Origin of the sequence: Streptomyces sp. NPDC090022, from assembly GCF_044748145.1 — a bacterium.
Lineage (GTDB): Bacteria > Actinomycetota > Actinomycetes > Streptomycetales > Streptomycetaceae > Streptomyces.
This window is the reverse complement of sequence record NZ_JBIVFN010000002.1, coordinates 54339-110567: the sequence shown is the minus strand read 5'-3', so window position 1 is coordinate 110567 and position 56229 is coordinate 54339. Positions and strand designations below refer to the sequence as shown.

Sequence of the window (56229 nt, the reverse complement as noted above, 5' to 3'; positions counted from 1 at the left end):
GCGGCGTGCAGGCACTGCAGGCGTTCCTCCAGGCACCCCGGCCCCAGGCCGGCGTAGAGGCCGGCCGCCCGGTCCCACAGGGCCACCGTCTCGCGCCGCAGCGCGAGCAGCTCGGCGTCGGTCAGCGGCTCCGGCGGCGTCGCCCCGCCGTCCTCGCCGTCGCCGTCCTCGTCGTCCTCGTCGTCCTCGTCGTAGGCGTAGTCGTCGTACTCCACGAACGCGTCGATCCGCTGGTCGAGGACGCGGCCCAGCTGCTGCCAGGTCTGGGCGAGTTCGTAGCGCAGCGGCGCCTCGGCCTCCGCCCCCGCCCCGGCCTCGCCGGAGTCCGGCGCGGCCAGCGCCGTCTCCAGCACCTCCACCGCCTCGTCCATCCGCGTGCGCGCCGCCGCCACCCGCGCGTTGTCGACGTCCTCGCGCAGCTCCAGCCAGGCCAGCGAGCGCAGCATCCGCACCGTCGCGACGGGCGCGTCCCCGGTCGCCCGGCGCAGCTCCAGGGCCCGCTCGTACGCGGCCCTCGCCTCGTCCGTCATACCGGCCGACGACAGGGCGTCGGCCGCCGACTGGGCCAGGCCCGCCTGCGGACGCGGATCGTCCCAGCCCTTGGCGGTCTCCGCGGCCAGCAGGTACTGCTCGGCCGCGCCCCGCCGGTCGTTCACGTCGTTCAGCAGGCCGCCGAGCAGCTCCCGGGCGAACACGGCCTGGTGTTCGCCGTGCTCCAGCAGATCCGGCAGCGCCGACTGGAGGACCTCGACCGCCTCCGCCGTCCGGCCGGTCGCGCCGTACGCGCGCGCCAGCCGCAGCCGGGCCTGCGCCCCGCCCGACTCGGCCAGTCCGGCCTGGTCGAACCAGTGGGCGCTCTCCAGCGCCAGCTCCGCCGCCTCCGCCGCCGTGTCGCCCCGCTCGAGCAGGATCGCGCACAGCGTCAGCCGGACCGCGCCCTGCGTCTCGGCGTCGGTGACCTCGCCCGCGTGCGCGAGCGCGGCGCGGACCGCCTCCTCCGCCTCCGCGGGCCGGCCCAGCCGCATCAGGATGCTGCCGCGCTGCGCCAGCGGGTCCACCGCCAGCCACGGCCGTCCGGCCGCGATGCCCCGGGCCGCGGCCGAGGCCAGCAGCGTCTCGCCGCGCTCGGCGTCTCCGTCGTGCAGGACGAGGTGGGCCAGCAGTTCCTCGGCGTCGAGGACCAGGTCCGCGAGGTCGGGGTCCGCGCCGTAGGCGGCGACGAACCCGGCCAGGGCGGCCGCTGTCCCGTCCTCCCCCGTCTCGTCCGCCTCGCCCGAGGCGGACGCCAGGTGCGCCTCGGCCCGGATCCGGGTCAGCTCCGCGGTGGCGATGCGCCGGGCCCGCATCGGCTCGTCCGCGCCCAGCGCCTGCGCGGCGGCGGCCGCTTCGGCCAGCAGCGCGCGGGCCTCCTGCGGTTCCGCGCCGAACTGCAGCGCGGCCGTGGCCAGTCGCAGCTGCGCCAGGACCGCCCGTTCCTCCTGTCCGGCCGCCCGCTGGGCGTCGCGGACCAGCGCGAACCGCTCCCGTACGGTCGGGTCGCCGGCCCGGGCCGCCGCCAGCACGCGGTGCTCCAGCAGATCGGCGGTCAGGGCGGCGTCCACCGCCTCCCCGGGCTCCGTCTCCGCCCGTCGGCCCACCTGCTCCCACAGCTCGTCGGCCTGGGGATGTCCCTGCGCACGGGCGGTGCGCGCCCGCGCCACCAGGCCGGCGAAGTCCTCGGCCGCCGCCGCACCCGCCGCGGCGGACTCCCCGGTGCGCGGCGCCGGTACGGTCGCGGCGCCGGCCCCCGGCTGTGGGGGCATTGCGGCGACCCGCACCCCCAGCGGCAGCACGGCCAGCAGCGGTTCCCGCCCGACCCGGTCGGTCAGCCGCTGCGAGACCCGGGGGTTGCCGTTGCGCACGTCGAAGCGCCGGGCGATGTCCATCGCGTCGGTGTGCAGGACCGCGTAGAGCTCGTCGGCCGTGCGGGGGGTGCCCTCGAACGCGACCGTGGGCCGGTCCCCGTACCCCAGCGCGGACAGCCGGCGCAGCAGCACCAGGACGCCGCCGTAGAACGACAGCCGGGCGTCGAGGTCGACGAGCGGGCCCAGGTGCGCGGCGTGCTCGGCGAGGATCTCCAGGCCGCGCGCCTCGTTGCCGGTCAGCGCGCAGAACTCGATGTGGTGGCCGATGGAGCGCAGCAGGCTCTCGTTGCCCCGCGCCATCCGGTAGCCGCGCAGGTGGTGGGAGCGCGCCTCGTCGAGGCGGCCCAGGCGTACCAGGGGGAGCAGGGACTGGGCGAGGACCCGGTGCGGCTCCTCGGCGCAGGTGTGGTCGCCGGCCAGGACCGGGTTCCAGACCTCGACGGCCTTGGCGTCCTCGCCGTGGCGGGCCCAGAACCAGCCCTGCGCGTTGAGTTCGCAGGCGTGGCAGTCGCTCATGCTGTCGCGGTCGGCCGCGGTCCAGCGGGTCATGGCCCGCTCGGCGCCCTCGTCGTCGCCGGCCGCCTCGGCGAGGAACAGCTCGGCCTTGCGGACCGGCCGCTCGTTGTAGCCGGCGAGCCGGTAGCGCCGCTCCATGTCCGCCAGCCAGCCGCGCGCGGTCTCCAGCGACAGCTCCGGGGAGCTGTTGATCGCCGAGGCCACCCACTTGAACTGCCAGAACAGCGAGTGCGTCTCCCAGTCGGAGAAGGCGCCGGGGTCGCGGTCGTACTCCTGGAGCAGCCGGGCGAACGGCACCAGCAGCCGGGTCCGTTCGGCGCTGTACTCGTAGGCGTCGATCTGGTGGTCCAGCGCCTCGCGGAACAGCTGCCGGTCACCGGTGGCCTCGGCGGCCGCGGTCAGCGACTCGGCGTGGGCGTTGCGCGTCGCGCCGCCCGGCAGCTGGCGGTTCTCGTGGAAGCCGCGCCGGATCTCGTCCGGAGTCATGGTGCTCAACGGTGGTCCCCCTCGGTGTCGGCCGCGGAGTCGGCCGCGTTCGTGTGCGTCGCCCATTCCAGGAGCCCCAGGAAGGCCCGGTTGAGCAGGGTGGAGTCGGCGGGGCGCAGCGGGCGCTGGGCCATCAGCAGCGCCTGCCCGTACAGCGATTCGACGGCGGTGCCGGTCAGCGCGGCGTCGGGCAGCGCGGCGATCCGCCGGATCAGCGGGTTGTTGTGGTTGAGGACCAGGCGGGCGCGCGGCGCGGAGCCGCGCAGCGAACCGAGGATCCCCGCCCACAGGGAGTCGGCGTTCTCCTGGGCGACGGCCCGGTCGCGCTCCTGGCGGGCCTGGCGGTCGTCGAGGTAGAGGGCCGGGACGGACACGGGCTGGAAGGCGCGCAGGACCACGTCGCAGCTCTGCGCCTCCAGGCGGGTGCGTGCGGTGGACAGGAAGGGCGCCAGCGCCAGTTCGGCTGAGGTCGGGACGGGGTCGAGCCGGTCGGTGACGGCGCCCGCGTCCAGCTCGGTGACCTTCAGGCCGGGGCGTACGGAGGGCAGCAGCGCCAGCAGGTCGGCGTCGTAGGTGTAGCCGGCGTTGATGACGCCGAGGCCGTGGGCCGCGGCGATGGGGGCGATCTGGCGGAACTCCTCGACGGTGCGCGTGAAGTGGATCTCGGTGTGCGCGGCCGAGAACTCCTCCAGGCTCATCGAGCCGTCGCTGGTCTCGAACGGCAGCCACGGCAGCATCAGGCCGAGCAGCTCCGCGTCGTGCCGGGCCAGGGACTTCACGCCCAGGTGGTGGACGCTCAGGAAGGTCGCCAGCCGCTCGGGCTCGCTGGCGGCGAGCTCGGTGAGCCACGCGCGGATGCGGGCGCCGAGCGCGTCGCGGACGGCGGCGAGGGTCTCGTCGTCGTAGAGGTTCTCGCGGGAGGCGGTGGGCCGCAGCGCGTCGGTGTCCAGGACGGCGCGGACGAAGAAGGCCCAGTCCGGCAGCAGGTTGTCGGCCTGGTCGGTCAGGAGCATGCCCTTGAGGTGGACGCGATGTCCGGCCCGGTGGGCGGGGCTGGTGGGCTCGGGCAGCACGTACGCGACGCCGCGCACGCCGGCGACGGGCAGGTCCAGGTCGATGCTGTCGAGCGGGCTGAAGCCGAACAGCTGGGAGCAGTGCCCGGCGAGCGCGACCCGGCGGGCCGCGGGGGTGGGGAAGGGCCGGTCCCAGACCGCCGGGCGGTCGGTGACCGGGCGCGGCTCGGCGCCGCTGCCGTCGTCGAAGGTGATGTCGTACGGCAGGAGGCCGCCGAAGTCGCGCGCGAGCTGCTCGACCTTGGCGGGCACCAGCCACTCCTCGGCGCCGGGGCGGGCCTGGAGGTGGACGGTGGTGCCGGGCTCGGGGCGGGCCTCGTCGGGGAGTTCGCGCACGGTGTACGAGCCGTCGTCGGTGGCCAGCCACTCCACGGGGCGGGCGTGGGGGTCCTTGGCGGAACGGGTGACGACGCGGATCTGGCGGGCGACGACGAAGCAGGCCAGCAGGCCGATGCCGAACTGCCCCAGGAATTCCTGGCGGGTGGTCTCCAGGCCGTGCTCACCGCCGCGCTTGGAGCTGCGGCCGATGGTGGCGAGGAGGGAGTGCGCCTCGTCGGCGGTCAGGCCGATGCCGCTGTCCTCGATGCTGACGTGTCCGTCGGTGGCGGACAGGCGGATCCGGACCTCGGCGCCCGGCTCGTGGGCGTGGCGGGCGGTGACCGCGTCCACGGCGTTCTGGAGGAGCTCGCGGACGTAGACGCGGGGGCTGGAGTAGAGGTGGTGGGACAGGAGGTCCACGAGGCCGCGCAGGTCGACCTGGAAGCTGTTGACGGTCGTCATGGGAAGTCAGCGTAGGGCGACGATCTGACAATCCCTCCGGGTTTTTCGGTGCCGTGTGTCACGCCGTCATGTCACGCCGACAGGCACACCGTCATGTCACGGCAGCCGCAGGAACTCCGGGGGGACGGCGTCCACCAGCCACACGCCGTTCGCGCTGATCCGGAACACGTGCCCGGCCGCGCGCATCGCGCCCGCGTCCACGCTGAGCACGACGGGGCGACCGCGCCGCGCGCCCACCCGGGTCGCGGTCTCCCGGTCGGGTGAGAGGTGCACGTGGTGGCGGCGCATCGGGCGCAGCCCCTCGGCGCGGATCGCGTCCAGGGCGGCGGCGACGGTGCCGTGGTAGAGGTACGCCGGCGGCTCGGCCTCCGGGAGGTCCAGGTCGACCGGGACGGTGTGGCCCTGGCTGGCGCGGATGCGGGTGCCGGACACGGCGAAGCGCTGCTTGTCGTTGGCGGCGACCACGTGGTCGAGCTCGGCCCGGGTGATGGGGAAGCGGTGGGCGGCGGCCGCGGCCAGCAGGTCGTCGATCTCCACCCAGCCCTGTGGGTCGAGCACCAGTCCGATCCGCTCCGGCTGATGCCGCAGGTGTTTCGAGACGTATTTGGACACCTTCACGGTGCGTCTGTCGTCCATGGCCCCAGCGTGCCCGCTCGGGGACCTCCTCGGCAGCTGATTTCCGCCCCTCGGACCCCCTACCACTCTTCCGGGATACGGAATACATTTTCCGTTGCGGCTCGGATGGGGAGCCGCTGCCCCCAGGGAGAACCCATGACACCTCACACCTCACTGGCGCGCCGCGCGGCCGCCGAACTCGTCGGCACCGCGGGCCTGCTCGTGGTGGTGATCGGCTCCGGCATCCAGGCCGCCGCCCTCAGCGCCGACACCGGGGTCGCGCTCGTCGCCAACTCGCTGGCCTCCGCGATCGGGCTCGGCCTGATCATCACGCTGTTCGGCCCCCTCTCCGGCGCCCATCTCAACCCCGTCGTCACCCTGACCGCGTGGTGGAGCCGGCGCACGGGCGCCGGGGCCGGCGGCGGGGCCGGTTCCGACGCCGACGGCGGCGCCGGGGCCGGCGGCCTGACCGGACGGGAGGCCCTCGTCTACACCGGCGCCCAGCTCGCGGGGGCGGTTGGCGGGGCGCTCCTGGCCGAGGCCATGTTCGGCCGCGCCCCCGGCACCCTGGCCACCCAGGTCCGCGACGGCGGCCACCTGCTGATCGGCGAGGTCGTGGCCACCGCCGGCCTGGTCCTCGTCATCCAGGGGCTCGGCCGGATCGGGCGCCCGCGGTTCGTCCCCGTCGCCGTCGCCGCGTACGTCGCCGCCGCGATCTGGTTCACCTCCTCGGGGTCCTTCGCCAACCCGGCCGGCACCCTCGGGCGTGCCTTCAGCGATTCCTTCACCGGTATCGCCCCGCAGTCCCTGCCCGGCTTCGTCGCCGCCCAGCTGATCGGCGGCGCCCTCGGCCTCGCCCTCGCCGCGGTGCTCTACGGAGGCCGCTCCGCGATCAGGACCGAAGCCGCGGCGCTCAACCAGAACTACGAAACGGTCAGTTGATTCACAGGCTCGTCCACAGGATGACGTACTTGTCCACAGCCGATTCGCCGGGTTTTGTCACTGAACGGGTGGCCCGGCCTGTGGAACACCGGCCCGCCTGGCGAGATCGTTCATCATGCGGGCCTGCAGCTCCCGCTCCGTCGCGGCCCTGACGAACGCCGCCACGTGCTCGGGCCCCACCAGCTCCTGCACCGCCCGCACCGTCTCGGCGGGCAGTGCCACCGGAGCAGGACCCGTCTCCCCCCACGCCCCCGGCGCCCCCAGATGCCGCTGCAGATGGCGCGTGGCGAACAGCCGCATCGCCCGCGCCAGCTCCGCGTCCACCGTCTGCTGCGCCAGCGGCCGCAGCCGCCGCACCATCGTCGCCGCCTCCGCCGCGTCCGCGTCGGTGGGGGGCACGTGGCCCAGGTAGCGGGCGAAGACGTGCTCCGTGGTGAACTCCAGGAACCGCGAAGCGATGTGCTCGACCTGCCCCCGGAGCTCGCGCAGGTGCCCGGTGATGGCCGACAGCGGCACCCCGGCCGCGTACAGCTCGGCCGCCACCGCCAGCTCCTGCGGCGAGGGCACCAGGAACTCGTCCGGGCGTCCCGGGATCCGCTCCAGCACCCCCAGCTCGCAGGCCTCGTCGACGGCCACGTCGTCGGGCCGGCCGCCGAACCGCTCGTTCAGCTCGGCCCGCGAGATCCGCGCCGCCTCCTCGTCCGTCCACGGCCCGTGCACCTCGGCCACCAGCCCCAGGACACCGCCCAGCCCCCGCCCCGCGTCCCAGGCCTCCAGCAACTCCTTGATGGAGGCGAGCGTGTAGCCGCGGTCCAGCAGATCGGCGATCTGGCGCAGCCGCGCCAGATGGGTGTCCCGGTACACGTTGGACCGGCCGCGCCGCTCCGGCCTGGGCAGCAGCCCGCGGTCCTGGTAGGCGCGGATCGTGCGCACCGTCGCACCGCTGCGGTGCGCCAGATCCTCGATGCGGTACTCGGCTGCTGCCTGATCGGACACTCCCGGCTCCCTACGACACGGCGGCTCGGCCGGCCACGCCCGCCGCGCCCCGGGCGGCAGGCGAAGCCGCCAGGTACTCGACCGCCCTGTGCAGCGAGCCCTCCTGCGAGGGATGGTACGACCGCCGGGTGGAGGGGGGTATGGCCGTGCCGTGCCCTCTCACCACCCGGTCCGGACCGGCCGCCTGCCTGCTCACAGCCGGGGTTCCAGCTTCGCCAGTGTCCGCAGCACCCCCGGGGCGAAGCGGGACAGCAGCCGGGCGCCCTTGGACTCGGGCGTCACCGGCACCACCGCCCGGTTGTTCACCACGGCCTCCAGGATCGCGTCGGCGACCTTCTCCGGCGGGAAGTTGCGTATCCCGTACAGCCGCGAGGACCGCTCCTGGCGGCGCTTCTCCTCCGCCGCGTCGACCCCGGCGAACCGGGCCGTGGAGGTGATGTTGGTGTTCACGATGCCGGGGCAGATCGCGGACACCCCGATCGACCGCCCGGCCAGCTCCGCGCGCAGGCACTCCGACAGCATCAGCACCGCCGCCTTCGAGGTGCTGTACGCGGGCAGCGACTTGGACGGCAGGTACGCCGCTGCCGAGGCGGTGTTGACGATGTGCCCGCCCTGCCCCCGCTCGGCCATCTGCTTCCCGAAGATCCGGCAGCCGTGGATGACGCCCCACAGATTGACGTCCAGGACCTTCTTCCAGTCCTCGGAGGTGGTGTCGAGGAAGGCCCCCGACAGCCCGATCCCGGCGTTGTTGACCAGGACGTCCACGATCCCGTACTCGGCGGCGACCTTCGTCGCGAGCTTCTCCATCGCCTGCTCGTCGCTGACGTCGACGCACTCGCCCCACGCCTGCGGCGACCCGATCAGGCGGGCCATGTCGGCGGTGCGCGCCGCGCCCTCGCCATCGCGGTCCACCGCCACCACGCGGGCGCCGGCCTCGGCGAACGCGAAGGCCGTGGCCCGTCCGATACCGCTGGCCGCGCCCGTCACCAGGACCAGCTGCCCGCCGAACCGGTCGGCGTACCGGCCCGCTCCGGCCCGTTCGGGCGCCGGACCCGGCTCCTCGCGGGCGGTGACGAACTCACCGATCCACGCCGCCAGCTGGTCGGGCCGGGTGCGCGGCACCCAGTGCTTGGCGGGCAGGGTGCGCCGGAGCAGGTCCGGGGCCCACAGCTCCAGGCCGTCGTAGAGCCGCTCCGACAAGTAGACGTCCCCGGTCGGCGTGATCAGCTGGACCGGCACGTGGGCGTACGCGTCGGTGCGCGGCCGGCGCATCCGGGCGCGCACGTTGTCCCGGTAGAGCCAGGCGCCGTGCGCCGCGTCCGAGGGCAGCGAGGCCGTCGGATAGTCGCCGGCGGGGACCTTCTCCACGCGCTCCAGCATCTTCGGCCACCGCTTGCCCAGCGGCCCGCGCCAGGCGAGTTCGGGCAGCACCGGGGTGTGCAGCAGGTACACGTACCAGGACTTGGCGCCCTGCCCCAGCAACTGCGCGGCCCGGCGCGGGGTCGGCCGGGACATCCGCTTCTTGATCCAGTGGCCGAAGTGGTCCAGCGAGGGGCCCGACATCGAGGTGAAGGAGGCGATCCGCCCCTCGGTGCGCCGGACGGTGGCGAACTCCCAGCCCTGCACCGAGCCCCAGTCGTGCCCGACCAGGTGCACCGGCCGGTCCGGGCTGACCGCGTCCACGACGGCCAGGAAGTCGTCCGTCAGCTTCTCCAGGGTGAACCCGCCGCGCAGCGGCGCCGGCGCTGTGGACCGGCCGTGGCCGCGCACGTCGTACAGCACCACGTGGAAGTGCTCGGCCAGCCGCTCGGCGACCTCCGACCACACCTCCTTGCTGTCCGGATACCCGTGCACCAGCACCACCGTCGGCCGGCCGGTCTCGCCGAGCTCGACGACGCACAGCTCGACCCCGCCGGTGCGCACCCGGCGCTCGCGCGCCCCCGCAACAGTCATCCCGCTCATGCCGCCTTCTCCTCGGCCCAGCGCCGCACGTGCGGCAGATCGTCATCCAGCCAGAACGCGCTCTCCACGGGATCCCGGGAGTCGGTGACCACCAGGATCTCCTCGAACTTCGCCCCCGTGCCACGGAACCCCAGGTGCGGCTCCACCGCCCACAGACCGGGCTGCGGCGGATGGTCGGAGAACTTGTAGGGACTCCACAGCGGGGACCAGCCCTCGCGGTGCCCGTGCAGGGCGTCGCTCGCCAGCCCCTTCAGCGCCTGCGTGCCGAACCCGAACGCCGTCGGGGACCAGCGCCGCTCCTTGACCCGGTCCACCTTGTGCGCGATCACGCCGAACGGATAGGCCCGGTGGCGGTTGGCGTACCCCTGCCGGGTCATCAGCCGCTCGACGTCCTCGTAGATCTCCCGCAGCGGACGCCGCTCGCGGACCTCGGTCAGGATCAGCTCGCGGTGCACCCGGAGATCGCTCATCAGCCGGTCCTGCACGGGGTTGAGCCCGAGACTGCCCGAGTAGCCGATGTCCGCCGCGAAGCCCTTGTATATCGGGGCGGCGTCGAGGATGAACGGCATCCCCGGCTCCAGCTTCCGGCCGGTGGGAAAGAACTGGAGCGGGATCTTGAAGTCCACGAACGCCGTGCGGTCCCCGAACCAGGCGAACGGCATGTGGAACCAGTCCCGCACCCCGCGCCCGCGCAGCCACTCCCGTTGCAGCCGCGCGGCCTCGCGCTCGGTGATCCCGGGTCGCAGCTGGGCCGCGACCGCCTCCGCGCACTCGTACGCGAGCCGCTGGACTTCCCTGAACCCGCGAAGATCGTCCCCTGTCATGCCAGCACCCGTTCCGGTAGCCGTACGTGCCCGTATGTTGACACTGATGAATGTGACAATGACCGGAGGTCGCGTCAAGGGTCGTGCACGGACCTGTGGAAAACCTCCCCGCGGGACGCCGGCGGGTCAGCCTCCCGTACGGGCATGTACGCCTGAAGGCGGAGACAGGATCCCGCTCCTGGTCTGACGTCCCGCGAGGCCCCGCCCACTACCGTCGGACCCGTGACTGTCATCGCGACTGAAAGCCTGAGCAAGCGGTACCCCCGAGTGACCGCCCTCGACCGGCTCTCCCTGGACATCGGGCCCGGCGTGACCGGCCTCGTGGGTGCCAACGGAGCCGGCAAGTCCACGCTGATCAAGATTCTGCTGGGACTGTCCCCCGCCACCGAGGGCCGTGCCGCCGTGCTCGGGCTCGACGTCGCCACGCATGGCAGCGCCATCCGTGAACGCGTCGGCTACATGCCCGAACACGACTGCCTGCCACCCGACGTCTCGGCCACCGAGTTCGTCGTGCACATGGCCCGCATGTCCGGCCTGCCGCCCACCGCCGCCCGCGAGCGGACCGCGGACACGCTGCGCCACGTGGGCCTCTACGAAGAGCGCTACCGCCCCATCGGGGGCTACTCCACCGGCATGAAGCAGCGCGTCAAGCTCGCGCAAGCGCTGGTCCACGACCCCCAGCTGGTCCTCCTGGACGAGCCCACCAACGGCCTCGACCCCGTCGGCCGCGACGAGATGCTCGGGCTGATCCGCCGGGTCTACACCGACTTCGGCATCTCGGTGCTGGTCACCTCCCACCTCCTGGGCGAGCTGGAGCGGACCTGCGACCACGTCGTGGTCGTCGACGGCGGCAAGCTGCTGCGCTCCAGCTCCACCAGTGACTTCACCCAGACCACCACGACCCTCGCGGTCGAGGTCACCGACTCCGACACCCACCCCGACGGCACCGCGGTCCTGCGCCAGGCGCTCACGGCGGCGGGCGTCACGCTCCACACGAGCCAGGAGCAGGGCCTGCCCGGCGCCGGCCACATCCTCCTCGTCGAGGCCGACGGCGAGCAGACGTACGACACCGTCCGCGACACCGTCGCCCACCTGGGGCTCGGCCTGGTCCGCATGGAGCAGCGCCGCCACCACATCGCGGAGGTCTTCCGCGACCACGACCAGCAGCAGCTCGCCCACCTCGCGCAGAAGGGAGCCGGTTCCGATGGCGCCTGACACCTCGACCCAGATCCACAACATCGGCTACCGGTCCTACGAGGGCGCCCGCCTCGGCCGCGCCTACGCCCGCAAGTCGCTGTACTCGCAGTCCCTGCGCGGCGCCTACGGACTGGGCCGCTCCGCCAAGTCCAAGGTCCTGCCGATGATCCTCTTCGCGGTGATGTGCGTCCCCGCGCTGATCATCGTCGCGGTCGCCATCGCGGTCCCGGGCTCCACCGAGCTGCCCCTGAAGTACACCTCGTACGCCCTGACCACCCAGGTGATCATCGGCCTCTACCTGGCGTCCCAGGCCCCCCAGACGGTCTCCCGGGACCTGCGCTTCAAGACGGTGCCGCTGTACTTCTCGCGGCCCATCGAGCGCGTCGACTACGTCCTCGCCAAGTACGCCGCGATGACCTCGGCGCTCTTCATCCTCACCGCCACCCCGCTGGTGATCATGTACATCGGCTCGCTGCTGGCGAAGTTCGACTTCGGCGACCAGACCAAGGGATTCGCGCAGGGAATGGTGTCGGTGCTGCTGCTCTCGCTCCTGTTCGCCGGCCTCGGCCTGGTCATGGCCGCGCTCACCCCGCGCCGCGGCTTCGGCGTCGCCGCCGTCATCGCCCTGCTCCTGATCCCCTACGGCGCCGTCACCACCGTGCAGGCCGTCGCCTACAGCACCGGCAACACGGGTGCCATCGACTGGATGGGCCTGTTCTCCCCGGTCAGCCTGATCGACGGTGTCCAGACCGCCTTCCTGGGCGGCACCACCAACTTCCCCGGCGGCGACGGACCCTCGGCCGGTGTCGGCATCGTCTATCTGCTGGTCGTCTTCGCCCTCATCGCGGGCTCCTACGCCGCGCTGATGGCCCGCTACCGGAAGGCCGGGCTGTGACCATCATCGACATCGACCACACCTCCCGCTGGTTCGGGAACGTCGTCGCCGTCAACGACGTGACCATGCGCATCGGTCCCGGCGTCACCGGCCTCCTCGGCCCCAACGGCGCCGGCAAGTCCACCCTCATCAACATGATGGGCGGCTTCCTGGCCCCCTCGACCGGCGCCGTCACCCTCGACGGCGCGCCGATCTGGCGCAACGAGCAGGTCTACCGGCAGATCGGCGTGGTCCCCGAGCGCGAGGCCATGTACGACTTCCTCACCGGCCGCGAGTTCGTCGTCGCCAATGCCGAACTCCACGGCCTCGACGACGCCGCCGCCCAGCGGGCGCTGGCCACCGTGGAGATGGAGTACGCCCAGGACCGGAAGATCGCGACCTACTCCAAGGGCATGCGCCAGCGCGTGAAGATGGCCTCCGCCCTCGTCCACGACCCGTCGGTGCTCCTGCTCGACGAGCCGTTCAACGGCATGGACCCGCGCCAGCGCATGCAGCTCATGGACCTGCTGCGGCGCATGGGCGACGAAGGCCGCACCGTCCTGTTCTCCTCCCACATCCTGGAGGAGGTCGAGCAGCTCGCCTCCCACATCGAGGTGATCGTCGCCGGCCGGCACGCCGCCTCCGGCGACTTCCGCAAGATCCGCCGCCTGATGACGGACCGCCCGCACCGGTACCTGATCCGCTCCTCCGACGACCGTGCCCTCGCCGCGGCCCTGATCGCCGACCCCTCCACCGCCGGCATCGAGGTCGACCTCAAGGAAGGCGCCCTGCGCATCCAGGCCGTCGACTTCGGACGCTTCACCGAGCTGCTGCCGCGCGTCGCACGCGAGCACGGCATCCGGCTGCTGACGGTCTCGCCCTCCGACGAGTCCCTCGAGTCGGTCTTCTCCTACCTCGTAGCGGCTTAGAAGGAGCTGGCACCGATGTACAACCCCACCGTCGCCCGGCTCACATACCGGGCCCTGCTCGGCCGCCGCCGCGCGCTGATCCTCTTCGCGCTGCCCGCCCTGCTGATCGCGATCTCGCTCGCCGTCCGCGCCTTCACCGGCGTCGACGACAAGGTCGCCGCCGACCTCCTCGGAGGCTTCGCCCTCGCCACGATGGTCCCGCTGATCGGCGTCATCGCCGGTACCGGCGCCATCGGACCCGAGATCGACGACGGCTCGATCGTCTACCTGCTCGCCAAGCCGGTGAAGCGGCCGACGATCATCATGACCAAGCTGATCGTCGCGATCGCCGTCACCATGGTGTTCTCCGCGGTCCCCACGCTGATCGCCGGATTCATCCTCAACGGCAACGGCCAGAACATCGCCGTCGCCTACACCGTCGCGTCCCTCGTCGCCTCGATCGCCTACAGCGCGCTGTTCCTGCTGCTGGGCACCGTCAGCCGGCACGCGGTCGTCTTCGGCCTGGTCTATGCCCTGATCTGGGAGTCGCTCTTCGGCAGCCTGGTCGACGGCGCCAAGACCCTCAGCGTCCAGCAGTGGTCCCTCGCCCTCGCGGAGAAGGTCGCGGGCCAGGGGTACGTCGACTCCGCCGTCGGCCTGCCCACCGCGGGCATCCTGCTCGTCGCCGTCACCGTCGGCGCCACCGTCTACGCCGGCCAGAAGCTGCGCCGCCTGACGCTGGCGGGCGAGGAGTAGGCACCCGCCGCACCCGTCGCACACACGGTGCCCCGCCCGGCCCACCGACCGGGCGGGGCACCGTCATGCGGGCCATCATCGGGGCATGATGCCGCACACCGAGCCCGAGCCGTCCAGGCCCCTGTGGTCCTGGATACGCTCCGCGCCCGGTACGCACATCTGGCTGCTGATCATCGCCCTCACCAGCCTCATAGTCGTGATCGCCCCCGACCACGTCGATCACGTCCTGCTGCACCGCAACAGCAGCAATATCCACGAGCTGAACCTCCACCCCTTCCGGGCCCTGCTCAGCAGCGCGTTCTGGATCGAGAACCCGGCGTCCCTCCCGCTCTACGCGATGCTCTTCGAGGTCTTCCACGCCCCGGTCGAACGCTGGCTCGGCACTCAGCGCTGGCTCCTGATCGTCGCCACCGCCCACATCACGGCCACCCTCGTCAGCCAGCGGGTCGTCCTGATGGCGATCCAGGACAACCGCGCCCCGCGCAGCATGGTCCACGTCGTCGACATCGGCGTCAGCTACGGCCTCGCCGCCTCCATCGGTGTCCTCACCTACCGGATCCCCGGTCCCTGGAGATGGCTCTACCTCGCCGGCGCCGTCGCGTTCTTCGGTGTTCCGCTGCTCACCGGCGGCACGTTCACCGACCTCGGCCACGCGATCTCCCTCGCCGTCGGCCTGCTCGCCTGGCCCCTGACCCGGCACCCTGTTTCACGTGAAACATGACCGGCGGCGGATCCGCTGGGGTACCGCCTACGCGTCCTCGGCGTTCGCCAGGCCGTGCTGCCACGCCCACGCGGCGATCCCCACCCGGTTCCGCGCCCCGAGCTTCGCCTGGACGTTCGCGAGGTGCGTCTTGGCCGTACCGGCGCTGATGAACAGCTCCGCGCCGATTTCCGCGTTCGTGTACCCGCGCGCCACCAGCCGTACGATCTCCACCTCGCGCTCCGTCAGCGGATGCGGCGCGGTCGCCTTCGGGGGGTCCTGGGCCGGCCGGCTCAGCAGCCGCACCGTGACCTGGGGACTGATCAGGGTGTCGCCCTGCATGGCCGCGCGCACGCCCTCGATCAGCAGCGCAGGCCCCGACCGCTTGAGCAGGAACCCGCAGGCCCCGTTGGCCAGCGCCGTGCGCACGTAGTCGTCCTGGTCGAAGGTGGTCACGACCACGACCCGGGTCTGTGACGCCAGGAGCCGGGTCAGCTCCAGCCCGTCCAGCCGGGGCATCCTGATGTCCGCCAGCAGCACGTCCGGGCGCAGTTCACGGGCCAGCTCCAGGGCGCTCTGCCCGTCGGCCGCCTCCCCCACCACCGTCATGTCCGGCTGCGAGTCGAGGATCAGCCGGAAACCGCTCCGGATGTCCTTCTGGTCATCGGCTATCAGAATGCGTGTGATCACCCGGCCATGATCACCTCTGGGGAGATCCGGTGGCCGGGAAAACAGCCGAAACCCGCCAACCGCCGCCCGCCCCACCGGGACCGGCGCTCAGGATCCCACCAGCCGCCTCCACGCGCGCCCTCAGGCCGGCCAGCCCGGTGCCGCCGCCGTGCGGCCGCGCGATCCGGCCGCCGCGGGCCCCGCGCGGCGCCGCGTCGTTGACCACGCTCAGTTCCACGCCGCCCGGCGCCCGACGTACCGCGACCCGTACCCGCGCGGCACCGCGTGCGTGCCGGCGTACGTTCGTCAGAGCCTCCACTGCCACCCGGTAGGCCGTGGTGTCCGCCTCCCGTGACAGCGCTGCCACCGCCTGCGGATCGGCGTCCAGCGCCCCGCCCTCGAACCGGGCGACCAGTTCCGGGAGCGCGTCGAGTCCCGGCGCCGGAGCCGTCGGGCCACCGCCCGCCTCCCGCAGGGCGTGCACCGTGCGGTCCATCGAGGCCAGCGCGCTCAGCCCGGCTGCCTCGATGCGCTCCAGCGCCCGTACGGCCTGCTGCGGATCGCTGTCCGCCACGAAACGGGCTGCCTGCGCCTGTACCACGATCGCGCTGACGTCGTGGGCCACGAAGTCGTGCAGATCCCGGGCCAGTTCCAGCTGCTGGTCGCGTCGTGCGTGGTGCACGGCCTGTCGCATCCGGCTCGCCTGACGGCGCAGGTGCCCGCCGAGGGCCACCGCGCCGAGCGCGGGGACCGCCCAGAACGCCGCGGCCCCCGCGGCCTCCAGCCAGGAACCGTCCCGCCACACCACCGGGACCGGCCACGAGGCCACTGCCGCCCCGCCGATGACACCGGCGATCGTCCCCGACCGAGGCGGGGACCAGCGGGCCACCAGGGCCAGCAGCGGCAGCAGCACCGCCACGCCCGCCAGCGTCCACGCCGTGGGCGCGGACACGAAGGCGCAGACCAACGACACCAGACCGGCGGAGGCCAGGACGGGCGCGTACAAGGTGCTCGGTTTCAGGACCACCCCCCGACCCTACGAGCCCCGTTCGCCTTCCGGCATCTGCCGTTCGGCAGAGCGGGCGCCGTGTCCATCACCTCCCGGCCCGCTGAACGGCGGATGGTTCCCGGGCGCCCGCCCGACCAGGCTTGAGGCATCACCCACCGCATCCCGAAAAGGACTTGGCCGATGACCACGCTCACCGCCCCCGCTGCTCCCGCCGTCAGCCGCCCGATCCGGTGGGCGGCCAGGGGCGCCGCCCTCACCCTCGTTCCCAGTGGCCTGTGGCGGATCGCCATCGCCGTCGGCATACCCGTCGGCTGGGGAGTGGGGAGCGGGCTGGAGGCCGAACTCTTCCCCGGCGTGTGGTCCTTCCCCCTGGTGGCGCTCAGCGCCCTCGCCGAAGCACTCGGTCTCCTCACCCTCGGCCTCGTACAGCCCTGGGGCGAGGTGGTACCGCACTGGATCCCCTGGCTCGGCGGCCGCCGGATCCCGCCCCTCGCGGCGGTCGTACCCGCCGCCCTCGGAGCCACCGCCGTCATTCTGGTCACCGTGCTCGGCATGTTCACCTGGTCCACCAACATGGCGGCGCCGGGCGCGCCCTCCGGCGCCTACTGGTGGCTGATGACCCTCTGCTACGCGCCACTGCTGCTGTGGGGGCCGCTTCTCGGGGTGGTGACCGTCGCCTACTGGCGGCGCCGCCGGATTCACGGCTGATGCGCGGAAATTCGCTGGTACGGGACACCTGGCCGGGGCAGAGTGGATCGCGCGGGGAGCAACAAAAGGTCCGGGACAGCCGCTTCGAGCGCGCCTCACGGCGCGGGCTGTCCCGGACCTCTCGTACGTCCTGCGGCTTCTACGCGGCGCCCAGCAGGCGCTCCAGCACCACCGCGATGCCGTCCTCCTCGTTGGAGGTCGTCACCTCGTCGGCCACCGCCTTCAGCTCCGGGTGCGCGTTGGCCATGGCCACGCCGTGCCCCGCCCACCCGAACATCGGTATGTCGTTGGGCATGTCACCGAAGGCGATCGTCTCCGCCGCCTTCACCTTCAGCCGGCGGGCGGCCAGCGACAGGCCCGTCGCCTTGCTCAGACCCAGCGGAAGGATCTCCACCACGCCCGGACCCGCCATCACGATGTCGACCAGGCTGCCCACGATCTCCCGGGCGACCTTGGCCAGCGTGTCGTCGTCCAGCTCCGCGTGCTGGATGTACAGCTTGTTCAGCGGAGCGGACCACACCTCGGTGGTGTCCTTCAGGCGCAGGGTCGGCAGGCCCTCCTGCACCGAGTAGCCGGGGCCGATCAGCACCTCGCCGTCCACCCCGTCCCGGCTCGCCGCCAGGGCGACCGGACCCACCTCGGCCTCGATCTTGGACAGCGCGAGCCCGGCCAGCTGCCGGTCCAGCGTCACCGAGGTCAGCAGCTTGTGCGCACCCGCGTCGTAGAGCTGGGCGCCCTGCCCGCAGACCGCTATGCCCTTGTAGTCCAGGGCGTCCAGCACGTGCCGGGTCCACGGCGCCGACCGGCCCGTGACGACGATGTGCGCCGCGCCCGCCGCGGTGGCCGCGATGAGCGCTTCGCGCGTGCGTTCCGAGACCGTGTCGTCGCCACGCAGGAGCGTGCCGTCGAGATCGGTCGCGACGAGCTTGTACGGGAACGGTGCGGAGCTCACCTGGCGATCGGCTCCAGTACCTCGCGGCCGCCCAGGTACGGACGGAGCACCGCGGGCACCCGCACCGAGCCGTCGGCCTGCTGGTGGTTCTCCAGCAGCGCGACGATGGTGCGCGGCACCGCGCACAGCGTGCCGTTCAGCGTGGCCAGCGGCTGGGTCTTCTTGCCGTCGCGCATGCGCACGGACAGCCGGCGGGCCTGGAAGCTGTCACAGTTCGAGGCGGAGGTCAGCTCGCGGTACTTGCCCTGGGTCGGGATCCACGCCTCGCAGTCGAACTTGCGCGAGGCGGACGCGCCGAGGTCACCGGTGGCGACGTCGATCACCTGGAAGGGCAGCTCCAGCGAGCTCAGCCACTGCTTCTCCCAGGCCAGCAGACGCGCGTGCTCGGCCTCGGCCTCGTCCGGCGCGACGTACGAGAACATCTCGACCTTGTCGAACTGGTGGACGCGGAAGATGCCGCGGGTGTCCTTGCCGTACGTACCGGCCTCGCGGCGGAAGCACGGCGAGAAGCCGGCGTAGCGCAGCGGCAGCTTGTCGGCCTCGATGATCTCGTCCATGTGGTACGCGGCGAGCGGGACCTCGGAGGTGCCGACCAGGTAGTAGTCGTCCTTCTCCAGGTGGTACACGTTCTCCGCGGCCTGGCCGAGGAAGCCGGTGCCCTCCATGGCGCGCGGGCGGACCAGCGCCGGGGTCAGCATCGGGATGAAGCCGGCCTCCGTGGCCTGCGCGATCGCCGCGTTGACCAGGGCCAGCTCCAGCAGGGCGCCGACACCGGTGAGGTAGTAGAAGCGCGAGCCCGAGACCTTCGCGCCGCGCTCGACGTCGATGGCGCCCAGCGCCTCGCCGAGCTCGAGGTGGTCCTTGGGCTCGAAGCCCTCGGCGGCGAAGTCGCGGATCGTGCCGTGCGTCTCGAGGACGGTGAAGTCCTCCTCGCCGCCGACGGGTACGTCGGGGTGCACCAGGTTGCCGAGCTGGAGCAGCAGGGCCTTGGCCGCCTCCTCCGCCTGGTTCTGGTCGGCCTCGGCGGCCTTGACGTCCACCTTGAGCTGCTCGGCCTTCCTGAGAAGCTCGGCGCGCTCCTCCGGGGTGGCCTTGGGGATGAGCTTGCCCAGGGACTTCTGCTCGCCCCGCAGCTCGTCGAAGCGCACGCTGGAAGACCTGCGGCGCTCGTCGGCGGAGAGCAGGGAGTCGACGAGGCCGACGTCCTCTCCACGGGCGCGCTGCGAGGCGCGGACACGGTCAGGGTCTTCACGGAGCAGCCGGAGGTCAATCACCCCTCCAGGCTACCGGGCGGGGCTTCCGTGGATCACATCGATATCACGCTGCGTGTCGCTATGCCCGAATTGCCGCGAATGGATAACTCTTGATCGATGGCCGGAAGTGAACCCGCTCGACCGGTCAATAAAAGTAGGTCGATTCCCCGAAAAGGGGCAGATCGGCTCAGGGGTGCCGGTCGGGGAGCGGGGCCTGACCAGTGCTTGTCCACAGGAATTGAGGGTCCTGCGCACTTTATCCACAGGCTGCGGAAGCTCTCTGTGGACACCAAAAGAGATCATTCCCGATCGCTGTGCGGGCAGGGGGAATCAGGGTTCAAACCCCTCTCACACACTCATTCGGGTGGGAATGGCTCGCTCCAAAGAGTTGATCCGCGATACGCGGGTGACACCGTTCACCTGCCGCTCGCCCATGCGAAACCTGGCCCATCGGCCGATTTGTCGACCTTGTCGCGCTGAACTGTCGACTAGTCCACAGGTCTCCATGCAAGCCTGTGGATAACTTCTGTGGACGGTGGACGACGGTTATCCCCGGCCGTCGAGGCAGCGCGTCAGCCAGTCGGACGCGGCCGTGAAGTCACGGTCCGACGTACCGGGCCGGGCGGCCTGGACGTCACCGGGCGTGACGCCCGCCCTCGGGTACGAGCCGAGGAAGCGGACCTGCGGGCAGGTGCGCTTGAGACCCATCAGGGCCTCGCTCACCCGGCGGTCGGAAATGTGGCCCTCGGCGTCGACCGCGAAGCAGTAGTTGCCGATGCCTGCGCCGGTCGGCCGGGACTGGATCAGCATCAGGTTCACTCCGCGCACGGCGAACTCCTGGAGCAGTTCCAGCAGCGCACCGGGGCGGTCGGCGCCCATCCACAGCACGACGGAGGTCTTGTCGGCGCCGGTGGGCGCCGCGGGCCGGGCCGGCCGGCCGACGAGCACGAACCGGGTCTCGGCGTTCTCCGCGTCGTGGATCTCGCTCACCAGCGCCTGGAGCCCGTAGGTCGCCGCGGCGAACTCCCCCGCGAAGGCGGCGTCGAAGCGGCCCTCCTGCACCAGCCGGGCCCCGTCGGCGTTGGAGGCCGCCGATTCCCACAGCGCGTCCGGCAGATTCGCCCGCAGCCAGTTGCGGACCTGGGGCTGGGCCACCGGGTGCCCGGTGACGGTCTTGATGTCGGACAGCTGGGTGCCCGGCCGCACGAGCAGTGCGAAGGCGATCGGCAGCAGCACCTCGCGGTAGATCATCAGCGGTTCGCCGGACGCCAGCTCGTCGAGGGTCGCGGTGACACCCCCCTCCACCGAGTTCTCGATCGGCACCAGCGCGGCGGCTGCCTCGCCGTTGCGCACGGCGTCCAGGGCGGCCGGCACCGAAACCATCGGGACGAGCTCCCGGGTCGCGGCTTCCGGCAGGGTGCGGAGGGCGGCCTCGGTGAAGGTGCCCTCGGGGCCGAGATAGGTGAATCGCGTGGCCGACATGTGATCAGCCTAATGCCGCCTCCGGGGCCGGAGGCGGCGATGTTCACCCTTCGAGCAGCCGCTGCCCCACGTACTCCCCGGAACGGGCGCCGCCCGGGACGGCGTACAGACCGCTGGACTCGTGCCGGATGAACGCCGACAGGGCGTCACCGCGGTCGAGCTTGCGCTGCACCGGCACGAACCCGCGCAGCGGATCGGCCTGCCAGCAGATGAAGAGCAGCCCCGCGTCCGGGCTGCCGTCCGCCGCGATCCCGTCGTGGTACGAGAAGGGGCGCCGCAGCATGGCGGCCCCGCCGTTCTGCTCGGGGGCGGAGATCCGGGCGTGCGCGTTGGAGGCGATGACGGGCTTGCCGTCGGGGCCGAACTTGTCGAGCGCGAGCTCGGTGGTCTCGGTGCCGCCGGTCAGGGGCGCCCCGTCCACCTTCCTGCGGCCGATGACCTGCTCCTGCTTGTCGAGGGACTGCTTGTCCCAGTCGTCGAGGAGCATCCGGATACGGCGCACCACGGCGTACGAGCCCCCGGCCATCCAGGCGTGCTCGGCCGGCCCGGGTCCCGCGTCCGGGACGAAGATCCGCCGGTCGAATTCGGGTTCGGAGGGTTTGGGATTGCCGGTGCCGTCGACCTGGCCCATCAGGTTGCGCGCGGTCATGGGCTTGCCGGTGGCCCCGGGCGACCGGTTGAAGCCGTTCATCTGCCAGCGGACACGGGCGGCGTCCCCGGCGTCCTTCTGCAGGGCGCGCAGCGCGTGGAAGGCGACGAGTCCGTCGTTCGCGCCGATCTGCACCCACAGGTCGCCGTTGCTGCGCTGGGCGTCGAGCTGGTCGGCGGAGAAGTTCGGCAGCGGTTCCAGAGCGGTGGGGCGGCGGGCGGTCAGACCGGTCCGTTCGAAGAAGGAGTGGCCGAAGCCGAAGGTGACGGTCAGGGAACACGGGCCCGCGTCGAGGGCGATGCCGGAGTCCGCGGTGGGAGCCGTCTCGCCGGCCATCAGCCGGCGGGCGGTGTCCGACCAGCGGCGCATGAGGGCGGCGGCCTCCTTGTGCCCGGCCCCGGGGGCCAGGTCGAAGGCCAGGACGTGGCCCTTGGCCTGGAGCGGTGTGGTGATGCCCGGCTGGCGCTCGCCGTGGAAGGCGACTTCGGTGGTACCGAGCGAGGCCAGCGTGCCGGGGGCCCCGGAGGCGCCGGTGGCGGGGGCCTCGGCGAGCGCCGAGTGGACGAGGGCGCCTCCGGTGGCGCCGAGTGCGAGCCCGGCGGCGCCCGCGGCGCCCACCGTGCCCAGCAGCCGTCGCCGGGTGATCTCGATGTCGGTGTTGCTCTCGGTCACGCTGGTCAGCCGATCTTCACGTTCTTCTGGACGGTCGTCTGGTCGATGTCGGAGGTGCGGACGGTGACGTCGATGCGCCATTCGCCGACCAGGGGGATCCGGACCCCGGACGCGGTCCAGTGTCCGGGAGCCGCCCGCTCGGGGACGAGCGGGAGCGGTCCGATGTCCTTGGCCGGGAGGGTGAAGGAGACCTTCACCTCGGGGGCGTCGAGCGGCGTGCCCTCCGGCGTGTCGATCCACACGTGGAAGGTGTTGGCGCCGACCCGCCCGGGGTCGAGTTCGAGGCGGACGGTGCCCTTGCCGTTCTTGCCGCCGGTGTCGAAGGGGAGGGTCACCTTGACCGCCCGGTCGGGTACGGCGGTACTGGTGGCTTCGGCGCGGCCGGCCTCCTGCTCGGCCGCGCGGCCGGGCTCGGTGCTGGTGAGGATGGTGGTGACGGCGAGCAGGACGACGGCGACGGCGGCCTCCGCCAGCACGGAGCGGCGCAGGCCGGCCCGGCCGGGGTCCGCGTCCCGCCGCTGCCGGGCACGGGCGGTGGCGCGGGCGGCCTGCTGGCGGGCGAGCTGGGCGGCGCGCCGGGGGTCGGCAGGCACGGTCACGCTCGCGGCCTCCTCCTCCGCGTCGTCGTCCTCTGCCTTCTTCTCCTCTTCTTCGGCTGTTTCACGTGAAACATCGCCGGCGACCGGAGTCTCGGCGAGCCGGGCAGTCCACCTGCGCGAGAGGGAGGCGACGGCGACCAGGACGGCCACGAGCGCGACCTTGACGAGCAGGAGCCGTCCGTAGCTGGTGCCGGTGAGGGCGGAGAAGCTGCCGAGCTGCCGCCAGGACTGGTAGATGCCGGTGGCGGTCAGGACGAGAACGCTGATGAAGGCGAGCCGGGAGAACCGCTGGACCGCCGCGCGCTCGATGTCCGGCACCTTGTGGAGGGCCACCAGCAGGGTGGCCAGACCACCGAGCCAGGCCGCGACCGCCAGCAGGTGGAGGATGTCGACGGGCATTGCGATCCCGGGCTGGATACCGGTGGACGCGTGCTCGGACAGCGCCCAGGTCGCGGCGATACCGGCGGCGACGACGCCCCCGCCCACCCCGAGACCGAAGGTGAGGTCGCTCATGTCCTTGGTGTCCTCGGCGGTGCCGACGCTCTTCTGCCGCCGGGCGTACGTGCCGAAGAGGACGGCGATGAAGAGGGCGGCCGCCCCGAGGAGCAGCAGCCGGGACACCAGGGAGGCGCCCGTCTTGGTCTCCAGGACGTCCTGGAGACCGGTGAGGTCGAAGACGTCGGCGAACTCGCCCGAGCCGGTGTAGGGGTTGCGCAGCACCAGCATGGCGAGGGTGGCGGCGGTCAGGGTGACCCAGGCGCGCAGGACGAGCTTCTGTACGGACCGCTCGCCCGCACCGCGTCGCCAGCAGAGCAGGATGAAGGCCGCGCCGCCGACGAGGACGGCGAAGCCGCCGTACGCGGCGTAGCGCGCGATGTCGTACGCGGTGCCGACGGGACCGCCGCCGGCCTGCTGCGTGGGCAGGGTGACGCTGGTGGCCGAGGGGGCGCCGATGGAGAAGGTGAAGGCGCCGGCGATGGGGTGACTGTCGGCGGAGACCGCCTGCCAGGCCACGGTGTAGGTGCCGTTGGGCAGACCGGAGTTCAGCGCGGTGCCGTAGCGGATCGTGGATCCGCTGCACATGTCGCGCAGTTCACCGGTGTCGACCCGCTTGCCCTGGGGGTCCATGACGCGGATCGAGTCGTCGCCCATGGCGACCTGCTCCGAGAAGGAGAGGGAGACCTGGGCGGGTGCCGTGGCGACCACCGCCCCGTCCTTGGGGTCGCTCGCGGTGAGTGCGGCGTGTGCCGTGGCCGGTGCGGCCGCGGCGAACAGGCTTGCCAGCAGGGCTGCGAGGACCAGCACGAGCCGGGGCAGGAGTGCCGCCGGGCGGGTGCGGGCCGTGGAGGGGGCGGGGGCGGTGGCCGTCATGGCGTGTCAGTCCCTCGGTCCGTCAGTGGGCGTTGTTCTGCTGCGGGTTGTACGTCCGTTCCTTGACGTCCAGCTCGACCTTGACCGGATCGGCCTTCTCGAAACGCAGTTCGACGGTGATCTTCTCGCCGACCTTGGGCTGGCTCTTGAGCCCCATGAACATGATGTGGTTGCCGCCGCGCTCCAGCTGCAGCTCACCGTTCGCCGGCACGTCCATGGACGTGACCTGCTGCATCTTCTGGTTCTTGGTCTCGTGGATCTCGACGTCGTCCGAGAGGGGGCTGGTGACCCCGGTCAGCTTGTCGCCGGCCGCGGAGGCGTTCTTGATGACCATGAAGCCACCGGCCATCTTGTCGTTGACCGGTTCGGGCATGAAGGCGCCGGTGACCGTCATCGCGGTGGGGGCGGCGTCCTTGGAGCCCGCGGAGTCCTGGGAGTCCTCGGAGTCGGCGGAGCAGCCGGATATGGCGAGTGCGGCCGTCAGGGAGAGGGCGGCGGCCAGGGTGCGGGTGGTGCGGCGGTTCACGGGTTCTCTCCCTTGATGATCTTCGGCAGGTCCTTGGTGTAGTCGTCGACGGTGGTGCCCTCGCCGTAGAGGACGTAGCCCTCGTCGGTCCTGGGGCTGAACGCGATGACCTGGGCGCCGTGCATGGAGACGACGCTGCCGTCGGCCTCCTTCTTGGACGCCTCGACCCCGATGCCGAGAGTCCTGGCGGCGGCCTGGACGGCGGGGAAGTCCCCGGTCAGTCCCGTGAAGGACGGGTCCTGGGCCTGCAGCCACGCGCCGAGCGAGGCGGGAGTGTCCCGCTCGGGATCCGTGGTGATGAAGACGACCTGGAGCTTGTCCTGGTCAGCCTTGGGCAGTGCCTTCTTGGCGACGGCGATGTTGCTCATCGTCAGCGGGCAGACGTCCGGGCAGTTGGTGTAGCCGAAGTAGATCAGCGTCGGCCGGCCCTTGGTCTGCTCACGCAGGTTCCACGGCTTGCCCGTGGTGTCGGTGAGCGTGACATCCGGCTTGGTGAAGGGACGGTCGAGGACGGTGCCGGCCTTGGTCTTGGCCGGTGCGTTCACCTCCGCGACCGGCTTGTTCCCGGGCTCGCCGCCACAGGCGGTGAGGGTGAGCGCGGCCGCCGCCAGCAGGGCGGCGACCGTTGCACGAGTGGTGCGCATGGAGAAAAATCCCTGGAATCGGGGGATGGTTCGGACGGATGTGAGGAGCGCGGCAGGCTCAGGAGGTGCGGCGGCGCGAGGCGACGCCGAAGGCGACCCCGCCGAGGCCGATGACGATGCCGGCGACGCCGAGGGCCCGCGCGGTGTTGTCGGTGCTCTTGGCGGCGGCGGTGTCGTGACCGTCCTTGCCGTGCTCGTCCTTCTTGTCGGTGCTCTTGGCGTCGGCGTTCTTGTCGCCACCGTGGTGGCCGGCGCCCGTGGCAGCGGTCAGCTTCAGGACCGGCGCGGGGGTCTGCGGCTCGGCCGCGCCCTCCTTGGTCTCCTCGATCCAGCGGACGACCTCGCCGTTGTCGTACGTCTGGATCGCCTTGAAGACCATCTGGTCGGCGTCCTCGGGCAGCTTGCCGACGGAGACGGGGAACTGCTGGAACTTGCCCGGCTCGATCTTGCCGCCGGTCCAGGTGACCTTGGTGACGGCCTCGTTGATCTGCTTGCCGTGGACCGTCAGCGGCTTGTCGAGCTTGGTCTTCTCGACGGTGACCGTCCAGCCGGGGATGTCCTGCGGCATGACGGACGTGAGCGGCTTGTCGGCCGGGAAGTTGACCTCGAGCTGGTTCGTCGCGGCGTTGTCGCGCTCGTTGGGGACCTTGAAGTTGATGGTCGCGTACCCGCCCTTGGCGGCCTCGCCGGGCTGCACGCTGACGTGCGCGAAGGCGGTGCCGGAGAGGGCGAGGACGGTGCCGGCGGCGAGGGCGGCGGCGACGGGGACGCGCGAGGTCTTCATGGCAGAAACTCCACGGAAAGCTGGTGGCGAAAGGACTCCGCGCACGGCGCGCACGGAGTTCGCGGCACCGGTGCTCCCCCGGATGTCCCGGGAGCGGGGGTGCCGCGTCAGGCTGCGAGGGAGAACGCCGTGGCCGGCGGACCGCGCCGGATCACCGTGTGGTGCAGTGCCTCGCGCCCGGCACGGCAGGCCCGCCCGGCCGTGGCGTACCCGGGGCGCGGGATCGGGGAGAGTGCGCCGCGCAGACCGGCGGCCAGCGCCCGTACGAAGGCCAGCGCGGCGCGCAGGGCCCGTACGGGAGCCGCTCCGGCGGTGCGCCGCGACAGCTGGAGGAGGCGGAAGAGGGCGGCGTCGCCGCGCCCGAGCAGCCAGCCGGCGGCCAGCGCGGCCAGCAGGTGGCCGAGCAGCATGGGCAGGCTGAACAGGCCGCTCCCGGGCTCGGCCAGGGCCTGTGCGACCTGGGCGTGCGCGCCGGTGTGCGCAGCGGCGCCGGTGGCGCCCGCCGCCTGCGCGGCGTCGCCGGCCTGCGCGGCCAGGGCGGCCGGGTCGATCCCGGCCGCCGCCAGGATCCGCCGTGCTTCGGCGGGGCTGAGCGCGACCGGGTTGCCCCCGCAGACCAGGCGCGCGGCGAGGGCCGCGAGCGAGGTGTCGGCCGAGGCGGCGGCGGTGCCGGTTCCGGCCACCGGGCCCGAGGCCGCCGCGGCCGTGTGCTGGCCCAGGCCGAAGAGGGTGTGCAGCGCCAGCTGCCCGCCCGCCAGCGCGGCGGCGATACCGGGAAGTGAACACCGACGCCCGGCCAGCGGCGCGGCGACCGTCAGCACGGCCAGGAACGCGAGACAGACCGCCCACCAGGGCACCGTGGCGCACGAGGCCACGGCGTGACCTGCGGCGGACAGCACGACGCAGACCGCGGCGAACACCGCGGCCCGCAGCAGCCGGAGGCCGGCTCCGGCGCGCATCGTGTGGGGGGCAGTCATGGCCGGGCCATCATCGCACTGCGCTGATGCCGCCCATACAGCAGGTCCGGAAGGTCCCTTGAGTCCCCCTTGACCACCGTCGCCCACGGCCGACGACCGACGCGCGCGGCGCCCATACATCGGCCCCGCGAGGTCTCGCATCGGCCGAATGAGGGCTCTGGATGTCGCCGGGCGCTTACGCCGGGTCGCGGGCGGCAATAGGTAACGGTATGAGCATCTGGTGGTCTCTCCACTTGAGGCGCGAGGCCGCGAGCGTTCCGCTCGCCAGGCGGCTGCTGCTGGGGACGATGGAGACCGCGGGGGTGGACCCGGACATCTCCTTCGACCTCTCGGTGGCGCTGAGCGAGGCGTGCGCGAACGCGGTGGAGCACGGCGGCGCGGCGACCGACGGGGCGCCCGGTGGGACGCCGGGCGGTGAGGCCTACCGCGTCACGGCCTACCTCGACGGTGACTGCTGCCGGATCGAGGTGACGGATTCGGGCCCGGGGTTCCCCCCGCACACGGTGGCCCGCCAGAGTCCTCCGGCCCCCGGGGCCGCGTACCGGGAGAGCGGCCGGGGCCTGTGCCTGATCGAGGAGCTCGCGGACCACGTCCGGTTCCGCAACCGTCCCGGGCGGGGCGCCGTGGTGACCTTCGACAAGATCCTGAAGTGGCGCGAGGGCGCGCTGCTGAAGGCGTCGTGACGCGCCGGTGGGCGGCACCCCGGGGTACCGGGGTACCGGGGTGCCGCCCACCGGGGCAACGCGCAGGGGCGTCCGCGCGCAGGGGCGCCGTCAGCCCTTGAGGCGGGCCATCCAGGCCTCGACCTCGTCGGCCTGCCGCGGCAGGCCCGCGGACAGGTTCCGGTTGCCGTCCTCGGTGACGAGGATGTCGTCCTCGATGCGGACGCCGATGCCGCGGTACTCCTCGGGCACCGTCAGGTCGTCGGCCTGGAAGTACAGGCCCGGCTCGACGGTGAGGCACATGCCGGGCTCCAGGGTGCCGTCGACGTACGCCTCGGTGCGCGCGGCGGCGCAGTCGTGGACGTCCATGCCGAGCATGTGGCCGGTGCCGTGCAGGGTCCAGCGGCGCTGGAGACCGAGCTCCAGGACGCGCTCGACCGGGCCCTCGACCAGGCCCCACTCGACCAGCTTCTCGGCGAGGACGTGCTGGGCCGCGTCGTGGAAGTCGCGGAACTTGCCGCCCGGCTTCACCGCGGCGATACCGGCCTCCTGGGCCTCGTAGACCGCGTCGTAGATCTTGCGCTGGATCTCGGTGTAGGTGCCGTTGATCGGCAGGGTGCGCGTGACGTCGGCCGTGTAGAGGGAGTGCGTCTCCACGCCGGCGTCCAGGAGCAGCAGGTCACCGGAGCGGACCGCGCCGTCGTTGCGGACCCAGTGCAGGGTGCAGGCGTGGGCGCCGGCCGCGCAGATGGAGCCGTAGCCGATGTCGTTGCCCTCGACGCGGGCGCGCAGGAAGAAGGTGCCCTCGATGTAGCGCTCGGAGGTGGCCTCCGCCTTGTCCAGGACCTTCACGACGTCCTCGAAGCCGCGGACGGTGGAGTCGACGGCCTTCTGGAGCTCGCCGATCTCGAAGTCGTCCTTCACGGCGCGGGCCTCGGAGAGGTAGACGCGCAGCTCCTCGTCGCGCTCCTTGGTGACCTTGTCGGTCAGGGCGGCCTCGATGACGGCGTCGTGGCCGCGCACGTTGCGGACCGGGCCCTCGGCCTCGGACAGCGCCTCGGCGAGCTTGCGCACGTCCTTGGCCGGGATCCCCAGCAGCTGTTCGGCCTCGGTCAGGGAGTGGCGCCGGCCGACCCACAGCTCGCCCTGGCCGGACAGCCAGAACTCGCCGTTCTCGCGATCGGAGCGGGGCAGCAGGTAGATCGTGGCGGTGTGGCCGGTCTCACCCGCGGGCTCGAGGACCAGGACGCCGTTCTCGGTCTGGTCGCCGGTGAGGTACGCGTACTCGGTGCCGGCGCGGAAGGGGTACTCCGTGTCGTTCGAGCGCGTCTTCAGGCGGCCCGCGGGAACGACGAGGCGCTCGCCGGGGAAGCGCGCGGACAGCGCCGCGCGGCGGGCGGCGGTGTGCGCGGCCTGCGCGATCGGCTCCAGCCCGTGCAGCTCGGTGTCGGCCCAGCCGTTGCGCATGTTCTCGGCGAGCTCGTCGCTGACGCCCGGGTACAGCCCGTTCTTGCGCTGCTTGTGCGTCTTCTTGGGCTGCTCTTCCTCCGGGGTCTCCGGGGTGATGAGCTCTTCCGCCACGGGGCTGCCTCCTCTTGGGTACGAGATTGGACCTCATCCATCGTACGGACGTCCGGAAGGGACCCAAGGGGCCAACGGCCCCTTACCAAGATCAGTCGGAGCGCGGGCGCCGGCAGGCCCTAGTCGAAGCGGGCGGCGAGCAGCACGATGTCCTCGGTGCTCTCCCCGGCGTCCTGCCCGTCGGGCAGGACGGTGCGCAGGACGTGGTCGCAGATCGCGGCCGGGTCGTCGCGCACGGCCCGCGGGACGCTCGCGGCGGCCGCGTGAAGGCGGGCGTACGCGCGGTCCATGGCGTCGCCGGTACGGCGCAGCAGCCCGTCGGTGTAGAGAAGCACCGTTTCTCCGGGTGCCGGTTCGATCTCCACGCTGGGTGCCTCCCAGCAGGCGAGCATCCCCAGCGGCGCGGACAGCGAGGTCTCCACGTAGTCGGTGCGGCGCTCCCCGATGAGCAGCGGTGGGGTGTGTCCGGCGCCGGCCAGGACGATCTTGCGCTGGGCGGGCTCGCAGTAGGCGAAGAGGGCGGTGGCCGAGCGGGCGGGCTCGGTCAGGCGCAGCAGCAGTTCCAGGTCGGACAGGACCGCGACGGGGTCCTCGCCCTCCATGACGGCGTACGCCCGCAGGGAGGCCCGCAGCCGTCCCATGGCCGCCACCGCGCTGGGCCCGGTACCGGTGACCGAGCCGACGGCGAGGCCCAGGGCCCCCTCGGGCAGCGGCAGCGCGTCGTACCAGTCGCCGCCCCCGGCGGGGCCGGTGACGTGGCGGGCGCCGAGCTGGACGCCGGGGACCCGCGGGAGCCGGCTGGGCAGCAGTTCCTCGGCGACGGTGGCGAGCCGGGCACGGGAGCGTTCCACCTCGAGCATGCGGGCCAGGTGCTCGGAGCCGTGCCGTACGTAGAGGCCGGCGAGGTCGCGCTGGCGGTCGTTCGGTTCGGCCTGCTCGTCGTAGAGCCAGACGGCCGCTCCGAGCCGGCCGGTGGCCTCGGCGGTCAGGGGCAGCGCGTAGCTGGCGGCGTAGCCGAGGCGGGCGGCGACCTCACGGTGGCGGGGGTCGACGGGGGCGGCGGAGCCGGCGCCCGGGACGGCGTCGGCCTCGGGGAGTACGTCCGAGCCGCCCTCGGCGTCGGGGAGGCCGTCGAGAATGCGTCCGTAGGAGGTGGCGCTGCGCGGGACGGTCTCGATGTGGCCGAGGTCGGCGCGGCCCAGGCCCAGGCCGATGGTGGAGGTCGGGCCGAGGCCGTCGGAGGGTTCCAGCACGACCAGGCCGCGGCGGGCGCCGACCAGTGCGGCCCCGGCGCGCAGGAACTCGTGGAGCGAGCCGTCGAGGTCGGTGGTGCGGGTGAGGCGTTCGGTGAGCTCGTGCAGCGTGGTGAGGTCGGAGACCATGCCGGCCAGGCGGTCCTGGATGAGCGTGCCGGGGGCGGTCGGATGGGAGGTCGCGGGGATCGTGCGGGCGGGCGTGGGCGCCGCAGTGTGGGGGGAGCCCGCAACCGCGGGATCGATTCCAGCCACTTTCGGCAGATGCGGGGCGCTCATGACGTCCGCCTTTCCAGCTGGTGCGATTCGCCATATAGCATCGCAAACCCCCAGATCGTGCTGCGCCGCCATCAATGGATCCACATCTACACGCAGATGTGGATCGATGTCCAGCATTGCCCAGGTGGGAATCCTGGTGTCCGTGGGACGACAACTCACCGTCCGGTGAAGGCTAGAACTTGGCTGGAAAAAGCCGGAAGCGGACCTTTTTTGCGATCGACTGGGCGGCGCCGAAGTGGCTCCGGGTACGTAATCGGTGGTACCCGGGGTCAGTTGGTGCCCTCCCGGTGGCTGCCGGGAACCGTCCGGTGCGGGCCGCCGTCCTTAGCGGCGCACCCCCGGCCGGACCCCCGCGCGGGTAGCGCTCCATCCCCCGCCGGACGTTTCATGGACCGTAAGAAAACTGCACGAACCGTGTGAAAGTGCACCTGACGGACAGTGGCGCGAAACGCGTACGTGTGGTGAAACATCGCATACATGGTGTGATGTGGCCCTCGGCGTTCAACGGAAAGGAACGAGCGCTCATGCGCGAGATCCTCGGAAGGCGTCTCCAGTGGCTCCGCAACTCCCTGCAGTCCCGCTCCCTCCCGTCTCTCCCGTCCCTCCCGTCTCTTCCGGCCTTCCCGCCCCTGCGGTCCCTGCGTTCCTCCGCCCGGCAGGGCGGCGACCGTGACGTTCTCCTCGATGCGGCCCTCCACTGCGCCACCGCCTGGGGCTGGCCGGTGCTGCCCGGCGTGGGCCGGGCCGGGGTGGACGGCTCGCGCTGCGCGTGCCCCGACCCCGACTGCGTCGTACCGGGGGCGCACCCTTTCGACCCCGGTCTGCTCGCCGCCACCGTCGACGCCCGGATGGTGACGTGGTGGTGGACGAACCGTCCGGCGGCGCCGGTCCTGCTGGCCACCGGGGGCACGGCCCCGTGCGCGGTGAGCCTGCCGGCGGTGGCCGGGCCGCCGGCCCTGGCCCGGCTGGACGCCCGGGGGCTGCGGCTGGGGCCGGTGGTGGCGACGCCCACGCGCTGGTCGCTGTTCGTGGCGCCGTACTCGCTGGAACGGCTCGGTGAACTCCTCCACACCAAGGACCACGTACCGTCCTCGCTGCGCTTCCACGGGGAGGGCGGCTACCTGCTGCTGCCACCGTCGCCCGCGTCGGGCGGCGGGCGGGTGCGCTGGGAGCGGGAGCCGGCCGCACGGTCCGCACGGCCCTGGTTGCCGGAGGTCGAGACGGTCGTCGACGCACTGGTGGAGGCGAGCAGCGGGGCACCGGGCGGCGGCAGCCGGCTTGCGTACTGATCCCCGACGGACAGCCCGGCGGGCCTGCGGGGCCCGGGCGCCGGGCTTGAGGGACCCGGGCGCCGGGCCTGCGGGGGCTCGCCCGGCGGGCCTCGCCGCCTCACTCGTACGGGTGCCACGGGGACGAGTTTCCCGGGGAATTGGGCGCGGGTATCTCCGCGCTCCATTCCCCCGTCGCTATCTTCGGCGAATGAATCTCCGCCTGATCGGTATCGGTGCCGGTGTGCTGATCATCTTGTCGCTTCCGCTGGCGGGCGCGATCGCCGGGCCGGATTTCGCCGGTCGGGGCGACGGAAAGGGCACCGGGCTGCTGACCTCGCTGGGGCTGTCCGGATCCGAACGCCGCCCGGCACCCGCGGCGGCCGGGTCCGAGCAGCCCGGCCCGCCCGAGCAGACGCGCCACGACGCGCACTGCGGTCCCGAACTCTCCTCGCCGGACGGCGTGGAGGCGCAGACCTGCGTCCTGGCCGGTGAAGGCCTTACCTGGGGCCGCAGTTACTACCGCAATACCAGTGGACGCGCTCTGGACGCCGTACTCACCCTGATGGGACCGGCGGGGCGGACATGGCAGATCCGGTGCGAGGTCGGGGCCGGTGACGAGCCAGGATTGTGCGAGACGCCGCGTGAATCGTCGGCGGGTGGGACGGACGCGTACTCGGCAGTTGCGGAGTTTGCAGTTCCGGATGATGAAGGGCGCCTGCTGCTGCGATCCGGAAGCAACTCGCCCGTCCCGGGCGACGGTTGACCCGCGCCGAAATGGAAGGGCCCGGTCGCTGGCGACGGGGGATGCACCAGCGACCGGGCTACAAGAACGGTAACAAGAGATCGCCTGTTCGCAAATTCGATCTCTGATATTCGGACATCGATTTGCAGGCGATTAGCGGGAGTTGTGACCGCGGTCACCGGCCCTGCGGAGGTGTCGCCGTCAGCTGAGCGTCACCTGGCGGCTGGTCAGACCACCGCGTGCGCGGCGCTCCTCCGCGGTCAGCGGCACGTCCGTGGCCAGGGCGTTTGCCAGTCGCTCGGCGAACTGGGCGGCCGGCTTCTCCACATCGGAGGCGCTCATTCCGGTCGGCAGGTCCCAGACCGGGACCATCAGGCCGTGTGCGCGGAAGGAACCGACGAGCTTGGTGCCCTCCCCGAGCGAGGTCTCGCCCGCCACCTGCAGTCGCGCCAGCGCGTCGAGCAGCTTCTCCTCGGCGTGCGGCATGACCCAGCGCAGGTGGTTCTTGTCCGGGGTCTCGCACCAGTAGGCCGCGTCGACGCCGCTGAGCTTGACCGTCGGGATGGCGGCGGCGTTGGCGCGCTCCAGTGAGGCGGCGATCTCCGGGGTGGCGGCCTGGGCGCTCTCCGAATCCGGAATCCAGAATTCGAACCCGGTGTGGACAACCGGCTCGAAACCGCCGTCCGTGTCGAGCAGATCCTGGAGACGGACCCCCTCGGTGGGCACCCGGCGCGGCGGAACCGGATTCCCCGGTTCGGTCGCAAGTGCGCGCTCCAGGGTGTCGGCCATGTCCCGGGCGAGGTCGCCGGAGGAGGAGTCGTTCTGCAGACCGAGCAGGATCGAGCCGTCCTCGCGGCGCAGCGCCGGCCAGGCCATCGGGAGCACGGTCGCCAGCGTCACGGACGGGACGCCCTCGGGGAGGCCGCCCTTGAGGTGCAGCGGCACGGTGGCCGCGGGCACCAGCTCGCGCAGCGCCACCCAGTCGCACTCGCCGGGCAGGCCCTCGAAGGGGCGGTTGACCAGCTCGGTCACGGCGTGCGCGGCGGTGCGGCCGTGGCAGGCCTTGTAACGGCGCCCGGATCCGCAGGGGCAGGGCTCACGGGCTCCCACCACCGGGATTTCCCCGTCCTTGAGCTGCGGCTGTGCTGCGGGGCGCTTCTTCGCCATCGTGGGTGTCTCCCGGTTGCGACGGTACGGCGTCACGTACGTGCGTTACGTGACGCGCGCGAGCCTAGTCGCTCGTACCGTCGGAACCCGTCGGGTGCGGCCGGGAGTACGGTCGGCGTGCACTCCCGGACGGCCGCCTGTGCGGATGGCCGCGCCTCGAGATCAGTGATCGAGATCGTCGAAGGGGACCGTGAAGTCGATCGACGGCGACGCAACGCGCGTAGCGAAATCGTCATGCCGATGCCCGGCAGCGACGACGACCCACACGGTCACCTCGCCCGCGACCCCGTCGCGGACACCCCAGTCCTGGGCGAGGGCGCTGATGATGTTCAGCCCCCGGCCGCCACGTGCGGTGACCGAGGGCGTGGCCGGAGTCGGGCGGGTGGGCCCGCCGCCGTCCGTGACCTCGACCGTCAGCCGTCCCGCGCTGTCGACGCGCCACGCGGCGCGTATGTCTCCGTCGCCGATCTCCCGGGCACCCAGCGGTCTGCCGTGCCGGCAGGCATTGCTGAGGAGCTCGGAAAGGATCAGAACGGCGTCGTCGACGACCGATTCGGACACCCCGCTGATAAGCAGTTGCTCACGCATGCGGTGTCTTGCTTCCCCCACGCCCGCAGGGCCATGGGGTACGGCCATGCACGACGACGTGGGCACCTCCTGTGCCACCACCAACGCCACCCCCGGAACCTCCTTAGCCCCACGCCATGGTCTGGATGCCCCAATGGCCTGGACCGGAAACCGTCGTGCCGCAGGCCCCTGACGCATTCATGACGATCGGATGCGGAGCGGATGCGCCGGGGCACACCCTGTGACGAACGGGGTGCTCGGGGCGGCTGTGCAAACCGGGACGTCAGCGGCCGAGTTGTGACAGAACTTGGCGTGGCCGGTTCGTAATGATGGCTTCTACTCCCAGATCAGCGCAGAGCTGAACATCTTCCGGTTCGTTCACGGTCCATACGTGCACGGAGTGGCCGGCGGCCTGGAGCTTCCGGATGAAACCGGGGTGATTGCGGACGATCCGTATCCCCGGACCGGCGATCCGCACCCCGGCCGGCAGGCGGCCGTCCCGCATGCGCGGGGAGATGAACTGCATCAGGTAGACCGTGGGGACCGTCGGGGCGGCCGCGCGCACGCGGTGCAGCGAGCGCGCCGAGAAGGACATGATCCGTACCGGGTGCGGACCGTCGGCGGGCGGGGCGTCGAGCCCGAATCGTTTGAGGAGGAAGAGGAGCCGGTCTTCCACCTGTCCGGCCCAGCGGGTCGGGTGCTTCGTCTCGATGGCCAGCTCCACCGGGCGGCCGGCGTCGGCGATCAGCTCCAGGAGTCGCTCCAGGGTGAGCACGGACGTACGCTCGGGGTCAGCGACCCAGTCAGGGGCTTCCTCGCGGTCCTTCCAGGACCCGAAGTCCAGAGCGGCGAGATCCGCCAGCTCCAGGGCCGATACGGCGCCGCGACCGTTGGAGGTGCGGTTGACGCGGCGGTCGTGGACCAGCACCAGATGGCCGTCGGCGGTCAGTCGCACATCGCATTCGAGGGCATCGGCCCCGTCTTCGATGGCCCGGCGGTAGGCGGCCAGGGTGTGCTCGGGAGCGTCCTCCGAGGCACCGCGGTGGGCGACGACCTGGATGGGGCGCGGCGTTGCGTGGGTCACCGGGTCATGGTGCCACCGACCAGGGCCAGCGCGCCGGGCCAGGCATAAACCCACAGGTCCGGCTTACAGTGCTCTGACGGTACATGGGAAAGGCTTCGCCCAGGAACTTGTGCGGTCGGCCGAACGTTCAGCCGGACCGATGTCCAGAAGCCGTGCGACGAGGAGAGAGCGCTGTGAGCACCGAGAACGAGGGCACCGCGGCCCCCACACCCCCCGTGGCCCCGTCCGCGCCCCCCGCGCCGGTGGCCCCTCCGACCGCCGCGGGCGCGGCCGCACGGCAGGACCTGACGAAGCACGACGACCGCCAGGCGGCCCCTGAGGCCCCGGCCCAGGCCCCGGCGGCCCCTGAGACCCAGGCCCAGGCCCCGGCGGCGCCCGAGGCGCCGGCCGCGCCGGCCGCACCCGCCGCTCCGGCGTACGGTGCCCCCGCGGCCGCCGGCGGCCCGTACGACGCCGAGCCGACCCAGCAGCTGCCCGCCACCCCGGCGGCGCCCGGGCACGTCCCGGCCGAGGCCGCCCCGGCCCCCGGGTACGCCGCCCCGGCGCCGGCCCCGGCCTACGCCGGCCCGGGTCCCGGGCAGCCGACGACGCACGGCTCCGGCGGCTGGCCGCCGCCCCCGCCCGCCGTCCCGGCGTACGGTGTGGCCGGCCACGGCGTACCCGGTCACGGCGTACCGGGTCACGGCGCACCGGGTCACGGTGGCGGCGGCCCGGTCTGGGGCGCGCCCCTGACCACCGACGGCACCCCGCCGCCCAAGAAGTCCGGCAAGGGCGGTGTGATCGCGGCCGTGCTCGCGGCCGCGCTGCTGGCCGGCGGTATCGGCGGCGGCGTCGGCTACCAGCTCGCCCGGAACGGCGGCACCGGCATCGGCTCGACCACCGTCAGCGCGGGCGACACCCCTCGGGACCTCAAGCGCGAGCCCGGCTCGGTCGCGGGCATCGCCGCCAAGGCCCTGCCGAGCGTCGTCACGATCAAGGCGTCCGCGGGCGACGGCGAGGGCGGCACCGGTACCGGCTTCGTCTACGACCAGCAGGGCCACATCCTGACCAACAACCACGTGGTCGCCTCCGCCGCCAACGGCGGCAAGGTCTCCGCGACGTTCTCCAACGGCAAGGAGTACGAGGCGGAGGTCATCGGCCGCGCCCAGGGCTACGACGTGGCGGTGCTCAAGCTCAAGAACCCGCCCGCCGGGCTGGCCCCGCTGCCGCTGTCGGACTCCGACAAGGTGGCGGTCGGCGACGCGACCATCGCCATCGGCGCGCCCTTCGGCCTGTCCAACACCGTCACCACCGGCATCGTCAGCGCCAAGAACCGTCCGGTGGCCTCCAGCGACGGGGGCGGCGCCAAGAACTCGTACATGAGCGCGCTGCAGACGGACGCCTCCATCAACCCGGGCAACTCCGGCGGTCCGCTGCTGGACGGCCGCGGTGCGGTCATCGGCATCAACTCGGCGATCCAGTCGGCGGGCAACGGCGGCTTCGGCGGCGGCCAGGCGGGCTCGATCGGCCTCGGCTTCGCCATCCCGATCAACCAGGCGAAGAACGTCGCCGAGCAGCTGATCAAGACCGGCAAGCCGGTCTACCCGGTGCTGCTGGTCTCCGTGGACCTCCAGGCCAAGGTGGACGGCGCCAAGATCTCCGAGGGCGGCGCGGCCGCCAACGACCTGGTCGACCCCAACGGCCCGGCGGGCAAGGCGGGCCTCAAGCCCGGCGACGTGATCACCGAGTTCGGTGGCAAGCCGATCGACAGCGGCCCGACCCTGATCAGCGAGATCTGGACGTACAAGCCGGGCGACACCGTCAAGCTGACCTACCTGCGCGGTGGCAAGCCGACCACGGTCGAGGTCACGCTCGGCTCGCGCACCGGCGACAAGTAGCCGTCGTCACGCCGCGGATGTGACGACGCGACGGCGTGACAACCTGACGGCGTGACAACCTGACGGCGTGATGGCTTGATGGCGAGGGGTCGTAGGCGGGATTCCACCTACGGCCCCTCCCAACGTCCGCTTATGCTTCGCTCGTGTTCGATTCGCGGCACATCCGGACGTTCCACGAGGTGGTTGCCTCGGGGTCCTACTCGGCTGCCGCCCGCGTCCTGGGATACACCCAGCCCGCCATCACCCAGCAGATGAAGGCGCTCGAACGCGCCGTCGGCACCCCGCTGTTCACCCGGGTCGGCCGCAGGATGCAGCTCACCGAGGCCGGGCACTCCCTGGCCCGGCACGCCGAGACGATCCTCGGCTGTCTCTCCGCCGCGCAGGCCCAGATGAAGGCGTACGCGCGGCTGCGCACCGGCCGGGTCCGGCTCTGCGGGTTCCCCAGCGCCAACGTCACCCTCGTCCCGGAGGCCCTCAGCGGACTCGCGAAGGACCATCCGGGCGTGCAGGTCGAGCTGCTGGAGGAGGAACCCCCCGACTCGCTGCGCAGACTGGAGCGCGGGGAGTGCGACATCACCCTGGCCTTCACCTATCCGGGGCTCCAGGAGCAGATCCCGGAGGAGGTCGCCGAGGTCAGGCTGCTGGAGGACCAGCTGACCGTGCTGCTGCCCACCGGCCATCCGCTGGCCCGGCGGCGGGCCGTGCACCTGGCGGACCTGGCCGAGGAGAAGTGGATCGCGGGCTGCCCGCGCTGCCGGGCGAACCTGCTGCACGAGTGCGCCGAGCTGGGCTTCGTCCCCGACATCAGGTTCGCGACCGACGACAACCTGGTGGTGCAGAGCCTGGTCGGGCAGGGGCTGGGCGTGGCGATGATGCCCGCGCTCGTGCTGCCCTCCCTGTCGCTGACCCGGGTGTGCGGGCGGGTGCTGGCGCCGGTGGCGCGCCGGCACATCGCCGCGTACGTCTACCGCGACCACCTGCGGATCCCGGCGACGGCGGCCGTGCTGGCCGAGCTCAAGCAGGTGGCGGGCAACCGCGTCGGCTGCTGACAACGCCTGGTACGACACCCCCGATCCATAAGCGCCGCTTGGCATTTCGGGTCGGAACTGTCGTTGGACGTGATGGATCTGCTGCCGGACGCTGCGGATATGACCACCACTACGCCGGCCCGCACCACCGCGAGGATGGCCGCCCTCGTCGCCGAGATCCGCACGGTCGTGGACCGGGGTCTGGCACCCGACCTGACCGCCTACCTGGTCGGTGAGCGCCTCGCTCCGCACCTGGGCACGGCGGACCTGCTCACCCCGGCCCAGCAGGAGGGCGATGCGGCGCACTACCGCCAGCACGTCCTGCACGCGGAGACGGACGGCAGCTTCTCGGTGGTGGCACTGGTGTGGATGCCGGGTCAGGAGACCTGTATCCACGACCACGTCTCATGGTGCGTGGCGGGGGTCCACCAGGGCGAGGAGAGCGAGCGCCGCTACCGGCTGGCGCCGGGGCCCGACCAGGCCCGGCTGGTGGCCACCGAGGACGTGGTCAACGCCCAGGGCGAGGTGTGCGGGTTCGCGCCGCCCGGAGACATCCACAAGGTGCGCAACTCCTGTCGTACGAAGGCGATATCCATCCACGTCTACGGTGCCGACGTCTCCCGTCTGGGAACCAGCATCCGCCGCGTCTACACCCTGCCGACCGACTGATGGCCCTCCTCAACCGTCCCCAGAGCCCGGTTGTCCGCAGGGGACGGCCCGGTGGGGATGTTTCACGTGAAACACCCACGTCCTGGCCGGGGTTGGCCACCGCCGCAGGTGGTGCGCTGCTCGCCTGGGGGGTCCACCGGCTGCTGCCGGCCGTACCGATGCTGACCGCTTCGGTGGTCCTGGGGATCGCGGCGGCCCATCTGCCCCGGGTGCGGACCTTCGTCCGCGGAAGCGCCCGACCGGGGCTCTCGCTGGCGGGGCGGCGGCTGATGCGGATCGGCATCGTGCTGCTGGGTCTGGGGCTGGGCCTGGAGGAGGTGCTGCGGCTGGGCTGGGCCACGGTGGCGATGGTGTTCGCGGTGGTGGCCGTGACCTTCGCGGGCACCTTGTGGCTGGGCCGGCGGCTGGGGCTGCGCGGGGATCAGCCCCTGCTGATCGCCACCGGCTACTCGATCTGCGGGGCTTCGGCGATCGGGGCGGTGAGCGAGGTCTCGGGCAGCGACGAGGAGGACGTGGCGTCCTCGGTGGCGCTGGTGACGCTGTGCGGCACGCTCGCCATCGCCGTACTCCCGCTGCTCCAGGGGCCGCTGGGGCTGACCGACCTCGGGTTCGGGCGCTGGGTGGGGGCGAGCGTCCACGACGTGGGCCAGGTGGTGGCCACGGCGCAGACCGCGGGTCCGGCGGCGCTGGGGGAGGCGGTGCTGGTCAAGCTGATGCGGGTGGCGCTGCTGGCGCCGCTCGTCGCGGCGGTGGCGTTCTCGCTGCGGGCCCGGCGGCGTGGGGTGCGGACGGCTTCGGGTCGGCGCCCGGCGCCGGTACCGCTGTTCGTGGCCGGCTTCCTGGCGGCGGCCGCGCTGCGGGCCACCGGGGTGGTGCCGGACGTGGCGCTGGACTGGGCGCACACGGCACAGGAAGCCCTGCTGGCCGCCGCGCTGTTCGGGCTGGGGAGCGCGGTGCACCTGCCGACGCTGGCGCGCACGGGCGGCCGGGCCGCGGCGCTCGGGCTGGGGGCCTGGGTGGTGGTGGCCGGAGTGTCGTACGCGGGCGTGCTGCTGACCGTATGAGCCCGGACCCGACGCACGTGGCCGGAACCGACCCCTACGCGATGACGCGCCCATGACAACCCATCCGGTCCGTGCCACAGTGCCCCCGCGAGGCGGCGGACCGCGAGAGCGCACCGCCGCCCCCACAGCACCGCCGATCCATCGATCCGCACCGACAGCTCTTCATCCCCCACCCTGCCCGGGCCCGACCGGCCCCAGGGCACGGCAGAAGGAGTCATGCGTGAATCGTCATCGCACGGTCGTATCCGCCCTCCTGGCGGCGGGCACCCTGGTCGCGGGCGCCCTCACCGTCGCCACCCCCTCGGCCGCCGCCCCCGCCCCGGCCTCGTTCACGCCGCAGCAGACCCAGGGCTTCTGGACCGCCGAGCGGATGCGCGGCGCCACCCCGCTGGACCTGACGGCCGCCCCGGGCGCCACGGGCAAGCGTGTCGTCGCCACCGGCGCCCCGACCACGATCGCCCCCACTCCGCCGGCCGGCTCGACGGCGGCCGCGTCGCCCACGGCCTTCCCGCAGATCGGCGGGGCCTGGACGGGCGGCGGCGCGGTGGTGAAGACCTCGGGCCGGGTGTTCTTCTCGATGGGCGGCCGGACGGCGTCCTGCTCCGGCGACTCGATCACCAGCGCCAACGGCAGCACGGTGATCACGGCCGGCCACTGCGTGAAGTACCAGGGCGCCTGGCACACCAACTGGATCTTCGTCCCCGGCTACGACAACGGCAACGCCCCCTACGGCCAGTGGGCGGCGACCAAGACCCTGGCGACCGACCAGTGGGCGGCCGGCGAGGACATGAACCACGACGTCGGCTTCGCGGTCGTGGCCCCGCTGAACGGCCAGAAGCTCAGCCAGGCCGTCGGGGCGCAGGGCATCGCGTTCAACGGCGGCTACAACAAGCGGATGTACTCCTTCGGCTTCCCGGCCGCCGCACCGTACGACGGCTCGAAGCTGATCTACTGCAGCGCCAACAGCGGCAAGGACTTCCTGCTCACCAAGGACCACAGCCTGGCCTGCAACATGACCGGCGGCTCCAGCGGCGGCCCCTGGTTCCAGAACTTCGACGAGGCCACGGGCCTGGGAACCCAGGTCTCGGTGAACAGCTTCGGCTACACCTTCCTGCCCAACCGGATGTACGGCCCCTACTTCGGCAACGAGGCCAAGGCGGCGTACGACAAGGCCGCCGCCTCCTGACCCACCCTCCCGGCCGCCCCGCGCCCCGAGGGCAGAACCACCAGCCCCGCGCCCCCCGGATGCCGGTACTCTGTACCGGCCAGGTGGGTTGCCCGAGCGGCCTAAGGGAACGGTCTTGAAAACCGTCGTGGCGCGAGTCACCGTGGGTTCAAATCCCACACCCACCGCACCAGGTCAGAGAAGGTGCTGATCAGAAGGGGTGTCCCGAGAGCGGGGCGCCCCTTCGTCATGGGTCCTGTCTCACCTTGAACCGCCCCTGTACCGCTTTGGATCATTGTTTGTGGACCAGGCGTGGACCACGGTCCACCGGTCCGCAGGCCGCTGACCTGCGCATACGTAGGCATGCGAAAGGGGCGCCCCGTGATGGGACGCCCCTTGGGCCACCAGTGTTGAGATCACGGGATCTGCCCCGTTTTCTGCCGACACGTTTGCTCCTGCCGAGGCTCACCCGCTCGTCGATGCGACGAAACCAGACGGGTGTGGGCCGTTACTCCGTTTCACATGGGTGAATGCTTTCTTCCTGAGCTGGCCGAGTGACGCCTAGAACACAACACATGCGATGCGGGCATGGAAGCCCCGGAACAGTTCAACGACCCCGCAGACGGCCTGTGACCGTCGCGGCCCCAAGACACCGAGGAGCAAGCATGACCGCGCTCAACCCAGAGGGCATGGAAGACACAGAGGAGGATTTTTCCTCGGAGCCGCTGTATGACGCGTGCTTCGTCGACCCGCGCAGCCCGGGTGACCTGTACCTGTTCAAGGGATCGCAGGTCCTCCTGGTCGACTCCGGTGGCAACAAGCGGCGGTGGGACAAGCCCCAGAAGATCGCCGAGTGGCGTTCTCTATACCCCTTCAGTGACGGGATCGACGCGTGCTTCGTCGACCCGCGCAGCCCGGGTGACCTGTACCTGTTCAAGGGAAACCAGGTCTGCCTGGTCGACTCGGGCGGCAACAAGCGGCGGTGGGAAAACCCGCAGAAGATCGCGGAATGGCGGCCCAAGTACCCGTTCCAGGACAAGATCGAGGCGTGCTTCGTCTCTCAGCGCAGCCCGGGTGACCTGTATCTGTTCAAGGGCAGCGAAGTCGCCGAGGTGGACTCCGGGGGCGACAAGCTGCGCTGGGGCCCGACCAGCATCGCCGAATGGCGGCCCGCGTACCCGTTCGACAGCAACATCAACGCGTGCTTCGTGGACCTGCGCAGTCCGGGAGACCTGTACATGTTCAGGGGCAAGTACGTATGCCTTGTGGACGCGGACGGGGACGGGGTTCGCAAGGGGCGTCAGACGGTGGCCAGCTGGCGGTCGCAGTACCTGTTCTGAGCGAGGCGTGATCGCTCGGCCGCGTTGATGCCAGGGCCTGTCCGGCGGGTCTCACGCTCAACCCATCGGACAAGCCCTGGAGGTCGGTCTACGCGTTTTCGGAGCAGTCGGAGTCGTTGAGGGCCCGTTCGATCTGCTGGTTCGCGTGGTGCTGGTTGCGGCGGATTGCCTTGGCGTAGAAGCGGAACAGTACGGCGATGCTGTGGCCGGCGCGGCGGGCGACCTCGGCCGGGGAGACCCCCGACTCCAGCCACAGGGAGACGCCGGCGGCCCGGAGGCCGTAGGGCACCTTTGCGAGAGGAGTCTTGATTTCGTGCGGGGTGAGGACGGCGAGGCGAGCGGCCTTCCAGATGTCGCCGTACTCCTTGCTGAGCAGGCTGCCGCCAAGAGCCGCTCGGAAGAGTCGGCCGTCCTCGGCCGTGCCGAACTCCGCGATGTGGGCGCGGATCAGACGGACCAGGACGGGCGGGATCGGTACCTCGCGGGTGGCCTTCCGGGCGCGCTTCTTGAGGCCCCGGGAGTCGTAGGACTCCCCCGAATCGGTCCAGCCGGATCCGACGCGCGGGGAACTGGACGAGAGAACGACTTGGCCCCAGCCTTCCTCGGGCAGGGTGAAGTCCGATTCGCGCAGGCTCACGGCTTCGCCGGGGCGGGTGGCCGCGTAGTAGAGGCACCCGAAGAACGCCTTGAGGTGGCGGCCGCGGTCTCCCCGCTCGCCCATGGCGTTGATGAGCCTGCGGGCCAGGGCCGGGCCGGGGACGTATCGGAAGTCGATCTCGTCGTCCGTCTCGGGTGCCGTCCAGTCCACCTTGGTCAGGGGCAGGGAGGACAGGCGGTTCAGCTCGACGGCGTAGCGCAGGCAGTTGCTGAACACGGGCACCTTGCGGTTCACCGTGTTGTCCGCCGCAGCAGTCCCGTCCATCTTGCGGGCCAGCGCGTCCAGGGCGGACCGTACGACCGTCGGTGTGTTCAGGGCCGAGATGTCCACGGACTTCCGGCCGATCCAGTCGAGGGCCGCCACGATGGCTTCGGGTGCTTCCTCGGCATCGATGCGGGCCACGAGTTCGCCGTCCTGGTCGAGGACGAGGCGGAAGGCCCAGGAGTAGAGGGCGGTCCGCAGAACCCGGGGAGCGGGGGCGCCGCGGTTGTCCTTCACCAGGCGCGGGGTGACCGTGGCGAGGGCGTCCGCGATGCTCGCGCGGTGCTTGGCCGAGGCGTTCGGCCACTTCATCGCCACGTACTCCCGGGCGTGTGCGAACCAGGTGGGGGACTGGGCCGCCTGCACCTCCGAGGCCGGCAGGCCGGTCTCGGTGTCGAACTGTTCGCGCTTGCGGAGCGCGGCCAGCAGCTCGGAGCGTCGGCCGTCCGCCTGAGCCTTGATCTTGTAGCTCTTCGAGAACGGCTGAATGCCGACCCGCCAGCGGAGTTGGTAGGCCGCAGCGCGGTCGGGGCGCTTGCGGATGCCCCAGATCTGTACGTCGTACGTCAGCACGCGGGCACCTCGCAGCCTTCGAACCACGCGTCGAGGTCGGCCCGGCGGATGCGGATCTGCCCGTTGGGGAGCTTGAGGCAGCGGGGCGCATTCCCGCGAGCGCGGAGCCGGTAGAAGGCGGCCCGAGACATGCGCAGCTCGGCCAGTGCTTCGACCATGGTCAGCATGCGGGTGGTCGGTGCGGCGGTCACTGCCAGACCTCCCCTTCGGTCTTGGCCCGTTCCTTGTCGGCACGGGTCTGGTTGATGTCGTGGCGGGTCTGGGCGGCGAGGAGTTCTTCGCCGGGGCGGTAGCCGGAGGCGAGGTAGGCCCAGGAGGACTCGGTGACGAGCACGGTGTCCGGGCCGGGCGCGGGGTGGCCGGCGCGGGCACGGGCGGCATCGGCCTGGGCGAGGCGCCAGGCGCGGCGGACGTCGCGGAGGGCTCCGAGGGTGGTGGAGTAGGCGCGGGACTTGGTGGAGAAGTGGCCGCGGAAGCCGAGCATGTGGGCCCACTTGCAGAGCTTGAGGTCTGCGAATTCAGGCAGGCCGCCGAGGTCCCAGGCGGTGCGGATCATCTGCCGGAGGATCCTTTCCGCTGGTGGAGGGGGCCCCGGGCAGCACCACAAGATGGGTGTGGTGCCGCCCGAGGGCATGGAGGACCAGGCCCAGGGGCCAGGAGGGGAGAGACGGAAGGCCGGCGGAGGGTGGGTCAGGCCGTCAGCGCGGCATGTGCGGCGGTGGCCAGCGGGAGGCCAACGCCGAGACGAGCCTTGAGCTGGGGCACGGTGATCGCCTGACCGTGTGCCGTGTGGTGGGCATCGGCGATCTCACGGGCGGCGTCCAACAGGGCCGGAGGCACCTGGACCACCGGAGCCGGAGCAGGAGCAAGAGCCGCCGGGGCGAGGGCCGGGGGTGCCGCTGGTTCAGAGACCGGCTCCGGGGCGGGGTCAGGCTCCGGGGCGGGCTCGGGCGTGGCTTCGGCCGTGATGTCCTGCGGCACCGGTTCCGGGGTGGGCTCGGGGGCCGGAGCCGGGAGCACAGCCGAGACCGGTACGGGGGCCGGGATGGCGACGGCGTGGAAGTGGCGCAGGAGGGCGGGGCCGACAGCGCCCCAGCCGAGGAGGAGCAGGGGAGCCACAGCGTCCACGCAGGCGCGGCCGTAGTGCCCGGCGATGATCGGTTCGGCGACGTTGAGAGCGAGGGTGAAGAAGCCGGAGGCGTGCATCAGGCGCGTTGCCGCGGTGAGGTCTTCGGCGGGTACGCCGCGCAGGGAGAGGTAGCGCAGGGCGACGAGGAGGCCGAGGACGGACAGGTCCACCATCGGGGCGATCAGGGGTGCGATCGGGTCGGGGATGCCCAGGCGCAGGGCCAGGCTCCAGACGTTGCCGAAGGAGAACACAAAGGCCAGCAGGGCGATGACCGCCATGACCACGGTCACGGTGCGCTGTGTCATCCGGTCTTCTGACATGAGGGTTTTCACCTCCTTTCAAGGGGAGTTGGAGCCGGTGGCAGTGGTCAGTTATTGACGCCACGGCCGGGCAGGCGGGTGATATGGCGGCCGAGGGAGAACGCCAGGACTCGGCGTTCGTGGATATCGGCGAGGGGGTAGACGGCGGTAGCGATTCGTATGGCCCTATCGATGTCTTCGCGAGCGATGCACGAGCGAACGGCGTCGATGTAGATGGCGATGTTGTTGCCCATGTCAGGCCGCCATCAGTTCCGGGCCGTCCTCGTCGTCGCCGTGCTGGGCGAGGTCTTCGACTGTGCGGCCGGTGAGGGTTTCCAGGAGCTTGAAGGGGTCGCGTACCAGGTGCGCGGTCTTGGCGGCGATGTCACCGGCGTATTCGTCGGGGACGTAGGGGGTGCGGATACGGACGAAGCCGGGACGCCCCTGCGCGGACATGACCGCCACGCCGACATAGGCGGGATCCTGGAGGTTGATGGGGTTGGCGTCGGGCCACTGGCGGATGTCCTCGCCGAGGGCGGCCACCGCGGCTTCGGCGGTCTTCTGCGCGAAGGACAGACCGACGGGGCACACGTCCCGGATGAAGGTGGGGATCGCATCCCCGGTGGTCTTCTGCGTGGTGAGGATCGTCAGGATGCCGAACGCGCGGCCCTTCTTGACGAGGTCTTCCGCCAGCCGGGCGTTCTCCGCAGCGAGGGCGGCCAGGCGCTTGGTCGCGGGGTCGGATCCCTTGTGGTCGCGGAAGTAGGTGTGGGCCTCGTCAATGTTGACGACGATCAGCGGCCACTTCTGCGAGGGGCCGACGTGCCACATGTTCTTCACGCCCAGGACGCTGGTCATGCACGCCGAGCGGGCACGGCGCAGCTGAACGAGACGCTTAAGCTGCTTGTTCGCCGACTCAAGGTCGTCACCGGCGAAGGCGAACATGCGCTGGACGAGTTCGGCGTAGTCGCCTTCCCGGGCATGGGTCACCTTGCCGTCGAGGGTGACGAACTGGATGGCCGGCGAGGGCGCCCAGTCGCAGATGAGCCGGTTGGTCAGAGAGGTCTTCCCGAAGCCGGGCAGGCCGCCGACCGTGACCCCGGGCACGTCCTTGAGTGAGACCGACACGGGCATGCCGAACTCATCCACGCCCAGTTCCCACCGGGCAAGTTCCTTCGGCGGGCGGCCGGTGGGTACGTGTTCAGTCCCGGTGATCAGCGGGTCCACGCGGACGCCACGGATCAGAACCTGTCCCGGCTTGTCCCCGGGCAGGGCGGAGACACGGGTCATGCCCCAGGCGTCCGCGAGGTAGGGGGCCGCCTTCTGGAACTCGACCAGGCTCACCTTCGGCAGGCAGTTCGCCCACGCCATCACACCGAACTCGTCCGGCGTGACCTTCAGCGCCGGGGTCAGCACCCGGGGCTTGTGCTGCTTGGTGCCGTCCGTGTTCGCGAGTTCGGCCATAAGGGTGGGCATCTTGTCCGTGACGGACAGTCCGGCCATCTGCGCCAGGCGCCTCCAGCCCCGGCGAATACGCACCGCCTGCCGGATACTGACCCGCATCATCGGGGACGCCTTGAGGTAGCGGACCACCCACACCACGGTCCACAGGGCGATCAGCCCGAGCCCGAGCCCCATCACGGCGCTGAGCCAGCGTGAGGCTTCGTTCATTTCTTCCATCAGTAACTTCCTTCAGCAGAGACGGGATTCCTGCGGGGCGGGGAGATCCCGCCTGGACCACAACGGCGGCCACCAACGCCACGGGGAGCGGGGGAAGCGGTAGCCGCCGTTGCGGTCGGGTCGGTTCACGCGGCGATGTTCTCCGGGATCGCCGGGGCGTCGGCCAGCGTCAGGGCCTCGCAGCGGTAGGCCACGCCGTCCTGGAGCTGGTCGTTGAAGATCCGCGCCCACGGGGTCGCGAAGAGGTTGACCGGACGGACGAACCGGCCCGGGTGCAGACCGTTCGGCAGACCCGAGCGCGGGACGGTCACCTTCATCGTCTCGGCGCGCTCGTCCTCCATCAGGAAGAGCGTCAGCGTGAACAGCGGCTCACCGGTCTCCCGGTCCACCGCACGCTCGCCGGTCTCCTGGTTCTTCCACTTCGGCACCGGCGGCGTACCGGTCATGACGTTCGTGGTGTCGAGCACGTGCACGCGGAGAGTGGTCCTGGCCATGGGTGATCAAACCTTTCGTCGTGGCCGCTGAGGTGCGGCGCTGAAACCATTGATGCATAGCACTGCTAGCAGTGTCAAGTGCGTCTGATGGGTTGGATGTGCAGATGGGGGTCGATGGGGCCAGGAGTGGTGCCGGAAATGTCAGTCCGGTGTGCTAGGCGTGCTAGAGGTGGCTACCCTGGAGGCATGACCCCTGCCCGCACTGCCAAGCCCGATCGTCGGCCGCCGTATCAGCACGCAGCCGACGAGCTCCGGCGCGAGATCAAGGCAGGCCGGTTCAAGCCGGGCGAACAGCTCCCCTCGTATCGCGAGCTGCAAGACCGCTTCGGCATCGCGAGCATGACCGCCCGCAGCGCCGTGAACGTCCTGCGTGATGAGGGACTCGTCTACACCGTCCAGGGGCGCGGCAGTTTCGTTGCCGACGCTCCGGAACTGGCCCACGACATCCCCGCCGACTACGAGGCCCCCGCTTGGTACCTGGCATCCAAGCGAAGCGAGGCCCCGGTAGGGGTTCCCAGCGGTGAGGTGATTCCCACCGAGGCCCTTACCGAGATCCTTCGGTCGCTGAGGGACGAGATCCGCGCGCTGAGTGCGGACCATCAGCAGCTAAAGCGGGAAGTCGCCGAACTCAAGGCCGAGCGGCAGGCTGCGGAGCGGGAATAGCGGTACGCCGCAGTTCCGCCACGTCGTCGATGAGCACCGCGGCTTCCAGGCGCATCCGCCTGACCGTCGCCAGCATCTCCGCGACCATGGCCTGAGCTGAATCCCCCTGCGTACCCATCGACTTCACATTCCCCCGCTTCGAAATCTGCCCTGCCATGCTGCCCCCGTTCAGCCCGTCATCCTCGCGTGCCTGCACCACCGATCGTTCAGGCGGGCCGTTCATCCGCCCTTGGCTCAATGGGCCATGAAGCGGCGCTGCGCCGCTAGATGAGTGCCCGTCAGGCGGGATGAGCTCAGAAGATACATCCCGGAATCCCGCCCCCCGGGTGGTCGTGCAAGTGCCCCGTACCGCCTGGCGGGCCGCCGAGAAGGGTGCGACGCCACCGGTATCGCTGCATGCCATCGGTCCCACCTCCACACGGTCGTGCGCAGCCCTGATCCAAGACTCCGGAGAATCCGTGAATTCGGAAATCACGGATCGCGTGCTAAGCGTCGCCCACGTTTCGGCGGGTGAAAAAATCGGCTCCCGTGTGACAGTCGCACCGGTGATATGCATCCCATTCCTCCTCTCCTTCGGGTGCCGGCCGCACGCGGGTCGGTGAGGACAAGGATCCGGAGAATCCCCGGTTGGGCTAACCGGGGATCGTCGGATATATTGCGCGCTGCCATTTGCTGGCCCGGGTGGAAATTCGATGTACTCCACCCCGATAAGTACCCTTTGTGTCGTGCCCTGGGTCACATTCCCCGCCTTCCTGGCGCATGGCCACCGGACGCTCCGGCGCGGGCCACACGCAACCAGCGAAAGCGGACACCCCCTCAGAGCGCCCATCGCCAACCCCTCCCCAAGACCTGTGGACAACTTCGCCGCCCATCAGACACGGCGCAGCCTGTGGATAAAGTCCGGCGATCCCGCGAACGGACCAGGTCAAGGCAGGGTGAAACGGAGAGTTACGGCGAAAGCGTGCCAGACATGTCAAAACAGCCCATCACCTACCGGCCGAAGCGGCCGAAGGGATGAGCTGTCCAAAGTTTCTTTACTGGATCAAGGCGGCCCGCTGGCGCGGGCCGCGCGGCGCGGCGGCCCCAGGCCGCCGCTGGCTCCATGTCTCCGCCACCGCCCGCGACGGCCCCCGCCCACTCGCGCCGCAAAAGCCCGAGAAGCGGTCGAGCCAGACCCCGGAAGAACCCCGACCCGCTACCCCACGGCAAGCACGGCCAACAGGAACGGGACGCACCCCAAGCCCGCACAGGTCACCGTGGATCGCCGCTAAACCAGCAGTGGCCGGGGCGGCCGGCCTCCACGGCTTTACCCACCTGTTCGGCTCGGGGCCCGCGTCGGGCAAGTCCAGGGGGCCACTCGTTCAAATTCCGGGCAGGATCAAAGCCTGCCCGAGTTGCCGGACAGCGTACGGCCCCCTGAACATGCCCGACCCCAACCCGAACAGGACACCGGCCAAAGCCGCTCCGGCCGACCGCGATGCCAGGTGCGGCAGTCATCGTCAAACGCCAAAGACGGGACGGGAGTTGACGCACGCGAGCCCCAGCGCGGAGGGGGTGCGCTGGGGCTCGTGCAGGAGGCGCCGATCAGTCGGTCGGATGGGCGGGGGACGGGACTGGAGGACGGACCCCCGTCAGGTGTTCCGCGCGTCGGCGCAAGAGCGGCGCCAGCTCGACGTACCAGCCGCGGCCCACGGCCTGAAGCATCTCGGCGAGGGCGATCTGTTCGCCGATCCGGCCGGCGGGCGTGTCGAGTACGTGGGCGAACTCGGCACGGATGCGGTCGGCGACGGCGGGGACGCGGAGGCTGTTGACGTAGAGCATCGCCGGGTCGTAGCCGACGGGGACGGCGCCCCACCGCTCCCAGTCCAGGATGACGAGGGGGTCATGGGTGAGGTTGGCCCACTGGAGGTCGGCGTGCCCGGTGACGCGTACGGTGATGGCCGGCGCGGGGATGCCCAGGAACTCCGGGAAGACCCGGTCGGCCCAGGACTGGCGGATGGTCTCGCGGGGCGGTTCGGCGGTGCTGAGGGCGTCCAGGCTCTCCCGCAGGGTGGTCCACCAGGAGTCCGGCAGGCCCGGATCCTCGGCGAGGTCGGGCGTCTCCGGCGAGATGACGGGCTGGGCGATGTAGTCGATCAGCTCCGCTTCGAAGACGTACTCGCCGCCGTCCCAGCGGTACAGGTCGTGGAGGTGAGGGCGGGACACCTTGTCGGACACCCGTTCCTCGGCGAGGGCGATCCCCTCGTTCCGGGTGGCGGGGGTCTTGGCTGCCTCGCCGCAGTGGACGCGGAGCCAGTGGCCGCCTGAGGTGCGACTGCCGATGGTGCGGCCGAGCCATCCCCAGGCCGGCGCCCCCGTCGTCGTGGCGGCGAGGTGGGCAGCGGCGTGGGCCAGGGCGTCCTCCATGCGTGCCCTGGTGGTCTCATCCTTGGGCGAGTACATCGGTGACCTTCCTGAGGTGGCCCGGGTCCAGTGGGGCGGCAACAGTGGCTTTTGCGGCAGCCCAATGAGGGGCAGTGCCAGCAGACAGCAGTACCACGTCCAGGCTCGGGCAGGAGGCCGCAGCGAGGAGACAGGCGGTGCCCGGCGAGGCCCCCGGGCGGATGAACTCAGCGAGTTCGGGCGTGACGAGGCCGGGCAGTTCGCCGCCGTGCAGAGGCGAGGAGCCGAAGGTGATCAGGCCCGCCGCACGGGCCAGGACGAGAGGGCCCCGGCCGTCGAGGGCGAGGGCGATCGGCCTTGCCATGACGAGGCTGACCGGCTGTTGGACGGCCCGGAGGTGATGTTCACCCGAACCAGCGGCTTCGATGGCCAGGCCCAGGAGTTCGGACACGGAGAAGGCGTCGTGGAGGAACCCCGACCAGGTGGCCACGCCGTATCCGCCGATCCTTCCTGCGGCAGCGAACTCCTCCAGCACCGCGAACACACCACGAAGCGCCGGATGAAACTCCGAGGGGCCGAGGCCGGCGTGCTCCGGGTTGTGTACGAACACGAGGTCGATCCGGCCGAGAGCGGCCAGGGACCTTTCCGTCTGCCAGCGGACGAAGCCGGGGTCGAGGCTGTGTCCAGCCCGTACCTGGGCGGCAGTGAGGAGCCCGGCTCGAAGAGCAGCCGCGCCTTCATCCGGGCCGAAGAAGCCTGTCTTCGTCGCCACCATGGCGCGCGGATGGTCGGCGATGACGGGGCCGAGCGCCTGGTGGGCGCTGCCGTAGTTGGGGGCGGTGTCGATCCACACGAGCCCGTCGCCGCACGCGGTTCGAGCCGCCGGTTCAACGGCGCGCACCCGGTACGTTCCCAGTCCCAGGGAAGCGGTCACGAGGAGCCCCCGACCACGGCGACGGCCTGACCGGCAACGAGCGCGGAGACGACCTCCGCCACCTGGGCGAGGGTGAGATCGGACTCGGCGGCCAGGTCCGCGAGGGTGGCCGGCGGACCACCCGCAAGGAGGCGGAGGACCGGTGCGACGGGGAGAGCGAAGGTCCACTCCTTCCCCGCCCCGACGAAGGTCACGGCCTGGTCGTCCTGGTCGATCCGGGCACGCGGCACCGTGGCCTGCACCGTGATGCCCGGTTCGGCGGGCACGGCGGTGAGGTGTGGCAGTGACAGGCGCGGGCGCCCGGGGTGCGTCGCGTCCAGAGACCTTTCCCAGCGGTCCAGAACCGCAGGGTCGTCCAAGGCGGCCAACACCTCCTTCCGTACGGCAGCCAGGTAGTCCGCCCGCTCCTCCGAGGTGCCGAAACGCGGTACGTCTGCCCGGACGGTCGCGCTCGCTCGGAGGTCATCGCACAGCCAGCCCAAGAACTCGGCGCCAGTCTGCGTGGCGAGCCCGAACGTGAGGTGGAGTGAAGCGGTGCCCTGGTCGGCGCTCACGGCGTGCCACCAACCGCGCGGCAGATAGAGCACGTCGCCGGGCGTCAGGACGATGTCCGCGATCGGGTCGCCCGTCGGGGTCTCGGGTGCTTCCACGTCGCGCCAGGCGGGGGCCTGGCGGGTGGGGCCGTAGATCTTCCACCGCTTGGAGCCTTCGAGCTGGAGTACCACCACGTCGTGGTCGTCCCAGTGGGTGCCGAAGCCTTCCTCGGCGGTCCACGAGGCGTACGCGTTGACCTGCACGGGGGTGCGGAAGAACCGTTCGAGGCCGGCCGCAGCTTCCCGGACGGGCGGGTGGATCTGGTCGATCGCGTCGATGACCAGGGACGCGCCCTCAGCGAGCCGGGCGTGGAACTCGGCAGGCTGGGGCTGGTACCAGGACACCCCGCGTCGGTTCGTACGGAGGATGGAGTATGCCGTGGCGGGGACGGCTTCCCCGGCGCGGGAGAGCCGCATCCGAGGCGGTTCGAGCCGGTGAGCGGCCACGATCTCGTTGAGGTCGTCCCAGGTCAGCGGTGCGGGAAAGCTGGTGCCGTTGGAGCGGATCACTGTGTGGGCACGGAAGCACGTCTGGGCGAGGAACGTGTCCCCGCCCAGACGCTCCGCCCACGATGCGGAATCAATCACCGTGGGTCTCCTCGGTCGATCAGGTGTCGTTCATGTCCGACTTGCCGCCCGTGTTGTCCGAGGCTTCCTCGGCACGCGAGCGGGCCGCGGCGATGCGGCGGACACCGATCAGCAGACCGCTGTTCTGCTCGGTGGGAGCGTTCTCGTTCATCCCGTACTCCTTCCTGACCTTGATGGGCCCCACCGGGGTTCCGGCGAGGGATCTTGCGGGTGGTGCATCCGCCCCGGGATGTGCTCAGGAAGTTCAGGGCGGAGATCTGTGGGTCAGCGGCCGGGATCCCCGGCGAGGGCCAGGGCGACCACCAGGACGCTGACGACGGCGACGTACAGGAGGACGGCGAGCTGTTGGCGCCAGCCCCAGGGGTCGCGCATTCTCAGTCGGGCTTGAGGTAAGGCGTCCACTACGCGGCCCCCGGCTTGACCGCCACCGGGCGCAGGGCACGGGCGGATACCGGCTGGCCGCCGCAGCGCGGGCACTCGCACGGCGGGTAGCTGCTGGGGTTCGAGAGGATGTCGAACGGGTCGCCTTGCAGCACCCGCGTGCTCGGCGACCACGTCCGGCCCGAGTCCCGTGACACCCGCAGGCTCATCAGGACGCGGGGTTCGGTGCCCAGGTCCGAGGTCGCCCGGAGGGCCGTTCGCTGTGAGTCAGGAGTGCCACCGTGTGTCTCCAAGGCGGTCGTCCTCTGTCGCTTCGCCATGTGCAGAAGCTTCGCCAGCGGGGGCGGTGGCCAGAAAGGTCCAGCGGATTACCCAACTTGGGTAACATCACGTTCGGTTGAGACCTTGAAGCGATCCGTAGTCTCCCTCCGGAGCGTGTCCGATGCCCGAGCCACGTCGCACGAAGGAACTCCCGCCCAGCCTGCTGACCGATCCCCAGATGATCGACGCCTGCCGGGTCCGCGACTTCACGCGGGTGTTCCGGCTGGTCAAGACGAGGGCGGGTATCTACCCATCGATGATCGCCCGGCAGTGCGAGCTGACCCCGAGCCGCGTCGGCGAAGTCATCGCTGGCCGGCGGCAGCTACTCCACATGGATGTGATCGAGCGGATCGCGGACGGCCTGCGCATCCCCGGCCACATGCTCGGGCTCGCCCGACGCGGGTGGGAGACGCCGCCCGCCTTGATCGTGGCCCAGCGGGAACCGCCCGAGGCCGTCAGCGACAGCGCAGGGCCGAAGCCGCTCAGTGCTTTGCCGGGCGTGGAAGTGGACAGCATCCTGGCACTGGCCGCCGGGACGAATCCCAGCCCGTCCACGCTGCACGCCTTACGCTCCTCGATCGAGGACTACTGGCGCCGGGACGACGAGCACGGGGGCGAAACCCTGAGACCGGCCGTCGTCGGCCAGCTGCGATACGTCGAGGGATTGCTGAAGGATCAGCGGCCGACGCCGATACAGAACGGCCTGTACGGCATCGCGGCGGAGCTGGCGCGGCTGACCGGATGGACGTACTTCGACGCCCGGCAGTACCACCAGGCCCGCACGTACTTCTCGGAAGCTCTGCAACTGGCCAGGGAGATTGACGACCATCCCTTCATGGCCAACGTGCTGGCCTGCATGAGCCTTCAAGCGACCTACCAGGACAAGCCGGCGGACGCGCTGGCACTGGTGTCCGCTGCCCAGGACCAGGCCCGAGCGGCCATCGGCACGACGCCGAGAGTCCGGGCCATGCTGGCCATGCGCGAGGCGTTCGCCCACGCGACCTTGGGCGATCGGACCGCGACCCACACCGCGATCTCCGAGGCCCACAGCCAGTTCGGCCGGATCAAGGCGGACGACCCGGACCCAGCATGGGTGACCTACTTCGATGAGCCGAAACTCATCGTGGACACCGGCATCGCACACGGCCGACTCGGCGAGGCAGCGATCGCCGAGCCGCTGATCGCGGATGCCCTGGAGCGGGAGGACCCGGCGAACCAGCGGGGCCGGGCCTTCCATGCCTTCTGGTTGGCTCGTACCCAGCTCCAACGGGGCAAGCTCGACCAGGCGTGCCACACGGCGATAGAGGCGCTGGTGCCTGCCGCAGCGGTGTCGTCCGAGCGGGTGGCCGGGCACCTCCGCGAGTTCTACGAGCAGCTTGCGCCCTATCGCGAGGTGCCGGCCGCGGTTGCCTTCGAGGCACGTCTACGGGCGGTGCTTCCCGCTCCGGGTCAGCGCACGCCTTCGTCCATCAGGACGTAGAGGAGGCCGACGAGGGAGCCGCTGCTGACGATCTCGCGGCGGTCGATCATGCCCCGGATGCTCGCCAGCGGGATCCACTCGATCCGGTCCGACTCGTTCTTCTCGGTCGGCGGCCCGTCGTACGTGGCGCCGTCGGCGCGGAACAGGTGGTGCTGGGAGTCGGTGATGCCGTTCGCCGGTTCGGCGTAGACGAGGGGCTTCATCGGGCCGGGTCGCCAGCCAGTCTCTTCGAGGACTTCGCGGGCAGCAGCCTCGCCCGGGGTCTCGTCCGCCTCGACCAGACCCATGGGCAGTTCCCAGGCCCAGGCGTCCGTGATGAACCGGTGGCGCCACATCATCAGGACCTCTTGGCGATCGTTGATGACGGCGGCCACGGCCAGGTGGCGGAGCTTGACGACGTGGTGTTCCCAGCGGTGCCCGTCCGGCGTCTCAACGTCGGTGAGCCAGAGGTTCACCCACTTGTTCTCGTAGATCGGACGCTCCCCGTGGATCTTCCACTGCATTGCTGCGGCCCCTCTCGATCGGCCTCCAGCATCGCAGAGCTAGGCGGAACTACAGCCAGGTTCGGGCAAATTCACGTCACAGTGACGAATACGGCGGGGCCTCGGACGCCTGCCCTGATCCGACGGGGTCGGGGTGGTCGTGGCAGGAACGTGAACAGCAGCGACTTGCGGCGCAGCGTGTTCGCGGCGAGCCGGAGGCGGTGATCTCGCTGAGGTTCTTGCTGGTGCGGCGCCTACCGGCTGATAGTGGCAAAGGAGTGATCAGAGGTAACGGCCGGGATCGGTGATCGTTGATGTCCGGCGCGGGTCGACGTTGCACATTCCAACTTGACCTTGCATCTGAGGCTGCATGGGTCCATTGGATCTTGCATGGGGCTGTTGTCGCACAACATCGGAACGTGTCGTGCGACAGGGGCGGCGAGGGGGGACGCTCGCCGCTAGCTCGGCTGAACGGATGGCAGCGAGAAGCTGGAGGGTGTCGTGCGTCGCGGGGCATCCCGCAGCTCGTACGGTGGGGGCAAGCGAGGCCGGTGGGTCGCGGGTTCGAATCCCGTGCCATTCCTCGGAGTGGCTAGCTCAGTTGGCAGAGCAACCGGTCTCGCCCCTCAAACCAAGGCACGCTGACAACGGACATATCGCCGACCGCGACGCTCTCGCGTCGTCCGGCTGTGGTTCCGTATGGCGGAGCAATGGGGGCTTGGACTGCAGTCGGC

The 56229-nt window shown here is 71.4% G+C and carries 51 protein-coding genes, 1 tRNA gene and 1 pseudogene (1 of these 53 cut by a window edge); 19 read left to right on the top strand and 34 right to left on the bottom strand.

The genetic code is table 11. From position 1 onward, the window contains the following. From ACIPXB_RS04970 to ACIPXB_RS04960, 3 genes are all read right to left on the bottom strand, one after another. Positions 1 to 2915, bottom strand: partial view of a tetratricopeptide repeat protein gene (locus tag ACIPXB_RS04970; RefSeq protein WP_401444669.1) — the 5' portion only. Its footprint begins 175 nt before the window's first position; the window shows 2915 of its 3090 coding nt (coding positions 1-2915); it begins with the start codon at positions 2913 to 2915; the stop codon falls past the left edge of the window. Beyond that, positions 2912 to 4759: an HSP90 family protein gene (locus ACIPXB_RS04965; protein WP_401444666.1), complete on the bottom strand. Its 1848-nt coding sequence runs from the start codon at positions 4757 to 4759 to the stop codon at positions 2912 to 2914. The genes ACIPXB_RS04970 and ACIPXB_RS04965 overlap by 4 nt, the downstream gene beginning before the upstream one ends. A 96-nt stretch (positions 4760 to 4855) precedes the next feature. Next, complete coding sequence (locus ACIPXB_RS04960; protein ID WP_401444663.1) at positions 4856 to 5395, bottom strand: RNA 2'-phosphotransferase; 540 nt, start codon at positions 5393 to 5395, stop codon at positions 4856 to 4858. Positions 5396 to 5530: 135 nt separating this feature from the next. On the opposite strand from ACIPXB_RS04960, the gene ACIPXB_RS04955 reads away from it, so the two are divergent. Then, the gene (locus ACIPXB_RS04955) at positions 5531 to 6316 is read left to right on the top strand and encodes an aquaporin (protein WP_401444660.1); all 786 of its coding nucleotides are present in this window, start codon (positions 5531 to 5533) and stop codon (positions 6314 to 6316) included. 57 nt (positions 6317 to 6373) lie between these two features. Here the strand turns inward: ACIPXB_RS04955 and ACIPXB_RS04950 are convergent, their stop codons facing one another. The 3 genes from ACIPXB_RS04950 to ACIPXB_RS04940 form a co-directional block, all read right to left on the bottom strand. Next, positions 6374 to 7312 carry a MerR family transcriptional regulator gene (locus tag ACIPXB_RS04950; RefSeq protein WP_401444658.1) on the bottom strand — a complete coding sequence of 313 codons (939 nt, stop codon included), beginning with the start codon at positions 7310 to 7312 and terminating at the stop codon, positions 6374 to 6376. A gap of 192 nt (positions 7313 to 7504) precedes the next feature. Then, positions 7505 to 9265 (bottom strand): SDR family oxidoreductase, encoded by a 1761-nt coding sequence (locus tag ACIPXB_RS04945; protein WP_401445804.1) that lies wholly within the window; start codon positions 9263 to 9265, stop codon positions 7505 to 7507. A gap of 5 nt (positions 9266 to 9270) precedes the next feature. Beyond that, the gene (locus ACIPXB_RS04940; RefSeq protein WP_401444656.1) at positions 9271 to 10098 is read right to left on the bottom strand and encodes a M24 family metallopeptidase; all 828 of its coding nucleotides are present in this window, start codon (positions 10096 to 10098) and stop codon (positions 9271 to 9273) included. A 222-nt stretch (positions 10099 to 10320) separates the two neighbouring features. On the opposite strand from ACIPXB_RS04940, the gene ACIPXB_RS04935 reads away from it, so the two are divergent. The 5 genes from ACIPXB_RS04935 (at position 10321) to ACIPXB_RS04915 (ending at position 14554) form a co-directional block, all read left to right on the top strand. Beyond that, the gene (locus tag ACIPXB_RS04935; protein WP_401444653.1) at positions 10321 to 11313 is read left to right on the top strand and encodes an ABC transporter ATP-binding protein; all 993 of its coding nucleotides are present in this window, start codon (positions 10321 to 10323) and stop codon (positions 11311 to 11313) included. Then, the gene (locus ACIPXB_RS04930; protein ID WP_401444651.1) at positions 11303 to 12190 is read left to right on the top strand and encodes an ABC transporter permease; all 888 of its coding nucleotides are present in this window, start codon (positions 11303 to 11305) and stop codon (positions 12188 to 12190) included. The genes ACIPXB_RS04935 and ACIPXB_RS04930 overlap by 11 nt, the downstream gene beginning before the upstream one ends. Next, complete coding sequence (locus ACIPXB_RS04925) at positions 12187 to 13098, top strand: ABC transporter ATP-binding protein (protein ID WP_401444649.1); 912 nt, start codon at positions 12187 to 12189, stop codon at positions 13096 to 13098. The genes ACIPXB_RS04930 and ACIPXB_RS04925 overlap by 4 nt, the downstream gene beginning before the upstream one ends. 15 nt (positions 13099 to 13113) lie before the next feature. Then, positions 13114 to 13833 (top strand): ABC transporter permease, encoded by a 720-nt coding sequence (locus ACIPXB_RS04920; RefSeq protein ID WP_401444646.1) that lies wholly within the window; start codon positions 13114 to 13116, stop codon positions 13831 to 13833. Positions 13834 to 13918: 85 nt separating this feature from the next. Then, entirely contained in the window at positions 13919 to 14554 is a 636-nt protein-coding gene (locus ACIPXB_RS04915; RefSeq protein WP_401444643.1) for a rhomboid-like protein, read from the top strand. Positions 14555 to 14581: 27 nt separating this feature from the next. On the opposite strand, the gene ACIPXB_RS04910 is transcribed toward ACIPXB_RS04915, so the two are convergent. Together ACIPXB_RS04910 and ACIPXB_RS04905 are read right to left on the bottom strand one after the other, a co-directional pair. Continuing rightward, positions 14582 to 15223 (bottom strand): response regulator, encoded by a 642-nt coding sequence (locus ACIPXB_RS04910; RefSeq protein WP_401444640.1) that lies wholly within the window; start codon positions 15221 to 15223, stop codon positions 14582 to 14584. Between the two features lie 10 nt (positions 15224 to 15233). Further along, positions 15234 to 16229, bottom strand: coding sequence for a sensor histidine kinase (locus ACIPXB_RS04905; RefSeq protein WP_401444638.1), 996 nt, complete (start codon positions 16227 to 16229; stop codon positions 15234 to 15236). Positions 16230 to 16391: 162 nt separating this feature from the next. On the opposite strand from ACIPXB_RS04905, the gene ACIPXB_RS04900 reads away from it, so the two are divergent. Next, positions 16392 to 16919 (top strand): hypothetical protein, encoded by a 528-nt coding sequence (locus ACIPXB_RS04900; protein WP_401444635.1) that lies wholly within the window; start codon positions 16392 to 16394, stop codon positions 16917 to 16919. A gap of 139 nt (positions 16920 to 17058) precedes the next feature. Here the strand turns inward: ACIPXB_RS04900 and ACIPXB_RS04895 are convergent, their stop codons facing one another. From ACIPXB_RS04895 to ACIPXB_RS04855, 9 genes are all read right to left on the bottom strand, one after another. Continuing rightward, positions 17059 to 17871 (bottom strand): HAD family hydrolase, encoded by an 813-nt coding sequence (locus tag ACIPXB_RS04895; protein WP_401444633.1) that lies wholly within the window; start codon positions 17869 to 17871, stop codon positions 17059 to 17061. After that, positions 17868 to 19145: a serine--tRNA ligase gene (gene serS / locus ACIPXB_RS04890; protein WP_401444630.1), complete on the bottom strand. Its 1278-nt coding sequence runs from the start codon at positions 19143 to 19145 to the stop codon at positions 17868 to 17870. Before serS ends, ACIPXB_RS04895 begins: the two co-directional genes overlap by 4 nt. Before the next feature lie 525 nt (positions 19146 to 19670). Further along, entirely contained in the window at positions 19671 to 20606 is a 936-nt protein-coding gene (gene pheA / locus ACIPXB_RS04885; RefSeq protein WP_401444627.1) for a prephenate dehydratase, read from the bottom strand. Between the two features lie 43 nt (positions 20607 to 20649). Continuing rightward, positions 20650 to 22008, bottom strand: a complete 1359-nt coding sequence (gene efeB / locus ACIPXB_RS04880) for an iron uptake transporter deferrochelatase/peroxidase subunit (protein ID WP_401444624.1) — start codon at positions 22006 to 22008, stop codon at positions 20650 to 20652. Then, on the bottom strand, positions 21933 to 23897 hold the full coding sequence (locus ACIPXB_RS04875; protein WP_401444622.1) for a copper resistance protein CopC: 1965 nt from the start codon (positions 23895 to 23897) through the stop codon (positions 21933 to 21935). Before ACIPXB_RS04875 ends, efeB begins: the two co-directional genes overlap by 76 nt. Positions 23898 to 23919: 22 nt before the next feature. Beyond that, the gene (locus tag ACIPXB_RS04870; RefSeq protein WP_401444620.1) at positions 23920 to 24423 is read right to left on the bottom strand and encodes a copper chaperone PCu(A)C; all 504 of its coding nucleotides are present in this window, start codon (positions 24421 to 24423) and stop codon (positions 23920 to 23922) included. Next, a complete protein-coding gene (locus tag ACIPXB_RS04865; RefSeq protein WP_401444617.1) occupies positions 24420 to 25067 on the bottom strand; it encodes an SCO family protein in 648 nt (215 codons plus the stop codon). The genes ACIPXB_RS04870 and ACIPXB_RS04865 overlap by 4 nt, the downstream gene beginning before the upstream one ends. 58 nt (positions 25068 to 25125) lie before the next feature. Continuing rightward, positions 25126 to 25851 carry a YcnI family protein gene (locus tag ACIPXB_RS04860; RefSeq protein WP_401444614.1) on the bottom strand — a complete coding sequence of 242 codons (726 nt, stop codon included), beginning with the start codon at positions 25849 to 25851 and terminating at the stop codon, positions 25126 to 25128. A gap of 107 nt (positions 25852 to 25958) precedes the next feature. After that, positions 25959 to 26828, bottom strand: a complete 870-nt coding sequence (locus tag ACIPXB_RS04855; RefSeq protein WP_401444612.1) for a hypothetical protein — start codon at positions 26826 to 26828, stop codon at positions 25959 to 25961. A 209-nt stretch (positions 26829 to 27037) separates the two neighbouring features. Here ACIPXB_RS04855 and ACIPXB_RS04850 point away from each other — a divergent pair, with 209 nt between their 5' ends. Then, a complete protein-coding gene (locus ACIPXB_RS04850) occupies positions 27038 to 27511 on the top strand; it encodes an ATP-binding protein (protein ID WP_401444610.1) in 474 nt (157 codons plus the stop codon). A 90-nt stretch (positions 27512 to 27601) separates the two neighbouring features. On the opposite strand, the gene ACIPXB_RS04845 is transcribed toward ACIPXB_RS04850, so the two are convergent. Further along, complete coding sequence (locus ACIPXB_RS04845) at positions 27602 to 29071, bottom strand: aminopeptidase P family protein (protein WP_401444608.1); 1470 nt, start codon at positions 29069 to 29071, stop codon at positions 27602 to 27604. A gap of 119 nt (positions 29072 to 29190) precedes the next feature. Beyond that, on the bottom strand, positions 29191 to 30720 hold the full coding sequence (locus tag ACIPXB_RS04840) for a PP2C family protein-serine/threonine phosphatase (protein ID WP_401444606.1): 1530 nt from the start codon (positions 30718 to 30720) through the stop codon (positions 29191 to 29193). Positions 30721 to 31127: 407 nt separating this feature from the next. Between ACIPXB_RS04840 and ACIPXB_RS04835 the strand changes: the two genes are divergently transcribed. Both ACIPXB_RS04835 and ACIPXB_RS04830 read left to right on the top strand, forming a co-directional pair. Next, complete coding sequence (locus ACIPXB_RS04835; RefSeq protein WP_401444603.1) at positions 31128 to 31892, top strand: bifunctional DNA primase/polymerase; 765 nt, start codon at positions 31128 to 31130, stop codon at positions 31890 to 31892. A gap of 190 nt (positions 31893 to 32082) precedes the next feature. After that, positions 32083 to 32637, top strand: a complete 555-nt coding sequence (locus ACIPXB_RS04830) for a hypothetical protein (protein ID WP_401444601.1) — start codon at positions 32083 to 32085, stop codon at positions 32635 to 32637. Positions 32638 to 32817: 180 nt separating this feature from the next. Here the strand turns inward: ACIPXB_RS04830 and ACIPXB_RS04825 are convergent, their stop codons facing one another. From ACIPXB_RS04825 to ACIPXB_RS04815, 3 genes are all read right to left on the bottom strand, one after another. Further along, positions 32818 to 33783 carry a DUF5926 family protein gene (locus ACIPXB_RS04825; protein WP_401444598.1) on the bottom strand — a complete coding sequence of 322 codons (966 nt, stop codon included), beginning with the start codon at positions 33781 to 33783 and terminating at the stop codon, positions 32818 to 32820. A 162-nt stretch (positions 33784 to 33945) separates the two neighbouring features. Continuing rightward, positions 33946 to 34548: an ATP-binding protein gene (locus tag ACIPXB_RS04820; RefSeq protein WP_401444596.1), complete on the bottom strand. Its 603-nt coding sequence runs from the start codon at positions 34546 to 34548 to the stop codon at positions 33946 to 33948. A gap of 85 nt (positions 34549 to 34633) precedes the next feature. Continuing rightward, positions 34634 to 35434: a glycerophosphodiester phosphodiesterase gene (locus ACIPXB_RS04815; RefSeq protein ID WP_401444594.1), complete on the bottom strand. Its 801-nt coding sequence runs from the start codon at positions 35432 to 35434 to the stop codon at positions 34634 to 34636. Between the two features lie 173 nt (positions 35435 to 35607). Between ACIPXB_RS04815 and ACIPXB_RS04810 the strand changes: the two genes are divergently transcribed. The 7 genes from ACIPXB_RS04810 (at position 35608) to ACIPXB_RS04780 (ending at position 42577) form a co-directional block, all read left to right on the top strand. Then, on the top strand, positions 35608 to 37311 hold the full coding sequence (locus ACIPXB_RS04810) for a S1C family serine protease (protein WP_401444592.1): 1704 nt from the start codon (positions 35608 to 35610) through the stop codon (positions 37309 to 37311). 143 nt (positions 37312 to 37454) lie between these two features. Continuing rightward, positions 37455 to 38360, top strand: coding sequence for a LysR family transcriptional regulator (locus ACIPXB_RS04805; RefSeq protein WP_401444589.1), 906 nt, complete (start codon positions 37455 to 37457; stop codon positions 38358 to 38360). 99 nt (positions 38361 to 38459) lie between these two features. Further along, entirely contained in the window at positions 38460 to 39008 is a 549-nt protein-coding gene (locus ACIPXB_RS04800; protein ID WP_401444587.1) for a cysteine dioxygenase, read from the top strand. After that, entirely contained in the window at positions 39008 to 40072 is a 1065-nt protein-coding gene (locus ACIPXB_RS04795; RefSeq protein ID WP_401444585.1) for a YeiH family protein, read from the top strand. Before ACIPXB_RS04800 ends, ACIPXB_RS04795 begins: the two co-directional genes overlap by 1 nt. 220 nt (positions 40073 to 40292) lie before the next feature. Beyond that, positions 40293 to 41258 carry a trypsin-like serine peptidase gene (locus ACIPXB_RS04790; RefSeq protein ID WP_401444583.1) on the top strand — a complete coding sequence of 322 codons (966 nt, stop codon included), beginning with the start codon at positions 40293 to 40295 and terminating at the stop codon, positions 41256 to 41258. Between the two features lie 82 nt (positions 41259 to 41340). After that, a tRNA-Ser gene (locus ACIPXB_RS04785) sits at positions 41341 to 41425 on the top strand. Between the two features lie 477 nt (positions 41426 to 41902). Continuing rightward, a complete protein-coding gene (locus ACIPXB_RS04780; RefSeq protein ID WP_401444580.1) occupies positions 41903 to 42577 on the top strand; it encodes a hypothetical protein in 675 nt (224 codons plus the stop codon). An 88-nt stretch (positions 42578 to 42665) separates the two neighbouring features. Here the strand turns inward: ACIPXB_RS04780 and ACIPXB_RS04775 are convergent, their stop codons facing one another. The 7 genes and pseudogenes from ACIPXB_RS04775 to ACIPXB_RS04745 all read right to left on the bottom strand — a co-directional run bounded on the left by ACIPXB_RS04775 (position 42666) and on the right by ACIPXB_RS04745 (position 47671). Continuing rightward, positions 42666 to 44069, bottom strand: coding sequence for a tyrosine-type recombinase/integrase (locus tag ACIPXB_RS04775; protein WP_401444578.1), 1404 nt, complete (start codon positions 44067 to 44069; stop codon positions 42666 to 42668). After that, the gene (locus ACIPXB_RS04770; protein ID WP_150261958.1) at positions 44063 to 44236 is read right to left on the bottom strand and encodes an AlpA family transcriptional regulator; all 174 of its coding nucleotides are present in this window, start codon (positions 44234 to 44236) and stop codon (positions 44063 to 44065) included. The genes ACIPXB_RS04775 and ACIPXB_RS04770 overlap by 7 nt, the downstream gene beginning before the upstream one ends. 20 nt (positions 44237 to 44256) lie before the next feature. Then, positions 44257 to 44649 (bottom strand): annotated as a pseudogene (locus ACIPXB_RS04765) (replication initiator); the annotation flags it as partial. Between the two features lie 110 nt (positions 44650 to 44759). Further along, the gene (locus tag ACIPXB_RS04760) at positions 44760 to 45518 is read right to left on the bottom strand and encodes a DUF2637 domain-containing protein (protein ID WP_401444576.1); all 759 of its coding nucleotides are present in this window, start codon (positions 45516 to 45518) and stop codon (positions 44760 to 44762) included. 47 nt (positions 45519 to 45565) lie between these two features. Then, positions 45566 to 45751, bottom strand: coding sequence for a hypothetical protein (locus ACIPXB_RS04755; protein ID WP_401444574.1), 186 nt, complete (start codon positions 45749 to 45751; stop codon positions 45566 to 45568). A gap of 1 nt (position 45752) precedes the next feature. After that, positions 45753 to 47177 carry a cell division protein FtsK gene (locus ACIPXB_RS04750; protein ID WP_401444571.1) on the bottom strand — a complete coding sequence of 475 codons (1425 nt, stop codon included), beginning with the start codon at positions 47175 to 47177 and terminating at the stop codon, positions 45753 to 45755. Positions 47178 to 47302: 125 nt separating this feature from the next. Continuing rightward, positions 47303 to 47671, bottom strand: coding sequence for a hypothetical protein (locus ACIPXB_RS04745; RefSeq protein ID WP_401444570.1), 369 nt, complete (start codon positions 47669 to 47671; stop codon positions 47303 to 47305). A gap of 186 nt (positions 47672 to 47857) precedes the next feature. Between ACIPXB_RS04745 and ACIPXB_RS04740 the strand changes: the two genes are divergently transcribed. After that, complete coding sequence (locus ACIPXB_RS04740) at positions 47858 to 48334, top strand: GntR family transcriptional regulator (protein WP_401444568.1); 477 nt, start codon at positions 47858 to 47860, stop codon at positions 48332 to 48334. Between the two features lie 1584 nt (positions 48335 to 49918). Here the strand turns inward: ACIPXB_RS04740 and ACIPXB_RS04735 are convergent. From ACIPXB_RS04735 to ACIPXB_RS04720, 4 genes are read right to left on the bottom strand one after another with little or no spacing between them, the layout of a single operon-like run. Next, on the bottom strand, positions 49919 to 50776 hold the full coding sequence (locus ACIPXB_RS04735) for a hypothetical protein (RefSeq protein ID WP_401444566.1): 858 nt from the start codon (positions 50774 to 50776) through the stop codon (positions 49919 to 49921). Continuing rightward, the gene (locus ACIPXB_RS04730) at positions 50757 to 51650 is read right to left on the bottom strand and encodes an aldo/keto reductase (RefSeq protein ID WP_401444563.1); all 894 of its coding nucleotides are present in this window, start codon (positions 51648 to 51650) and stop codon (positions 50757 to 50759) included. The genes ACIPXB_RS04735 and ACIPXB_RS04730 overlap by 20 nt, the downstream gene beginning before the upstream one ends. Continuing rightward, positions 51647 to 52831: a cupin domain-containing protein gene (locus tag ACIPXB_RS04725; protein ID WP_401444560.1), complete on the bottom strand. Its 1185-nt coding sequence runs from the start codon at positions 52829 to 52831 to the stop codon at positions 51647 to 51649. Before ACIPXB_RS04725 ends, ACIPXB_RS04730 begins: the two co-directional genes overlap by 4 nt. 19 nt (positions 52832 to 52850) lie before the next feature. Then, entirely contained in the window at positions 52851 to 52982 is a 132-nt protein-coding gene (locus ACIPXB_RS04720; protein WP_008740613.1) for a hypothetical protein, read from the bottom strand. A gap of 672 nt (positions 52983 to 53654) precedes the next feature. Here ACIPXB_RS04720 and ACIPXB_RS04715 point away from each other — a divergent pair. Next, positions 53655 to 55013: a hypothetical protein gene (locus ACIPXB_RS04715; RefSeq protein ID WP_401444557.1), complete on the top strand. Its 1359-nt coding sequence runs from the start codon at positions 53655 to 53657 to the stop codon at positions 55011 to 55013. Here the strand turns inward: ACIPXB_RS04715 and ACIPXB_RS04710 are convergent. Beyond that, the gene (locus ACIPXB_RS04710; protein WP_401444556.1) at positions 54983 to 55516 is read right to left on the bottom strand and encodes an NUDIX hydrolase; all 534 of its coding nucleotides are present in this window, start codon (positions 55514 to 55516) and stop codon (positions 54983 to 54985) included. The genes ACIPXB_RS04715 and ACIPXB_RS04710 overlap by 31 nt on opposite strands. Positions 55517 to 56229: the final 713 nt, after the last annotated feature.

Excerpts from the sequence above, each read along its gene's own strand:
- ACIPXB_RS04965 (WP_401444666.1), bottom strand. The coding sequence starts at position 4,759 with ATGACGACCGTCAACAGCTTCCAGGTCGACCTGCGCGGCCTCGTGGAC.
- ACIPXB_RS04960 (WP_401444663.1), bottom strand. The coding sequence starts at position 5,395 with ATGGACGACAGACGCACCGTGAAGGTGTCCAAATACGTCTCGAAACAC.
- ACIPXB_RS04955 (WP_401444660.1), top strand. The coding sequence starts at position 5,531 with ATGACACCTCACACCTCACTGGCGCGCCGCGCGGCCGCCGAACTCGTC.
- ACIPXB_RS04945 (WP_401445804.1), bottom strand. The coding sequence starts at position 9,265 with ATGACTGTTGCGGGGGCGCGCGAGCGCCGGGTGCGCACCGGCGGGGTC.
- ACIPXB_RS04940 (WP_401444656.1), bottom strand. The coding sequence starts at position 10,098 with ATGACAGGGGACGATCTTCGCGGGTTCAGGGAAGTCCAGCGGCTCGCG.
- ACIPXB_RS04930 (WP_401444651.1), top strand. The coding sequence starts at position 11,303 with ATGGCGCCTGACACCTCGACCCAGATCCACAACATCGGCTACCGGTCC.
- ACIPXB_RS04920 (WP_401444646.1), top strand. The coding sequence starts at position 13,114 with ATGTACAACCCCACCGTCGCCCGGCTCACATACCGGGCCCTGCTCGGC.
- ACIPXB_RS04915 (WP_401444643.1), top strand. The coding sequence starts at position 13,919 with ATGATGCCGCACACCGAGCCCGAGCCGTCCAGGCCCCTGTGGTCCTGG.
- ACIPXB_RS04900 (WP_401444635.1), top strand. The coding sequence starts at position 16,392 with ATGACCACGCTCACCGCCCCCGCTGCTCCCGCCGTCAGCCGCCCGATC.
- pheA (WP_401444627.1), bottom strand. The coding sequence starts at position 20,606 with ATGTCGGCCACGCGATTCACCTATCTCGGCCCCGAGGGCACCTTCACC.
- efeB (WP_401444624.1), bottom strand. The coding sequence starts at position 22,008 with ATGGCGCATCGACGTCACCGTCCGCACCTCCGACATCGACCAGACGAC.
- ACIPXB_RS04875 (WP_401444622.1), bottom strand. The coding sequence starts at position 23,897 with ATGACGGCCACCGCCCCCGCCCCCTCCACGGCCCGCACCCGCCCGGCG.
- ACIPXB_RS04865 (WP_401444617.1), bottom strand. The coding sequence starts at position 25,067 with ATGCGCACCACTCGTGCAACGGTCGCCGCCCTGCTGGCGGCGGCCGCG.
- ACIPXB_RS04860 (WP_401444614.1), bottom strand. The coding sequence starts at position 25,851 with ATGAAGACCTCGCGCGTCCCCGTCGCCGCCGCCCTCGCCGCCGGCACC.
- ACIPXB_RS04855 (WP_401444612.1), bottom strand. The coding sequence starts at position 26,828 with ATGACTGCCCCCCACACGATGCGCGCCGGAGCCGGCCTCCGGCTGCTG.
- ACIPXB_RS04850 (WP_401444610.1), top strand. The coding sequence starts at position 27,038 with ATGAGCATCTGGTGGTCTCTCCACTTGAGGCGCGAGGCCGCGAGCGTT.
- ACIPXB_RS04840 (WP_401444606.1), bottom strand. The coding sequence starts at position 30,720 with ATGCTGGACATCGATCCACATCTGCGTGTAGATGTGGATCCATTGATG.
- ACIPXB_RS04835 (WP_401444603.1), top strand. The coding sequence starts at position 31,128 with ATGCGCGAGATCCTCGGAAGGCGTCTCCAGTGGCTCCGCAACTCCCTG.
- ACIPXB_RS04830 (WP_401444601.1), top strand. The coding sequence starts at position 32,083 with ATGAATCTCCGCCTGATCGGTATCGGTGCCGGTGTGCTGATCATCTTG.
- ACIPXB_RS04825 (WP_401444598.1), bottom strand. The coding sequence starts at position 33,783 with ATGGCGAAGAAGCGCCCCGCAGCACAGCCGCAGCTCAAGGACGGGGAA.
- ACIPXB_RS04820 (WP_401444596.1), bottom strand. The coding sequence starts at position 34,548 with ATGCGTCAGGGGCCTGCGGCACGACGGTTTCCGGTCCAGGCCATTGGG.
- ACIPXB_RS04800 (WP_401444587.1), top strand. The coding sequence starts at position 38,460 with ATGACCACCACTACGCCGGCCCGCACCACCGCGAGGATGGCCGCCCTC.
- ACIPXB_RS04795 (WP_401444585.1), top strand. The coding sequence starts at position 39,008 with ATGGCCCTCCTCAACCGTCCCCAGAGCCCGGTTGTCCGCAGGGGACGG.
- ACIPXB_RS04780 (WP_401444580.1), top strand. The coding sequence starts at position 41,903 with ATGACCGCGCTCAACCCAGAGGGCATGGAAGACACAGAGGAGGATTTT.
- ACIPXB_RS04770 (WP_150261958.1), bottom strand. The coding sequence starts at position 44,236 with ATGCTGACCATGGTCGAAGCACTGGCCGAGCTGCGCATGTCTCGGGCC.
- ACIPXB_RS04760 (WP_401444576.1), bottom strand. The coding sequence starts at position 45,518 with ATGTCAGAAGACCGGATGACACAGCGCACCGTGACCGTGGTCATGGCG.
- ACIPXB_RS04755 (WP_401444574.1), bottom strand. The coding sequence starts at position 45,751 with ATGGGCAACAACATCGCCATCTACATCGACGCCGTTCGCTCGTGCATC.
- ACIPXB_RS04750 (WP_401444571.1), bottom strand. The coding sequence starts at position 47,177 with ATGGAAGAAATGAACGAAGCCTCACGCTGGCTCAGCGCCGTGATGGGG.
- ACIPXB_RS04745 (WP_401444570.1), bottom strand. The coding sequence starts at position 47,671 with ATGGCCAGGACCACTCTCCGCGTGCACGTGCTCGACACCACGAACGTC.
- ACIPXB_RS04740 (WP_401444568.1), top strand. The coding sequence starts at position 47,858 with ATGACCCCTGCCCGCACTGCCAAGCCCGATCGTCGGCCGCCGTATCAG.
- ACIPXB_RS04735 (WP_401444566.1), bottom strand. The coding sequence starts at position 50,776 with ATGTACTCGCCCAAGGATGAGACCACCAGGGCACGCATGGAGGACGCC.
- ACIPXB_RS04720 (WP_008740613.1), bottom strand. The coding sequence starts at position 52,982 with ATGAACGAGAACGCTCCCACCGAGCAGAACAGCGGTCTGCTGATCGGT.
- ACIPXB_RS04715 (WP_401444557.1), top strand. The coding sequence starts at position 53,655 with ATGCCCGAGCCACGTCGCACGAAGGAACTCCCGCCCAGCCTGCTGACC.
- ACIPXB_RS04710 (WP_401444556.1), bottom strand. The coding sequence starts at position 55,516 with ATGCAGTGGAAGATCCACGGGGAGCGTCCGATCTACGAGAACAAGTGG.